This window comes from Mesorhizobium sp. WSM4850, from assembly GCF_055811735.1.
In genome coordinates, this window is sequence record NZ_JBVVPV010000035.1 from 1 (window position 1) to 55,418 (window position 55,418).

Genomic DNA, 55,418 nt, shown 5'->3' on the forward strand with positions numbered 1-55,418 from the left:
GGTGGTTGGCGAAATCAGTGATGAAGTCCGATCTCCCCCCAAGTGGGGGAGATGTCCGGCAGGACAGAGGGGGGCGCTGTCCCTCCGCTATCAAAGGTTCTGCACCGCAGCAGCGTTTTTGATCCTCCCTGATCCAGAGCGCATCCTTCATTCGAGCCTATGGATCAACCGTTTGGTTTTGCTAGCCGGGTTGAACCGCATTACAGCAGTCCCGTACAAAACCCCTCACCGAGCACGCGGCAGCCTTTCAAAAATGCGCAGCATCAAGCGGTTCATCCCCGCCTCCTTTGTCGTCCTGTGGGCGACCGGCTTCATCGGCGCGCGTTATGCCATGCCGTGGGCCGAGCCTTTCACCTTCCTGGCCGCTCGTTTCGTGCTGGCCGCCGTGCTGTTGGCCGCCTTGATGGCAGCACTCGGCTCCAGGCGAGCGACGCGCAAGGAGGCGTTTCACGCGACCGGCGCCGGCATCCTGATGCATGGCGTCTATCTCGGCGGCGTGTTCTGGGCCATCCACAGGGGCATGCCAGCCGGGTTATCGGCCTTGATCGTCGGGCTGCAGCCGCTGATCACCGCAGTGATGGCCGGCCGATTTCTCGGCGAGGCGATCCTGCCGCGCCATTGGGCCGGCCTCACTGTCGGACTTGCCGGCGTGGTCATCGTGCTTTGGCCGAAGCTCGGAACGCTCGGCGGCGGCGTGACGGCCGAGACGCTGGCCGCCTCGCTTGTCTCGGTGCTTGGCATGAGCGCCGGCACGATCTGGCAGAAGCGCTTCGCCTCCGGCGGCGATCTCGTGGCGGCCACCACTTGGCAATATGTCGGCGGTGCATCGGTGATGGCTTTGGCCTCGCTCGCTTTCGAGACGCGAACCGTCATCGTCAATGGCGAGTTGATCTTCGCCATGGCATGGCTGGTGCTGGTGCTGTCGATCGGCGCCATCTTCCTGTTGATGGTGATGATCCGCGACGGCGAGATGTCGAAAGTCGCTTCGCTGTTCTATCTGGTCCCGGCCGTCACCGCGGTCATCGCCTGGCTGTTGTTCGGCGAACAGTTGAACTTGGTCCAGATCGTCGGCATGGCGATCGCGACGCTCGGCGTCGGGTTGGCAACCGCTCAGCCGACCAAAGCATGATCCCGAAAAGTGGGACCGGGTTTCGAAAAGATCATGCTCAAAACAAGAATCAGCCAACTCGCGCGCGTGCCTCCAGATAGCGGCTGATCGCGGCATTGAGTTCACCGCCGAGAATGAAGATCGCCGAGACCATATAGAGGAAGACGACCGCGACCATGATCGAGGCAAGGCCGGCATAGGTCGTCACATAGGACGAGAAACGGTCGAGATAGGCGGCGAAGATGGTCGACCCGATAAGCCAGGCAATCAGCGTGAAGATGATGCCCGGTATGATCGAGACGAAGCGGCGCTTGCCCGCAGGCAGCCAGTAATGCACCGCGAACAGCCCGCCGACGATGACGACCGAGGCGATGATGTAACGCCACAGCGTGATCGTTCCCATATAGGGTTTTACCCATTCGAAATTGGCCTCGGCCAGCCGCGCCAGCAACGGCGCAAACACCAGAAGCACGCTGATCGCCAGAAAACCTGCCGTGGCGATCAGCACGAAGGCGATACTCTGTACCCGGCGGTAGATGATGCCGCGCGTTTCGGAAACGCGGTAGGCGCGGTTGAGCGAGGTGCGCAGCGCCTCGATGCCGTTCGAGGCGAAGAAGGCGGCAAGCAGCACGCCATAGGTCAACAGGTCGGTGCGCTGCACGGTGAGCACGTTGAGCACCTCGCGCGCGATCGGCTCGGCGATCTGCTCGGGCCAGGTGTCGAAGACGATATGCACGGCGGTGTCGGCAAAAGCCTGTGCGCCGAGGAAGCTGGCCAGCGTCGTGGCGAAAATCAGAAAAGGGAACAGCGCCATCAGCGCCGTGATCGCCAGATGACTGGCCATCGCCCAGCCATCGTCTGCATCGAAATGGCCGAACGCGTCATAGAGCACGCGCTTGAGGGCTACGATCTTCCGCAACAAGAACCGCGTTCCCTTCGATTGTCTCGACGCCGCGAATATGGGAAGGGATTGCGGCAAATGGCAAGCCTAGGTCAAAACACGCTTCCTCCTGGAGAAGAGTTGCGCACCATCATCATCACCGGAGCTTCTTCCGGGATAGGCGCCTATTGCACCCGGGCGCTGAAGGCGGAAGGCTGGCGGGTGTTCGCGACGGCACGCAAGCCGGAGGACATCGCCGCCCTCGAGGCCGACGGCATCGAGGCTTTCTATCTGGATTATTGCGAACCGGGATCCATCGAGACGCTGGTGGCGTCGGTGCTGGAGCGGACCGGCGGACGGCTCGATGCCCTGTTCAACAACGGCGCCTACGCCCAGCCCGGCGCCGTCGAGGACCTGCCGGTCGCGGCGCTCAGGGAGCAATTCGAGGCGAATGTCTTCGGCTGGCATGATCTCACCCGCCGTGTCGTGCCGGTGATGCGGCGCCAGGGCCATGGCCGTCTTGTCCACTGCTCCTCGATCCTCGGCCTGGCGCCGCTGCCCTTTCGCGGCGCCTATTCGGCGTCGAAGCACGCGATCGAAGGGCTGATGCTGTGCATGCATCAGGAACTCCAGGGCAGCGGCATCCATGTCTCGCTGATCGAGCCGGGGCCAGTGACATCGAAGATCGCCACCAACGGCCTTGTGTGGTTTCTCAGGAATATCGACCGTGAGAATTCCGTGCACCGCCTCGCTTACGAGGCGCAGCTGCAACGGCTGCAGGCCGGCGGCAGCACGTCACGGCTGAAGCCCGGGCCGGCGGTGGTTCATGCGGCCTTGCGCCATGCGCTTCTGTCGCGGCGCCCGCGTCCGCATTATGTGGTAACGGTGCCGGCCAGGATCGGCGTTGTCCTCAAACGCATCCTGCCGGCATCAATGCTCTACCGCCTGCTTGCCAAACGCGCCTGAACGCAATCGACTGGAAACACTCTATGGCAACCGTCTTCAACATCCTCGCTGTTCTCGTCATGGTCGCCGTGGTGATCGTGCTGATCCGCGGCCTCATCAATATGATGCGCGGCGGCTCCGGCATGACCTCCAACAAGCTGATGCAGACGCGCGTGCTGCTGCAGTTCGTGGCATTGGTGCTGATCATGCTGGCGGTGTATTTCACCCGCAAGTGACGAGGGTGGCGATTTCGGGAGGCAGAGCGTGGTCAAGCTCAACAAGATCTACACCCGTACCGGCGACGACGGCACCACCGGCCTTGGCACCGGTGAGCGGCGGCTGAAATCCGATCTGCGCATCGACGCCTATGGCACGGTCGACGAAGCCAATGCCTGCATCGGCATGGCCCGCATCCACACCGCGGCAACACACCCGGCGATCGACGCGATGCTCGGCCGCATCCAGAACGACCTTTTCGACCTCGGCGCCGATCTGGCGGTGCCGGATGACGGCAAGCCGCTCGGTTATGAGCCGCTGCGCATCACCGCTGTGCAGACCGACCGCGTCGAAAAGGACATCGACCTGCTCAACAAGGACCTGCAGCCGCTCAAATCCTTCGTGCTCAACGGCGGCACGCCGGCGGCGGCGGCCCTTCACCTCGCCCGCACGGTGGCGCGGCGGGCCGAGCGCATCATGGTGGCTTTGATGCAGGCCCCGGGCGAGCACGTCAGCCGCGAGGCGATAAGATACATCAACCGCGTATCGGACTTTCTGTTCGTCGCCGCACGCGTGGTCAATGACAATGGAAACGCCGACGTGCTATGGGTTCCCGGCAAGAACCGCTGAATCTGCCGAGGCGGAGGGGTCCGATGTTCATCCCGCTTTATGACACCAACCGGCTGCGCCACATCAAGCAGCAATATGTCACGATCGGCCTGATCGCGTTCAACACGCTCATCTACTTCGCCACCGCGCTTGGCGGCGAGCAATTCACCAACGCCGCTGTGCTGGGGCTCGGCTTCATCCCGTCGGTCGTCCACGACAGCGTCGAACTGGCTCCGCAGTTTGTCGTCATCCCGGAGAGCCTGAGCTACGTCACCTATTCCTTCCTGCATGCCGATATTTTCCATCTCGGCGGCAACATGCTGTTCCTGTGGGTGTTCGGCGACAATGTCGAGGACGCGCTCGGTCATATCCGCTTTCTCGCCTTCTATCTGCTCTGCGCCATCGCCGGCGCCTTCTTCCAGGGCCTGATCGCGTGGGACTCGCAGGTTCCGCTGATCGGCGCCTCAGGCGCCATTGCCGGCGTGGTCGCCGCCTATCTGATCCTCTATCCCAGGGTGAAGGTATGGGTGCTGGCCTTCGCCCGCATTCCGCTGCGTATCCCGGCCTTCATCCCGCTCATCCTGTGGATCCTGTTCCAGATCGTGATGTTCGCCGCCGGTGGCGAGGATCAGATTTCCTGGGCCTGCCATGTCGGCGGCATCATCGCCGGGGCCGTTCTGGTGCTCGTCTTGCGCAACCGCGCCGTAGCGCTGCTTGCCGGTGCGGACGAAGAGGCAGTGGTGGTCGCCGGCCAAATGCCTGTTGCCGCAGAGCCGGCGCCAGGCGAGCCGCTGCCGGCGCAGCCGGCGCCGCGCTGGGGACGGGCAAGCGCCTCCAGTCCGGACTGACCCGATTTTCCGGACTGAACCGATTTGAGTGCGGCGCGGATGATTTGGGCGCGCCCCGGATATTGACGTGCGGGGTCGCCGCAACTACGGAAGCGTTCCCACACCAATGCATGTCGCGCAAAACTGTGCAGCGGTTTTGCGATAACGGCATGCATGGAACACACATCCTGAAGCGCGTCGCGTGAGGTCGGCCAAATACGACGCGCTTTAGACGGTCGGAGACCAGAATTCCGTCCGGAATGTCGGCTTTCGACAACTCTGAAGAGGCGCACACTGCTATAGCGCGCCCGACTATCTTGAAAGAGGTGGCTATCGTGAAAGAGGTGACAGGCAAATGAAGATCCTTGTGCCCGTGAAGCGGGTTGTGGATGCGAATGTCAAGGTTCGTGTGAAGGCTGACGGTTCGGCGGTGGAACTCGCCAACGTCAAGATGGCGATGAACCCGTTCGACGAGATCGCGGTCGAAGAGGCGATCCGGCTGAAGGAGGCCGGCAAGGCGGAGGAGATCATCGTTGTCTCGATCGGGCCGCAGCAGGCGCAGGAGACCTTGCGCACCGCGCTCGCCATGGGCGCCGACCGCGCCATCCTGGTCAAGACCGACGAGCAGACCGAGCCGCTGGGTGTCGCCAAGGTGCTGAAGGGCGTGGTCGAGGCGGAAAAGCCCGGTCTCGTCATTCTCGGCAAGCAGGCGATCGACGACGATTCGAACCAGACCGGCCAGATGCTGGCCGCACTTCTGGGCTGGGCGCAAGGCACTTTTGCCTCCAAGGTCGTTATCGATGGCGACAAGGCCAAGGTGACGCGCGAGGTCGATGGCGGCCTGCAGACGGTGGAGCTGAAGATGCCGGCGATTGTCACCGCGGATCTTCGCCTCAACCAGCCGCGCTATGCCTCGCTGCCCAACATCATGAAGGCCAAGAAGAAGCCGCTCGACGAGAAATCTCCCGCCGATTACGGCGCCGACGTCAAGCCGCGGCTGAAGGTGATCAAGACCGAGGAGCCGGGCGGCCGCAAGGCGGGCGTCAAGGTCAAGAGCGTCGCCGAACTGGTCGACAAGCTCAAGAACGAAGCTGGCGTGCTGTAGGGCTGGGAAGGGACAAAAAGATGACAATTCTTCTGATTGCCGAACACGACAATGCGACGCTTTCCGACCAGACCGCCAAGGCGCTTTCGGCGGCACTGCAGATCGGCTCCGACGTGCATGTGCTGGTCGCCGGCAACGGCGCCAAACCGGCAGCGGACGCCGCCGCCAAGCTCAAGGGCGTGAGCAAGGTGCTGCTTGCCGAAGCCGACGAGCTCACCGAGCGTCTCGCCGAACCGCTGGCGGCGCTCGTCGTCGGCATGGCCGATGCCTATGACACGATCGTCGCGCCGGCGACCTCCTCGGGCAAGAATGTCGCGCCGCGCGTGGCAGCCCTGCTCGATGTCGCGCAGGTGTCGGAGATCATCGAGATTGTCTCGCCCGACACCTTCAAGCGGCCGATCTATGCCGGCAACGCCATCCAGACGGTGCAGTCGAGCGACGCCAGGAAGGTGATCACCGTGCGCACCGCCTCCTTCCAGGCTGCACCCGAGGGCGGTTCAGCCCCGGTCGAGACGGTTCAGGCAGCAGTCAATCCCGGCCTGTCGAGCTTCGTCGAGAACAGGCTTTCCGAGACCGACCGTCCGGAGCTGACTTCGGCCAGGATCATCATCTCGGGCGGCCGCGCGCTGGGCTCCTCGGAGAAGTTCCAGGAAGTCATCCTGCCGATCGCCGACAAGCTCGGCGCCGCCGTCGGCGCCTCTCGTGCCGCAGTCGATGCCGGCTATGCGCCGAACGACTGGCAGGTCGGCCAGACCGGCAAGGTGGTCGCACCCGATCTCTACATCGCCGTCGGCATCTCCGGCGCCATCCAGCATCTTGCCGGCATGAAGGATTCGAAGGTCATCGTCGCCATCAACAAGGACGAGGAGGCGCCGATCTTCCAGGTCGCCGACTACGGCCTCGTCGGCGACCTTTTCGTCATTCTGCCGGAACTGCAAAAGGCGCTTTGACGCCTTCTGCCAAAGCGTATTAAATTGTGAAGGGCGGGGTAGACGAAGTCGCCCCGCCCTTTTAGTTTGCACCGCACAAAAAGCAGGCCGCAAAGGCCATTTGACGGGATCGGTGTAATGAACAAGATCGAGACGATCGGCATCATCGGGGCGGGCCAGATGGGCGGCGGCATCGCCCATGTATCCGCGCTGGCGGGGTACAAGGTGCTGGTTTACGACATCTCGCCCGAGCGCATCGAAAAGGGCATCGCCACGATCAGCGGCAACATGGCCCGCCAGGTCGGCTCCGGCAAGCTCGAGGAAAAGCTGCGCAACGAGGCGATGGCGCGCATTTCGTCAGCACCGACCATGGCCGACCTTGCCGGTGCCGATCTGGTGATCGAGGCAGCGACCGAGGACGAGACGGTCAAGCGCAAGATCTACGCCCAGCTCTGCCCGCAGCTCAATCCGGAAGCCATCCTGGCGACGAACACCTCGTCGATCTCGATCACACGTCTCGCCGCGCAGACCGACAGGCCGGAGCGTTTCATCGGCATCCATTTCATGAATCCGGTTCCAGTGATGAAGCTGGTCGAACTGGTGCGCGGCATTGCCACCGAGGACCAAACCTTCGAAGCGGCAAAGGCCTATGTGAACCATCTCGAGAAGACGATCACCGTCTCGGAGGATTTTCCAGCCTTCATCGTCAACCGCATCCTGCTGCCGATGATCAACGAGGCGATCTACACGCTCTATGAAGGGGTCGGCTCGGTCGACGCGATCGACACCGCCATGCGGCTCGGCGCCAACCATCCGATGGGACCGCTGCAGCTTGCCGATTTCATCGGCCTCGACACCTGCCTGTCGATCATGCAGGTGTTGCATGACGGCCTGTCGGATTCGAAATACCGGCCCTGCCCGCTGCTGGTGAAATATGTCGAGGCCGGCTGGCTCGGCCGCAAGACCGGACGCGGCTTCTACGACTATCGCGGCGAGCACCCCGTTCCGACGCGCTGACCGGCGATACGAGCCAGCGCGCGCGGTCGCGCTGAGTGAAGACCATGCGGCTGTTCCGTCGACAGCTTCGTGGCCGCGGTTAGAAGACCGCATCGGGGCCGATCCTTGCCCGTTTGCTCGCCGACCGCCGAAGCTCGATTGATTTGGCTCAGACCAGCCCGGCAGAGCGTTTCACGTAGAGCATTCTGCAGCCAAGTGGAACCACTTGGCGTCGCACAAATGCGGCTAAAACTGCGCTGGCTGGGTCGCAACCAGCCGCGTGCCGGGCCGGCAACATCACGCGGAGGCGCAACGAAAGCGGCCTGTCCACGTGCTGCGGTCGACGAGGAGAGCGAAGGACTCCCCGCCATCGAACTTGCGGCTGATTATGCACGAAACAGTGCGTCAATAGTCGGCGATTCCGCTGCGTCTGGAAAAAGAATGGCTGTCCTAAGATCAGAAAAGCCAAGGTGTTTCGCCAGCACGGCTTTTATGATCGACCGCACGTCCGTTGTCGCAGCCAAGTCCGTCCCGCCATGAAGCCGATCAGACGCGAGCCCGGGCCAACGGTTGCCGATCCAACTGCCCGTGATGGCGCCGCCCATCAACAATGTCACACTGGCTGTGCCGTGGTCCGTGCCACCCTCCTGGTTGGGTAGCACCGAGCGTCCGAACTCGGTGACCGCCAGGATCACCGTTTCTCGCCAGGCTGAACCCGATGCTCGGGCAAATGAGACGAGGCCGCGCGCAAGAGCATCCAAACTGCGCGCCAGCCTTCCGGACTCCCCGCCTTGCGCAACATGCGTATCGAAGCCGGCCAATTCGAGCATCGCTACCCGCGGGCCGCCCGGTGCAGAAAGAGCCAGGGCCGCGTTGCTCGCCGCATCGATGAATTGGGCCGCATCGGAGGCCGCGCGGTACTCAAGCAACCCTTCGCTACCCTGTTCGCCAGGTGGGCATGTGCCCTCCGAGCAACGACGAGCGATGTCGAGCCGAGGATTGGCCAATGCGAGATCGCACAGAAGGTCGATTGACCGGTCAACAGATCGGGGCCGCCACACCGAACACTGCCGGCGCGACAACGCGGACGCAGCCCGGCCAAGCCATGCGGACCCGCCGTCATCGATCTCGCCATCGAACAGCGCCTTCTGGGCGGACGCGTGGGACCGGCCGACGCCCGGAACTGCCGTCGCGGGCACGATCGCGAATTCACCGGCTGCAAAGTAAGGCATGAGTGGTGCGAGCGCGGGATGAAGCGCAAAAAGGCCGTCGAGCTTGAGCGCCTCCGCAACGCCGGAGCCTCCCAAGGGCACAGGTGTGCCGCGCACAGTTGCGAAATGCGGGTCGCCATATGGCGGCACGGCGGCAAGCGCATCAAGCCCGCCGCGAAGATAGACGAGCAACAGGCGGGGATCGGCAGAGATGCCCGAGGCGCCCGCCGCTCCTACACCGCCGAACGCGGACGCTAAGACGAGACCTTGCAGGGCTGCTCTTCGAGTCAGTTGCATCGTGGACGCTCTGAACGAGGGTCAACCGGCGTTCCCCTGGCCTTGAACCCCAGACGGTCTGCGTCGGGAATGAGTTCGTTTTGCAGCTGATAACGGTATATCGTCTGACCAGGGGGAACAAGCAGGCCGGCCAGTGCGGGGGCTGCGAAGGAAGTACCCGAACAGACGTTCTGCCTTAGGTTTCCCCCTTTGCTCTTCCACAATGAAAGCACATTGACGCTCGGTTCCGAATAAGACGCGCCGAAAGCCCCTTCACGCCACAGCTTTTCGCACCAGCCGGTATTGCCGCCGCATTTCTCTTGATCAGCATTGACAATATATTCGCTATCAGAAGCCGACACGCTGTATATCGCTCCCGTCTTGCTTCCCACCGTGACTGGTGATGTGTATGGCGCAGTATTCGCAGGGAAGTATGACTGGACCCAAGGCCCTTCATCGTCGTCCTGAGCATTGCCCGCCGCTACCACGATGCGGACCTGGCGGTCGGCAATCTGGTAAATCAACGCATCGAGCTCTTTGAGATTCTCCATCTGGCTTCCACGTTTGGTACTCTCCAGAAACTTCGCGCCCCAACTCAGGTTCAAAATGTCTCCAGCGACCGCATGGTCAAGAACATATCTGAGCGCGAGATTTGGCCCTCCGAGAATTTTCGTCTTCCTGTTTCTGAAAGCCTTCACAATTTTAAGTGGAGCGTTGGGGCTAACGCCCATCAGGCCGCGTTGATTCGAGCGCTTTCCTCCGATGATCCCTGCGACCATCGTTCCGTGCCCGACCTTATCGGTGGCTCTTCTCACCGCAGCCTGGTCCGGAGTGTTCGGGTAAACGTACACCGGCTGACACGGACTACTCGTACAATCCGCAATTTCTCTGACATTAAGAAGTCCCGCGAGAAACACATTAGCATCAACGCCGCTATCGACTATCCATACGGTTGCTGCATCGCTTGGAGCGGCCTGAGGTGGTCCAACCACCCTGCAGACGTTCTCAGGAACGACATCATAGCTGACCTGATTCATGACATCCGGCCCATCGCACGTCGCACCGTCGAATAGATCGACCTCAAAGGGGTCAGCTTCGCGGTACCCCTTTGAAATGAGCTTTTTAATTTCAGCTTCCGAGAAGGTTCCCGTGACCATGCTGATGCCCATATCAGGCATGTCGACCGCCTGCAGCTTGGCCCCACCTGAAATCGTTCTGTCTAGCGCACTGACATCGCGGTGGAACTCGTCGTTTCGAGTGATGTCAACGATGAAGGTCTTCTCGACCGCATCAATCTCGCTGAAATCCTCCTGGCCCGACGCTTCCTGTCCGATGATGCCCAGAACGACCAAGAGACTACCGAGCACGAATGCGCGAAATGGGCAAAGTATCATACCGCCCTCAAGTTATGTTACTACGCTGGGAATAACAGAATGCTCCTAACGCGGCTGCCTGTCCATTAAAACATACGACTGCATGTTGGGCTCTACTTGTGAGCCACACGAAATGCGTCTAGGCTATTTATACAGGCGACGGGAGTGGGCTATGCCCAAGGTAGCACTGAAGGACGGCCGGCAAGCGCAAGAGATCGGCGCGGCGATCATTGGGGCTTGGCTCAAGCTTTTGCCTGCTTCAGCAACCATCCTGACCATGGACGATCGAAACCCGCTAACGATCACTATTGATCGGGCGGCTTTTGCCGTTGGTAGCAATGTCAGGCTTCGGCAAGGATCCAACGCCGTTGTCGAGGGAATCCGAGTGCGCTCCACAACGGTAACGGTGCAACACTCACAAAAGTTGGTCCTAGAAGATTACGGCGGGCAGGACGTAAATTATACAGGCGACAGCCTGGAAAACGGTGAAGCCATCCCCGATGCCGCAGCTTATGCAGACTTGAAACGTGACCTCAAGATCGTGTTGGAAGATATTGTGGAGGACGGCGTGACGGTCGAAGTCCATCTGGACGGGCCTAAGTTGATCAACGTTGCGGTCCCCCGCCTTCCGGAAGACGTTCTGACTCGGGGCGACCTTATCGAGTATCTCCGCGAATATCACCGCTACGGCCAAGGCAGGCATTATCACGACGAGCTTGCCACCGCCGTTCTATTCGGCTGCCGCTAAGCCTACCTACTCCGGCAACCCTGCTTTCCGCATGCCCTTGAGCAGCAGGTTACGGTCCTCCTCCAGCCGGTAAGGTTCCTTGCTGGCGAACCGGACCGCCGAGAAGGACGGCGCGTCTTTCAGCACGACGGACACAAATGAGCCCGCCTCCGCGCTTCGCCCGAGCAGGGCATTCGCGGCAGCCAGATAGACGTTCACCCAGATCGGCATGGTCGACGAGCGGCTCAGCGCCACGACAGCCGGTTCGAAACGGTGGGTGACAAAGAGGGCAAGGCCGCGGAACGGCCAGAACCACGAAGGCTCGTAGAGAGGGTCGAGCACCTTAGCCCGTTCGAACCACTGCAATGCAGAGTCGGGCTCGCCGGAAAATGTGTAGTATGTCCCAAGATATGAGACCTGCTCGGGGTCATTCGGATTGAGTTCGAGAGTACGCGCGTAGAGCTGAGCTGCCACGTCGAAATCGCGGAGGTGGATGAGGATCCAACCCAGGATGTTGAGGCAGACAGGATCGTTGGGAGAAAGCAGGACGGCCTTCTTCGCCATCGCGTGGGCTTCATTGAGAACGGCGTCCGAAGGTCCCACGTCGCGAAACCACTCCAGTTGCTTGCAGTGGGCAAGCTTGGCGTAGGCACGTCCGTAGGTCGGATCGAGCTCAATGGCCCGCTCATACCACTGCCGGGCCTCCGCTTCCGCCGCAATATCGCCCAAGGGCAAGGCGTTGCCTTGAAGCACGCACTCGTAAGCCGCAAGGTTCGCCGGCGGTTTGCGGCGCGCTCTCTCGGCGCCTGCTGCCTTGAGGCGGCCGATGACAGTTCCGACGATCTTTCTGACCAGTCCATCCTGCACGTCGAAGATGTCCTGCTCCTCGCCGTCGTAATGCTCGGCCCACAGACAGTCCCCGGAGGCCGGGTCTACAAGCTCGCAGGAAATGCGAATTCGCCGCCCCATTCGGCGGATCGCCCCTTCGATGACGAAATCCACGTCGAAATCCGCAACAAGGGTGGCGAGGGGCACATCCTTGAGCCGCTCCGACGCGTGGTGGGACGCCACCCTCAGCTGCGTAAACCGTGTCAGCTCAGTGGCGACGTCCTCGGTGAATCCATCGCTGAGATAGGGCTGCACGTCGCCTGCGCTCGTGAATGGGCGGATGAGTATCAAGGGCTTGTTCTGGCTTGCCGGCTGACCAGCCGATCTCTGCGGTAGCCCTTTCGGCTTCTGAAACAGCGAATAGACAGGTACCGGGCGCGGAATATTCTTGAGAGACTGTTCGCCTGCGTATTCATACGGCAGCCGAAGCGCGTCGCGAACTTCTTCATGGACCTTGCCGGAAAGACATATGCCGCCAGGGCCGGCGATCTGTTCCAGGCGCGAGGCTATGTTGACCCCGTCCCCAAATACGTCGCCCTCAGCATCGACTATGATATTGCCGAAATTGATGCCGATCCGGAGCAGGATTTCCCGGGCGGCCTCCCCGGATGCCTGGCTGGCAAGCTGCTCCTGGACCTCCACTGCGGACCGGACTGCCCCGACAGCGCTCGGAAATTCGGCGAGGATGCCATCGCCGGCCGTCCTCACAACCCGTCCGTCATGTCGCTTGATCGTGGGGCCGATTTCGTCGCGCAACAGGCGCCTGACTAGCGCAAAGGTGCCTTCTTCGTCGCGGGCCATGAGCGACGAATAGCCGACCACGTCCGCGGCAAGGATGGCCGCCGCACGTCGCTGCAGATTGTTGTCACCCGCTTCCATCGGTACCTTGACAGGTAAGCTTCGTTGACGTGGAGGTCCCATTAGCTGAAGCTTATCTTGCAGCAGTTTGCATCATTCTGTGATGCGTGTCAGCCTGTGCATGAGCGCCTGTACCGCAGTCAGAGGCATGAAATGGCGGGCCGAATGGAAAGTCGATAGTGCCGGACCACAATGCGCTGGAGGCAGGAGGCGGGACCTCCAGTCTGATCTACGGCCCAATTATGATCACCGATCCCACGCTCGGGTGTCCGGTCACTGTTGCGGCGGGCCGCGCCCGAGCGATACGCGAGGATGACCCAACTCCTCGGTTTGTGACGGGATGGGGCACGACCTTTGAAGAGGCGGCAGCCAGATGTCGGCACGAGGCCGACGAGACCTACTTCGCGCAGATGGCTCCAGAGGGACGCATCGTCCGGGGCCCCGCCAGCGAAATGCCCGGGCGCGTCGTCGAGCCGCCAAGGCTCATGCTTTTCAGCGAGGCGCAGTATCAGGGCCGGCTGCGCTGGAACCGGCATGCCGAGGATCACACTATGATCCCGGTCCGGTGGAAGAGATCGCGGCCGCTCGACTGGATTCAAAGCGATCCGCGCTTCAGCACCAGCGTGGCATGGCTGCCAGCCGGATTGTGCTTTCTCGGCTACCCGAACACTGGAGCGGCCGGACTTGCACTGGCCGACTCGAATGGTGTAGCCGCTGGATCGAGCCTCCAGGACGCGGCCGTGCGCGGCTTCTGCGAAGTCGTCGAGCGCGACGCAACTGCAATATGGTGGTATAATCGCTTAGTTTTGCCGCGGATCGACCTGCCGTCGCTCGGCGATGGACTGGTGTCGCAATACGCGCGTTGGCTGCAGTCACAGGATCGCAAATTGCATCTGCTGCACCTCACGCTCGACGTGCCGGTCCCCATTGTCGCTGCCATTTCTCATGACTTCAAAGGAGGTGAAGTCGCGCTCGGCTTCGCCGCCGGCCGATCTACGCTGGAGGCGGCTCGACGTGCAGTGGGCGAGCTAGCAGAGTGCGAGGCAAATCTCGCTCTGCTGAGGGCCGCCGTCTTCTCTGGGACAGCGAAATTCAGCTCGCGGGCGCTACGACTCTACCGTTGGCATCTGAAGGCCACTATTCACCAGCCGCACTTGTCTGGCGGTCCCCCAGTTCAGGCATCGTCAAACGCGTTGCAACTTGATTGGCAATCCTGTGTCGAAATGGCCTGCGTGCGGCAACTCGAGATCTTCGCGATCGACCTGACGGTTGACACCCCTCCGGTTATACGAGTGTTCGTGCCGGGACTTCGCCATACCAAGCCAAGATTCGACGGCGGAAGGCTCTATGATGTCCCTCTGCAACTGGATCTGAAGCCCGAGATAACCGTGGACCTGTCTGACGAGCCCTTTCCCTTCTGATCCACGTCGCCGGGCAGCTTCAACGGAAAGAGCTTGGAGGTTCGGCGGGGGCAGTACGGTCGGTCAGGGAACGTCAGCAACGGTCCGACTCGCTTTGACGATTGCTCTTGGCGCAGCGTGGACCTACAGGGTACGTCTGCCGTTGGGCAGTGGCGGCGGCTCGAAGGGCCGAGATTAGGCGCAATGCCGTCATGCACGGCTCCGTCTGCGAGTCGGCTTCGGGTCGAGGTTGCCGTAGAAGTTCTCCGAACGAAAGGCCGCGACGGGTCGAACTAGATCGTTCAGAATGAACGGGTTCTGACGTTAGAGCATCACGGTCTCCGATCGCAGGCTGTCGCTACCAGCGCACGAAAAGGCGCCCGCCGAGCGCGCCGAGAGCGGCGAGGATGGCAATCGCGATCGTGTACCAGGTGGCGACGAAAAGCGGCGAGTCGTCGAAGCAGTGTGCGGCATAGAAGGTTGCCGCCAGCCCGCCGGCGAGCAGGCCCGCAACGGCTCCGGCAAGCACCGGCCGCGTCGGCGCGCCATAGCGCAGCACCGCCAGGAAGACGGCAAGCGGACCGATGCCGATCAGCGGAATGAAGGTCAGGCAGATAAGCATGTTGCTGCCGACCAGCCGCCTGCCCCAGTCGGCCGCAGGCACCGAAAGGAGTTCCAGACCCACGGCTACGGCCACCAGCAGCGGTGCGGCAATCATCCAGGTCGCCGCCCTGCTCGTTGCTGCACCGGGTGTCGACAGGGCGCGGATCAAGGCGAAGGCGCTGACCGCCAGAGCCGTCGTGAACACAAACTTGGCAACGAAACGCGTCGTATACATGGCGGTGGCGATGTCGGTGCGTGGGCCGATCGCCAGCCAGAAAACCACCGCCGCGATCAGCGTAGCCGCACCTGCGCTTATCCACCAGGCCGAGCCAAGCGGCATCGCCGTGCTGCGGACATCGGCGTCGAGCGCCTTGATGAGATCGTCGGTCCTCATGTCATTCCCGCCTGAACTGTTTGGCCCGCCCGAATTGTTTGGCCCCGAACCGTTTGGCAATGGCGGCGAGACCGCGATGCAGCGACACGCGCACCGCCGTCTCGCTGATGCCGAACCTCGCTGCCGTCTCGCCGATGGAACGGCCTTCGACCGACACCGACGAAACCACCGAACGCTGCGCCGGCGGCAGGCCGTCCAGGGCCCGGGTGATGTCGCGCCCGCTGACCGTTTCGGCCTCCGGTTCGGCGAAGGTCTCTGCGATCTCGTCGATCTCGATCTCGATGCGCCGGCCGCGCCGTCGAAAGGCGTCGATCAGCTTGAAGCGCGCTATGGCGTAGACCCAGGGCAGCACAGGCAGATCCTGGCGCCAGGTATGCCGCTTCACGTGAATGGCCAGCAAGGTTTCCTGCACGACATCCTCGGGATCGACCCCGCCCTGAACGATCTTGCGCCTGATGAAGCCGCGAACCAGAGCAGCCGTCCGGCGCAGAAAGTCGGCGTAGGCCCTTTCATCTCCCGCGATCGCGGCCCGCATCAGCCGGGAAAGCTCGGCCTCGTCCTTGCCGGTCACAAGAGTTCACTCCCCGATAATTCGCGCCTCGGCGCTGATTTGTTACGTGGCCGGCGAAATAATGTCCAAGCCAAAGTAAGGAATATCACGAAGGTTTCACCTCCAGCGCCCGATTACTCAGCTCACCAATGTTGACTGCACCGATCAGGAATTGATAGTGCAGCCATGCTAAATCAAAGACCATCGAGATCGAGCGGGATGACGTCCATGAAACATGCTCTTTCCGTCCTTGCCGGAGCCACAGCACTTGCAATCAGCCTGGTCGCCAGCCCGGTTATGGCCCAGGACAGCGGCATCGTCGTCTACAATGCCCAGCATGAGAGCCTGACCAATGCCTGGGTGGAAGGTTTCACCAAGGAAACCGGCATCAAGGTAACCGTTCGCCACGGCGGCGACAGCGATTTTTCCAACCAGATCGTTGCCGAAGGCGCCGCCTCGCCGGCCGACGTGTTCCTGACGGAAAACTCACCCGCCATGGTGCTGGTCGAGTCATCAGGCCTGTTCGCGCCGGTCGACGCCGACACGCTGGCGCAGATTCCCAACGAGTACCAGCCGGCCAGCGGCAAGTGGGTGGGCATCGCCGCGCGCAGCACCGTCTTTGCTTACAACAAGACCAAGCTGACTGCCGAGCAGTTGCCCAAGTCGCTGCTTGAACTCGCCGATCCGAGCTGGAAGGGACGCTGGGCCGCTTCCCCGTCCGGCGCCGATTTCCAGGCGATCGTCAGCGCGCTTTTGCAGCTCAAGGGTGAGGCCGCAACGGCCGACTGGCTGAAGGCGATGAAGGCGAACTTCACCGCCTACAAAGGCAACAGCACGGTGATGAAGGCGGTCAATGCCGGCGAGGTCGATGGCGGCGTGATCTATCACTATTATTACTACGGCGACCAGGCCAAGACCGGCGAGAACAGCAAGAACGTCGGGCTGCACTATTTCAAGAACCAGGATCCGGGCGCCTTCGTCTCGGTTTCCGGCGGTGGCGTGCTGGCCTCCAGCAAGCACCCGAAGGAAGCCCAGGCCTTCCTGAAATGGGTGACCGGCAAGGGTGGTCAGGACGTGCTGAAGACCGGCAATTCCTTCGAATACGCGGTCGGCAAGGGCGCGCAGTCCAATCCGGCGCTGGTGCCGCTGGCCGATCTGCAGGCGCCGAAGGTCGACGCGACGACGCTGAACTCCAGGAAGGTGACCGACCTGATGACGGCAGCCGGCTTGCTTTAGTTCGCGTTCGTCCTAAAACGGCAGCCGACTGCGCTCCCGCGGGAATTCGCTTCCGCAGGAGCGCTCTGTTTTTCGAGGTGGCATTCGTCCATGACGACAAGCTGCATTTTTGGCCGTGTTTGCGGCTCTGCGAACGTTTCCGCCACCGGGCGGCAACGGCTCGGCGTCTGAGCTGATGCAGCCTGCGGCCGACCTTGCACGTTCAGGCTTGCCGACCGGCATGGAGGCTGTGCATTGGAGGCGCCGGCGGTCGATATCCTGGATTTCGCTCGCCGCCATCCTGGTCTCACTGTTCTCGCTGCTGCCGCTCGCCTTCATCATCTGGATTGCCGTGCAGACCGGCTGGGAAACCGTATCGGCATTGGTCTTCCGGCCACGTGTCGGCGAGCTCCTGGTCAACACCCTGCTTTTGGTGGTGCTGGCGGTGCCGATCTGCATTGTGCTCTCGGTGGCGCTGGCCTGGCTGACCGAACGCAGCAGCCTTCCCGGTGCCCGGCTGTGGGCCTGGCTGTCGGTGGCGCCGCTCGCCATCCCCGCCTTCGTCCACAGTTATGCCTGGATCACCCTGGTGCCGGGACTGCACGGGCTGTGGGCCGGCGTACTGGTTTCCGTCGTCGCCTATTTCCCGTTCCTCTATCTGCCGGTGGCGGCAGCCTTGCGCCGGCTCGATCCTGCTCTCGAAGATGCCGCGGCAGCCGTCGGCCTCGGGCCATGGCGCGTGTTCCGGCGGGTCGTGCTGCCGCAGCTCAGGCTCGCCGTTTGCGGCGGCTCGCTGCTGGTCGGCCTGCATCTCCTGGCCGAGTACGGCCTCTACGTGTTCATCCGCTTCGATACCTTCACCACGGCAATCGTCGACCAGTTCCAGTCGACCTTCAACGGCCCCGCCGCCAACATGCTGGCTGCGGTGCTGGTGACATGCTGTTTCGTGCTGCTCGGGATCGAAGTGCTGGTGCGCGGCGAGGAGCGCTATGCCCGCGTCGGCTCGGGCGCCGCGCGGCAGCAGCAACGCACAAGGCTCGGCCGCGCCACCATCCCCTGCCTGCTGCTGCCGGTCGTCACCACGCTGCTGGCACTCGGCGTGCCGTTCGTCACCATCGGCCGCTGGCTTGTGGCCGGCGGCGCCGATGTCTGGCGCCTCGATGAGATCGGCCTGGCGCTCGGCCAGACCCTGTTCCTGGCGCTCGCCGGCGCCCTGCTTGCCACTATCGCCGCCATGCCGATGGCGTGGATCTCGATCCGCGCGCCGGGGCCGCTGCAGCGCCTTCTGGAGGGCTGCAACTACATCGTCGGCTCGCTGCCAGGCGTCGTCGTGGCGCTGGCACTGGTCACCATCACGGTTCGCATCGCTCTGCCGCTCTATCAGACCCTGTTCACGATCCTCGTTGCCTATGCGCTGATGTTCCTGCCGCGCGCCCTGATCAGCCTGCGGGCGTCGATCGCGCAGGCGCCGGTCGAGCTCGAACGCGCCGCCGCCAGTCTCGGCCGGCCACCGCTCAGGGCGCTGTGGTCGACGACGATCCGCCTGTCGGCGCCGGGTGCCGCGGCGGGCATGGCGCTGGTGGCGCTCGGCATCATGAACGAATTGACCGCCACGCAGATGCTGGCGCCCAACGGCACCCGCACGCTGGCGATGGCGTTCTGGGCCCACAGCGGCGAGATCGACTATGCGTCCGCCGCACCTTACGCGCTCATCATGGTGGCGATGTCGCTGCCGCTGACCTGGCTGCTCTACGTCCAGTCGAAGCGGATGGCCGGGCGATGAGCTTCCTCGAACTCACCGATGTGCACAAGCACTACGGCCCGGTGGCCGCACTGGCCGGCGTCGACCTCAGTGTGGCCAGCGGCAGCCGCACGGCGATCGTCGGACCGTCCGGCTGCGGCAAGACGACCCTGCTGCGGTTGATCGCCGGCTTCGAAGCGCCGGACCAGGGTCGCATCGTGCTCGACGGCGAGGTGCTGGCCAATGGCGACGCCGCGGTGCCGGCATATCGGCGCGGCATCGGCGTGGTGGCGCAGGACGGCGCCCTGTTCCCGCATCTGAGCATCGCCGCCAATATCGGTTTCGGCATGCGGCATCACCAGGACAAGCGCAGCGAGCGTATCGCCGAGCTCGCCTATATCGTCGGGCTCGATAAGGCGATCCTGAAACGGCGGCCGCACGAGCTCTCAGGCGGCCAGCAGCAGCGTGTGGCGTTGGCCCGCGCCATGGCCATGAAGCCGCGGCTGATGCTGCTCGACGAGCCGTTCTCGGCGCTCGACACCGGCCTGCGCGCCTCGATGCGCAAGGCGGTGGCCGAGCTTCTGGAGACCGCCGGCATCACCACGATCCTGGTCACGCACGACCAGGCCGAGGCGCTGTCCTTTGCCAGCCAGGTCGCGGTGATGCGCGACGGCAAATTCTCGCAGGTCGGCACGCCGCGCGAGCTTTATCTCAAGCCGAAGGACCGGATGGTCGCCGAATTCCTCGGCGACGCCATCATCCTGCCGGCCAGGATCGCGGACGGCTTCGCCAACTCGCCGCTCGGCCGCATCGCCGTCGACAGCACCGAGCGGCGCGATCTCGTCCGCATCATGCTGCGGCCGGAACAGGTGCTGTTGAAACGGACATCGCGCGAAGGCATGTCGGGCACGCCGGACATGCTGTTCGGCGAAGTGACGGAATCCGAATTCGCCGGCTCGATGTGCACCATCGCGGTGCGGCTCTTGAACAGTCCCGATCCGCCGGACGCAGCCGCGATCGGCAACACGCCACTGGTCCTGCGCAAGCCAGGCATGGACACACCGGTGGTTGGCGAGATCGTCCGACTGACGGTGTCGGGCAAGGCGCATGTGTTTGCCTGAACGCTCGGGTAGCGCGCCGATCAGGCCGACAGGCCGGCTTCAATCGACCCGCTTGCCGGCCTGATCGAACCAGTGCAGCTTTTCGGCAATGGCCACGACACGCAACTGGTCGCCGGGCTTTGCGGTGGCGCGCCCTGAGACGCGCACGATGATACGGCTGCCGGCTGCGGCGCAGTGAAGAAAGCTTTCGGCCCCGACCGGCTCGACCGCTTCGACTGCCGCCGGCAGGACGAGCGCACCGGGCAGCGCCTCCGCATTGAAGGTGACGTCGGCATCTTCAGGGCGAAACCCCAGCGTCACAGCTTGTGTTCCGGGAGCCGCAAAGCCGATCGCGGTTCCGTCAGCCAGCATCGGGCCTGAGGAACTTCCGGTCAGCGCCAGGAGGTTCATCGGCGGCGCGCCGATGAAGGAAGCGACGAAGATCGACGCCGGCTTTTCGTAGATGTCGAGCGGCGCGCCCGTTTGCTCGACCAGCCCGGCGTTCATGACAACGAGGATGTCGGCCAGCGTCATCGCCTCGAGCTGGTCGTGGGTGACATAGACCGAGGTGACGCCGAGCGTGCGCTGCAAGTTCTTGATCTCGACCCGCATCTGCCCGCGCAATTTGGCATCGAGATTGCTGAGCGGCTCGTCGAACAGGAAGACTTTCGGATTGCGCACGATGGCACGGCCCATGGCGACACGCTGGCGCTGGCCGCCGGAAAGCTCGCGCGGCCGGCGGTCGAGCAGCGCCGAAAGCTCCAGCACCTTGGCGGTCGAACGCACCCTGCTGTCGATCTCGTCCTTCGGCGTGCCGCGATTGCGCAGGCCATAGGCCATGTTGTCATAGACTTTCATATGCGGGTAAAGCGCGTAGTTCTGGAACACCATGGCGATGTCGCGCTCGGTCGGGCCGATGGCGTTGACCACCTTGCCGTCGATGGCGACTGTGCCGGCGGAAATGGTCTCCAAACCGGCGATCATCCTCAGCAGCGTGGACTTGCCGCAACCGGAGGGGCCGACCAGCACGCAAAGCTCCTTGTCGGGAATGGCGATGGAGACCCCCTTCACGGCTTCGACGCCGCTGGGATAGACCTTCTTCACGTCCTTCAAATCGACGGTCGCCATCAGCTTCTCACTTTTCGGATTCGACCAGGCCGCGCACGAACCAGCGTTGCATCAGCACCACCACCAGGATCGGCGGCACGATGGCCAGCATCGCGGTGACCATGACCAGGTGCCATTCGGTATCGGCATCGGCGAAGGAAACCATCTTTCTCAACGCGATGACGATGGTGTTCATGTCGTTGCTGTTGGTGACCAGCAGCGGCCAAAGATACTGCGTCCAGCCGTAGATGAAGAGGATCACGAACAGCGCCGCGATGTTGGTGCGCGACAATGGCAACACGATATCGAAGAAGAAGCGCCATGGCCCGGCGCCGTCGACGCGCGCCGCCTCGACCAATTCGCCCGGTATGGTCATGAAGAACTGGCGGAACAGCAGCGTCGCGGTGGCCGAGGCGATCAGCGGGATGATCAGGCCGGCATAGGTGTCGATCATGCCGAGATCGACCATCACCTTGTAGGTCGGCAGGATGCGCACCTCGACCGGAAGCATCAAGGTGATGAAGATCAGCCAGAAGAAGGTCATGCGCAGGGGAAAGCGGAAGAAAACGATCGCATAGGCCGACAAAATCGAGATGCAGATCTTTCCCACCGCAACACCGAGCGCCATGATCGTGGTGTTGAGGAGCAGTTGGCCGACGCTGACACCGCCGATGCGGCCAATGCCGCCGAACAGCGCCTCGCTGTAGTTGTTCCACAGCTGGCCGCCGGGCAAGAGCGGCAGCGGCGGCCTGAGGATGGTTTGCAGCGTGTGCGTCGAGGCAACGAACGTGTAGTAGATCGGGAAAGCCACGATCAATATGCCGAGGATCAGCACGGCATGGGCGATGAAAGTGCGGAGCGGGGACTGGCCGATCATCGCTGCCCTCAACCGTAGTGGACTTTGCGTTCCACGTAGCGGAACTGGATGGCGGTGAGCGCAATGACGATCGCCATCAGGATGACCGACTGCGCCGCCGAGTCGCCCAGGATCAGATTGACGAAGCCGTCATTGTAGACCTTGTAGACCAGCGTCTCGGTCGCCTTGCCCGGCCCGCCGCCGGTGACGGCATGAACGATGCCGAACGTGTCGAACAGGGCATAGACGGTGTTGACGACCAGCAGGAAAAAGGTGGTCGGCGCGAGCAGCGGGAAGACGATGGTCCAGAAGCGCTTGGTCTCCCCGGCGCCGTCCATGGCCGCCGCCTCGATCAGCGTTTTCGGCACTGCCTGCAGACCGGCTACGAAGAACAGGAAATTGTAGCTGATCTGCTTCCAGGCAGCCGCCGACACAAGCAGGATCATGGCGTGGGTTCCGTTGAGCAGCGGATCCCATGCGATGCCGAGGCTTCTCAGCAAATACGCCAACGAGCCGATCGAAGGATTGAACAGAAACAGCCACAGCATGCCGGCAATCGCCGGCGCCACGGCATAAGGCCATATCAACAGCGTGCGGTAGAGGCCTTTGCCGCGCACCGCCTTCTCGGCCATGACCGCAAGCAAAAGGGCCACGCACATCGCGACGATCGCGGTCGCAAGCGAGAACACCACGGTGACCTTGATCGAATTGAGGTAGGCCGGATCGGCCAGCACCTTGCGGAAATTGGCAAACCAGACGAACCTGGTCCTCAGCCCGAACGGATCCTGTCTGAGCATCGACTGGTAAAGCGCCTGACCGGCCGGCCAGTAGAAGAAAACCAGTGTTATGGCGAGTTGCGGCGCCACCAGAAGGAAGGGCAGGATCTTGTTGGGAAAGACGACGCGTGGAGACAGGCTGATTTCCTTCGCTATCTCGGGAGACGCCCACGCGAGCTCGCGTGGGCGATATTCAAACCAACACCAACCGAGATAATCTCGTCAGTTCTCCAGCGCTTCCTTGATTGCGGCGTTGCCGCGCGCGACCGCGTTGTCGAGCGCCTGCTGAGCGGTTTGCTGGCCGGCCAGCATCTTCTCGAACTCCTCGTTCTGGATATCGCGCACTTGCGGCAGGTTCGGCAGGCGCACGCCCTTCGAGTTGTCGGTCGGCGCCTTGCCCGTCATCTGCAGGATGGGTGTCTCACGGCCGGGGTTCTTGTCATAGAAGCCCGATTTCTTGGTCGCCTCGTAGGCAGCGAGCGTCACCGGCAGGTATCCCGACTTCTGGTGCAGATATTCCTGCACATCGGTCTTGGACAGGTAGGCGAAGAATGCCGCAACGCCCTTGTATTGCTCGTCCGACTTGGCGCCGAACACCCACAGGCTGGCGCCGCCCGGCGTGGTGTTCTGCGGTGCGCCCTTGGCGTCGCTGTCGTAGGGAAGCTGGCCGATGCCATAGTTCATGCCGGACTTGACGATGTCGCCGAGGCCGCCCGACGATTCGGTGAAGATGCCGCATTCGCCGGCGAGGAAGATCTGCTTGGCTTCGGAGGTACGCCCACCATATTTGAATGTGCCGTCCTTGGCGAGGTCTGCGAGCGCCTGGAAGTGGTTGACGAAAATCGGCGCGTTGATCTTGAGTTCGACATCACCGCCGGCCAGACCGTTCTGCTGGGTCGCCCACGACACATCATTCCACGCCGCGAAATTCTCCAGATGGATCCAGGTCAGCCAGGTCGAGGTATAGCCACAAGGGGCGGCGCCGCTCGTCTTGATCTTCTTGGCGGCTTCCCACACCTCATTCCAGGTCTTGGGTGGATTGTTCACGTCGAGGCCGGCCTTCTGGAAGATATCCTTGTTGTAGTAGAGGATCGGCGAGGAGGAGTTGTAGGGGAAGGACAGCATGGTGCCGTCCGGCTTCGAATAATAGCCGACGATACCGGGCAGATACTGGCTCTTGTCGAAGGTCATACCGGCACCGGTCATCACCTCGGCAACCGGCTTGATCGCACCCTCGGCCGCCATCATCACGCCGGTGCCGACGTCGAACACCTGGAGGATATCGGGCGCCTGGCCAGCGCGGAAGGCGGCGATGCCGGCGTTCAGCGTCTCCGGATAGGTGCCCTTGAACACCGGAACCAGTTCATAGTCGCTCTGGCTGGCGTTGAAATCCTTGGAGATCTTGCCGACGACCTCGGCGTTGGCGCCGGTCATGGCGTGCCACCAGCTGATCTGCGTGACGGCGAAGGCGGAGGTGGTGGAAAGCAGGGTCAAGGTGGCGGCGACACCGGCCGCGAAGCCGAAGAACTTCATGTTTCATCTCCCGTTTGTCATTGGCGAAAGGGGCACTCTCGCAATGCCAATATGTGCCGCCCGTGACAATTGGACAACGGTTTTGTTGCGGGCCGATGAACTTGATTCCACTTAAAGTGGCGTGCGCTTCGAGATGAGAGCCGATGGAAAGCAATTGAAAAGCCGGCTTACCAATCGAACAACGACGACGACCGGCAATCGTCGGCGCCTCCTAAAGAGCGCACTTTGCGCGACATGAATTAGTCCGACTTGCCGAGCGCCGTCTCGACCAGCCGCTTGGCATCGGGGCTCGACCATTCTGCCGGGCCGTTCATGTGGGCAATCAGGCAGCCTTCACCGTCGATCAGCATGGTGACCGGCAGGCCGAGCGCCAGGCCGCGTGTCTTGAGATCGTTGAACAGCGCCATCGTCGAGTCGCGGTAGTAGCCGAGCGCCTCGACGCCGGTTTCCTCGAGGAACTTCTTCGGCTTGCTGTCGTCGCCGGCATCGACATTGACCGCGACGACCTCGAAAGCATCACTGCCCATTTCGTTCTGCAGCGCGTCGAGCGCCGGCATTTCTGCGCGGCAGGGCGCGCACCATGTCGCCCACAGATTGAGCAGCACCGTCTTGCCGGCATGGTCGGCGAGCGTCATCGGCTTGCCGTCGGGGCTGTTGAAGGCAAGGCCCTTCAGCGATTGCGGCGGATCGGCGGGCAAAAGTGCTGCAACCTGGCCGGTGGCAGCCGCCGCGACCGACTTGGCGCGGTCGGCCTTGGCGGCGCAGGCGACATCGTCCTTGCTGTCGCCAACCGCGACTTGAGCGGGGGCGTTGTTGCCAGAACCGCTTTCGCTGACATATACCGCGACCGCGCCGGCAAGCACGCCTGCCACCAAAGCGGCGAGGATGAGGCGCGGGGCCGGGAAAAATCGATTGCCGTCTGCCATTTTTTAAAACTGCTCCGGAGCACGGGTTATAGCGATGAGCGACAAGAAGGCCAGCAACCAGATGTGGGGCGGACGTTTTGCCTCGGGTCCGGCCGCGATCATGGAAGCGATCAACGCGTCGATCTCGTTCGACCGCAAACTCTACGCGCAGGACATCCGAGGCTCGATCGCCCATAGCGAGATGCTAGCGCAAACCGGCATTATTTCGGCGGCCGACCAAGAAAAAATCGCTCACGGGCTGAACACGATCCTGGCAGAGATCGAAGCCGGCACGTTCGAGTTCTCGACCAGGCTGGAAGACATCCACATGAATGTCGAGGCCCGCCTTGCCGAGCTGATCGGCCCGGCTGCCGGCCGCCTGCATACCGCCCGTTCGCGCAACGACCAGGTGGCGGTCGATCTCAGGCTATGGGTCAAGGACGAGTGCTTTCGCGTCGCCGAGGCGCTGAAGGGCCTGATCACGGCGTTCCTGGAGCGGGCCGAGGAGCATGCGGCAACGGTGATGCCGGGCTTCACCCACATGCAGGCGGCGCAGCCGGTAACCTTCGGCCATCACTGCATGGCCTATGTCGAGATGTTCTCGCGCGACCTGTCGCGTGTTCGCGACGCTATCGAACGGATGGACGAAAGCCCGCTCGGTGCGGCCGCGCTTGCCGGCACCAGCTTTCCGATCGACCGGCACCAGACGGCCAGGGCGCTCGGCTTCCGTGAGCCGATGCGCAATTCCCTCGACAGCGTTTCGGACCGCGATTTCGCGCTCGAGTTTTTGGGGCTGGCGGCGATCTGCGCGACGCATCTGTCGCGGCTGGCCGAAGAAATCATCATCTGGTCGACGCCGCAATTCGGCTTCGTCAGGCTGTCGGACTCATTCTCCACCGGCTCCTCGATCATGCCGCAGAAGAAGAACCCCGACGCCGCCGAGCTGGTGCGCGGGAAGACCGGCCGCGTCACCGGCCATCTGGTCGGCCTGCTGACTGTGATGAAGGGCATGCCGCTGACCTACGGCAAGGACATGCAGGAAGACAAGGAATCCGTGTTCGACGTCGCCGAGACGCTCGACCTGATGCTGGCTGCGATGACCGGCATGGTGCGCGACATGACGGTGAATGCCGCCGCCATGAAGAAGGCCGCCGGGTCAGGCTATGCGACCGCGACCGATCTTGCCGACTGGCTGGTGCGCAGCCTTGGCTTGCCGTTCCGCGAGGCGCACCACGTCACCGGCCGCGCCGTGGCGCTGGCCGAAGAGAGGAAGATCGGGCTCGACAAGCTCCCGCTGGAAGACTTGCAGTCGATTCACCCCGGCATCACGGCGGACGTGTTTTCGGTGCTTGCCGTGCAGAACTCGGTGAAGAGCCGCACCAGCTTCGGCGGCACCGCGCCGTCGGAAGTGAGGAAGCAGATCCGCTACTGGAAAAAGCACATCGGCAGGGCGTGATTGCCGGGGTGCAATGCCGGATAAACTCGGCTAAAAGCGGCGGGCAAAAGTTTCGGACGGATGGATCAATGACCGCAAGCAGGATTTTGGTGACGCTGACGCTGCTGGCGGCGCTGGCAACCGTAACGGCCTGCGGCAGGAAAGCCGGGCTCGATACGCCCTATGAGGCGGCCGTGCAGGCGCGCAAGGACGCACAAAAGGCAGAGCAGCCCGTGCCGCCGGAGCCGGAAAAACCGGTCGAGGACAAGAAGTTCATTCTCGATCCGTTGATCTAGAGCCGATGAGATCGGCCGATCTCATCGTGCTCCAACTTCCGGAACCACTCTCGTGAACCATTTCGACTACCGCGACGGCGTGCTGCATGCCGAGGACGTGGCGATATCAGAGATCGCCGCAAGCATCGGCACGCCGTTCTATTGCTATTCGACGGCGACGCTGACCAGGCATTTCCGCGTGTTTGCGCAGGCCTTTGCCGGGCTCGACGCGCTGGTCTGCTACGCCATGAAGGCGAATTCCAACCAGGCTGTGCTAAAAATCCTGGCAAAACTCGGTGCCGGCGCCGACGTGGTCTCGGAAGGCGAACTGCGCCGCGCGCTGGCCGCCGGCATTCCGGCCAACAAGATCCTGTTTTCCGGCGTCGGCAAGACCGCGCGCGAAATGGATCTTGCGCTCTCGGCCGGCATTCTGTGCTTCAACGTCGAATCCGAGCCGGAACTGGAATTGCTGTCGGCCCGCGCCACGGCGCTGGGCAAGGTGGCGCCGATCTCGCTGCGCATCAACCCGGATGTCGATGCCAAGACCCACAAGAAGATCTCCACCGGCAGGGCCGAGAACAAGTTCGGCATTCCCTGGCAGAAGGCGCGAAAGGTCTATGCCCGCGCAGCTGAGTTGACTGGCATCAAGGTCACCGGCATCGACACTCATATCGGCAGCCAGATCACCGAGTTGCAGCCCTTCGACGACGCCTTCGCGCTGCTGGTGGAACTGGTCGGCGTGCTGCGCGCCGACGGGCACGCCATCGAGCATATCGACCTCGGCGGCGGCCTTGGTATTCCCTACCGTGTCGACAACAGCCCGCCTCCCCTGCCGGACGCTTATGCCCAGATCGTCAAGAAGCACGTCGCCAAGCTCGGGCTGAAGGTGATGTTCGAGCCGGGCCGGCTGATATCAGGCAATGCCGGCATCCTGGTCTCGCAGGTGATCTTCGTGAAGGAGGGCGACGCCAAGAACTTCCTGGTCGTCGACGCCGCGATGAACGATCTGATCCGGCCGACGCTCTACGACGCCTTCCATGACATCAAGCCGGTGGTGCAGCAGCCGGCAGCGGCGCCACGCATGATAGTCGACGTCGTCGGCCCGGTCTGCGAGACCGGCGATTATCTCGGCCTCGACCGCGACCTGCCGCGGCTCAAGGCCGGAGACCTGATCGCCGTCGCCACCGCCGGCGCCTATGGCGCCGTGCAGGCCGGCACCTACAACACCCGCCTGTTGGTGCCTGAAGTGCTGGTCGACGGCGACCGTTTCCATGTCGTGCGCCGGCGCCAGACCTATGACGAGCTGATCGGCCTGGATTCGCTGCCTGATTGGCTGGAATAGACCCATGATCCCGAAAAAGGCGATTTCGGAAAGGATCATGGTCAAACAAGAATGGATCGTCTGCAGCGCTACAGCCGGTGCTGAATCAGCGCCCTGGTCTCGGCGATCCTGCCCTCGTCGCGGCGATAGAACGTCCACTGCTTGATACGTTTGCTGCGCAGAAGGCCGGCCTGGGTCAGCACCCGCATATGCTCGCTGAGCGTCGCCTGGGTAATCCCCAGCTTTTCGGCGATCAGCAGCGCGCAGACGCCGTCCTCGACCAGATCGCCATCGGTCTGCGGCGGAAAATGCGCGCGCGGATCCTTCAGCCAATCGAGGATTTGCAGCCTGCGCTCGTTGGCGATCGCCTTGAAGACATCAATCTCTTGCATTTAGCCATTTTGCTAAGTTACTAAGTGATGTCAACCCTTGGGAGCAGACCATGCTGAACGGCAATAGCATCACCCGCGAACGCATCGCCGCAATGGAGCCGCGCATCCGGCCCTTCGTGCGCCACACGCCGGTGCTGCGCGTCGACATGGCCGATTTCGGCCGTCCGCCTCTTGGCGTCGACCTGAAGCTCGAATGCCTGCAGCATTCCGGCTCGTTCAAGGCGCGCGGCGCCTTCACCAATCTTCTCGAGCGGCCGGTTCCCAAGGCTGGCGTCGTCGCCGCATCGGGCGGCAATCATGGTGCCGCGGTCGCCTACGCTGCCATGCGGCTCGGCCACAAGGCGACCATCTTCGTTCCCGAAGTCAGCCCGCCGGCCAAGCTCGAACGCATCCGCGGCTATGGCGCCGAGTTGGTCGTCGGTGGCGCGCGCTATGCCGAAGCGCTGGCCGCCAGCGAAGACTTTGCCGAAAGGTCCGGCGCGCTGCAGATCCATGCGTTCAACCAGGAGGAAACGCTGATCGGGCAAGGCACGCTCGGCCTTGAGATCGAGACCGACCTGCCTGAACTCGACACGCTGCTGGTCGCCGTAGGCGGCGGCGGCCTGATCGGCGGCATCGCCGCCTGGTTTGCCGGCCGCATCACGATCATCGCCGTCGAGCCGGAGGGCGCGCCGACGCTTCATCGCGCCTTCGAGGCCGGCCGGCCCGTCGATGCGCCGACTGAGGGCATCGCCGCCGATTCGCTGGCGCCGAAGCGCGTCGGCGAAATCATGTTTCCGATCGCCGAGGCCTTCGTCGAGCGTTCCATACTGGTCAGCGACGACGAGATCATCGCCGCGCAGGCGGCGCTTTGGGACCGGGTGCGAATCATCTCCGAGCCGGGCGGCGCCGCGGCCTTCGCGGCGCTCCTGTCCGGCCGCTATGTGCCGGCTGCGGGCGAGCGTGTCGCCGTGCTGGTCTGCGGCGCAAACGCCAATCCGGCTAAATTCTGACGATAGCGGGGGCAGTCCTGTTCACGTTTTAGGGAACTGCCTCGCCTTCGCCGTGTTTCTTGGTATGTTTGGAGCGACGTGCATCTAAGACTTTGAGTCCTTCGCATCCGATTTTCGGGCCGGTGCGATAGATTTGTGAGGTTCGGGTTATCCCGCCCGAACAGGAAGGGCCGATGACGCAACGACCCACCATCACCAGCGATCGCAGCCTGGCCGGGCGCCTTGCCGTGAGCCGGCTGGCGACGCGGGTCTCGATGACGGTCGAGCGTGGCTGGCCGTTGCTGCTTCCACTCGTCATCGTCGCCAGCCTGTTCCTCAGCGTCTCGTGGCTCGGCCTCTTCCTTTTGCTGCCCGACATGGCGCGCATCGGTCTTGTGGCTGTGTTCGCCATCGCAGCCCTTGTCGCGCTCTATCCCCTGCGTTTCTTCCGGGTGCCGTCCAGTGCCGAGATCGATCGGCGCATCGAGGCCGCCAACCTATTGCTGCACAGCCCGGTGCTGGTGCAGACCGACCGGCCGAGCGGCAGGGAAAGCATTTTTTCGCAAGCGCTGTGGCGCGAGCACCAGAAACGAATGGCCGAAAAACTCGGCAACCTCGGTGGCGACCTGCCACGCACCCGGGTGCCGGAGCGCGACCCGTGGGGGCTGCGCGCCGTGGCGGCGCTTGTGTTGGTCACCGCTTTCGCCTTCTCGTTCGGACCGTCGGGCGGCCGCATCGCGGACGGGTTCAGTGCCCACGCGGCGCGCGACGCCGTGCCGCCGCGCATCGACGCCTGGGTGACGCCGCCGGCCTACACCGGCAGGGCACCGGTCTTCCTCACTTCCCCAGCCTTCGCCAACCCGGCCCTCGCCAGCAATGACAATCAGGCTGCGTCCACCTTCACCGTTCCGGAAGGCAGCGATGTCTCGCTGCGCGTCACCGGCGGCTCGGGCGAGGAAACGCTGAGCTATGCCGACGCCGACGGCAACGCCCGCACTATCGAGCCAGCCGGGCAGCAGGCCGACGCGGCCAAGCCGGCGGCGGCAACGCCCTCCACGGCAACGCCCTCCACGGTGCGCCAGTTCACCGGCAAGCTGACGGCCAACGGCACGCTGACGCTGAACTCGGGCGGCGACGAACTCGGCAGCTGGGCCTTCGCGGTGATCCCGGACAAGCCGCCACAAATCCGCTTCGTCGGCGAGCCGAAACGCGCCGTCAACGGCTCCTTCGAACTCAACTACCAGATCGACGACGACTATGGCGCGGCCTCCGCCAAGGCGGATTTCGTATTGGCCGACCCACCGGCGCCGAATGCGCATCCGCTCTATGGCCCGCCCGAAATGCCGCTGACGCTGCCGCGCAGCGGCGTCAAGGGGAATGCCGCCAAGACCACGAAGGACCTGACCGAGCATGTCTGGGCCGGCGGCGACATCAAGCTCAGGCTTGTCGCCACCGACGATGCCGGACATACCGCAACCAGCGAAACCAGGACCCTGGTGATGCCGGAGCGGCCATTCTCCAATCCGCTGGCCAGGGCCGTGATCGAGCAGCGCCGCGCGCTGGCGCTCGACGCCAACGCCAAGAGCCGCTTGCTCGACCTGATGGATGCGATCACGCTCAGGCCCGAAGACACGTTCGACAATATGGCGCACTACCTCGCCATCATGAGCGCCCGCACCCGGCTGAAGATGGCCGACAACGACGACAAATTGCGCGACGAAGTCGCCTATCTCTGGGAGATCGCGCTCGGCATCGAGGAAGGCAATCTTTCGGACGCCGAGCGGCGGCTGCGCCAGGCGCAGCAGGCGTTGCAGGACGCGATCAAGAACGGCGCCAGCGACGAGGAAATCGACAAGGCGATGAAGGAACTGCGCGAGGCGATGAACCAGTTCCTGCAGGAATTCGCCCAGCGTGCGCAGCAGAATCCGAACGCGCCGCAGATGCAGCAGAACGGCCAGGAACTGCGCCAGAGTGATATCGAACGGATGATGGACCAGATCGAGAATCTGGCGAAGTCCGGCGATCGCGACAGCGCGCAGCAATTGCTTTCGCAACTGCAGGACATGATGAACAACCTGCAGGCCGGACGTCAGCAGCAGGGCGGCCAGCAGAACAGCGAGATGCGCCAGCAGATGGACAAGCTCGGCGAGATCATGCGGCGCCAGCAGGAGATGATGAACGAAACCTTCCGCATGGACCAGATGCAGCGCGGCCAGCAACAGCGTGGGCAGAACCGAGACGAGCAGCTCGGCGAGAACGGCGAGCAGGGCCAAATGGGCGAACAGGGCGAGCAGCCCGGCCCAGGCGAGGACCGCGATCCGCTCGGCCGGCCGAAGCCGATGACGCCGGAGGAATTCGCCGACGCGCTGAAGCAGTTGCAGGAAGGCCAGGGCAAACTGCAAAGCGAGCTCGACCAGTTGAGAAAGGGTCTCGAAGGTATGGGGCTCGAGCCCAATGAGGGATTTGGCGAGGCCGGCAAATCCATGGGCGATGCCGAACAGGCGCTTGGCGACAGCGATGGCGATCAGGCGGTCGGTCACCAGGGCCGCGCGCTGGAGGCGTTGCGCAAGGGCGCCAAGGACATGATGAAGCAATTGCAGGCCATGCAGGGCGACGAGGGCGACGGCCAGCGCGGCGGCCGCCAGCAGAATGCCGACCGCGATCCGCTCGGCCGGCCACGCGCCACCGAGGGTCCAGATTTCGGCGATTCGGTGAAGGTGCCGGACGAGATCGACGTGCAGCGCGCCCGCCAGATCCTCGACGCGATCCGCAAGCGGCTCGGCAACGCGCTCAGCCCCGATATCGAGCGCAGCTATCTGGAGCGGCTGCTGGAGTTGAAGTAAAGCCGGCCTGCTCTAACGGTTGGTGAACGCCTCGCGGATCGCCTCTTCCATGCTGACGATGGCCTCGCCGGAAGCGTTCGGATTGCGCCGCAGCACCACATTCGAGGAATCGATGTCGCCGAATCCATCGGCGGCGGTAAGCTCGCGGCAGCCGGCCGGGATGTTGCTGCGCGAGATCGGCGCAATCGCCAGCCCGGAGGTGACGGCAAGCCGTAGGCCGCCATTGGTATCGCTGGTATAGGCGACACGATAGGCGAGACCACGCTGTTCCAGCGACTTGATCGCAAAATCCTTGCACCAGCCGGCGCGATTGTAGAGCGCGATCGGCACCGGCCGCTCCTCATGCATATGGTGCAGCTCCGACGTCACCCACACGGTCGGATCATGCATCAGCACCTCACCGCCGGAGAGGTCCTGCCATTCGAACACCACCGCCAGATCGAGCTCGCCGGCGGCGAGCGCCGCGATCTGCGCACCGGAATGCGCGTAGCGGACGGTGATGTCGACCTGAGGATGGCGCTTGGCAAAGGCGCCGAGAGCGCGCGACAGGATCGCGTGGCCATATTCCTCCGGAATGCCGATGCGCACCGGTCCGCCAAGCGGCGCCGCGACCATCGATGCCGCCGTCTCGTCCAGCAGCGACACGATGCGGCGGGCGTTGACGATGAGTTCGCCGCCGCGGCGCGTCAGCGCCACACCCCGCGAGCCGCGCTCGAACAGGCTGTCGCCGACCATATCCTCGAGCTTCTTCATCTGCATCGAAACCGCCGACTGGGTACGGCCGGCCTGCACCGCAGCCTTGGTGAAATTGCCGGCGTCGGCGACCGCGACGAAGGTGCGCAGCAGATCGCTGTCGAGCGTGGGCTTCATTTGTCCGCCATAAGAAAATCTGATCGCTGGCATCATTCCAATTCGTTTGCAACATGTCAAACGGCGGATAATAGTCGCTTCACCCATTGGATATGCGGCTGCGAAATCGGCTGCGGACCAAAAAGTCCTCACTCGTACCCGCTGCCCGAAATGGTGGCGGGTTCTTTTTGATGCAGGTCGCCCAAAAGCATGTCCTCGGGCCTGACCCTGGGCCTGACCCGAGGGTGCGAAGCGGTTTTGGGCGATATGCATAAAACAAAGTTACGCGGGCCCGGCTCTCGGGCCGCGCACGCAAGGAGCCGTCGAACGACATGCAGAACCGGATCGTCCTCGGCATGGCAAGCCTTTGCCTCGGCGTTCTGGTGTTCTCGCTCCAGGATCCGCTGATCAAGGCCGTATCGGGCACCTATCCGGTGACCGAGGTGATGGCGATCCGCTCGATCGTCGCCCTGCCCATTCTTCTCGTGCTGGTTCATGCCGATGTCGGGCTCAGGGCGATCTTTTCGAAGCGGTTTCGCATGCTGACGATGCGCGCCTTGATCCTGTTCACCTCCTACACGCTCTACTACCTGGCGATCGCCGCCCTGCCGCTTGCCGACGCGGTGGCGCTCTATTTCATGGCACCGCTGTTCATCATGGCGCTTGCCGGCCCCTATCTCGGCGAACGGGTAGCGGGGCAGACGCTGGTCACCGTCATGGTCGGCATGCTCGGCGTGCTGGTGATGCTGCGACCCGGCGCCGGGTTGTTCGACTGGGCGGCGCTGCTGTCGCTGGCCTCGGCGGTGCTGTACGGTTTTTCGCAGTTGATGGCCCGCAAGATCGGCGACACCGAATCATCCACGGTCATGGCGTTCTATCAAAACGGCGTCTATCTCCTGGGCGCTGCAGCGGTCGCCGGGCTGTTCTGGCTGGCAGGAATAGCTCATGCCACGCATCCGAGCCTCGAATTCCTGGTCAGGCCATGGATCTGGCCGACGTCAATCGACTTCCTGACGATGGCCGCCTGCGGCGTCGTGGCTTCGGCCGGGATGATCTTGTTGTCGCAGGCCTACCGGCTGGCGCCGGCCAACGGCGTCGCCACCTTCGAATACACCGGCATCATCTGGTCGCCGCTGTGGGGCTTCCTGTTCTTTGCGGAAGTGCCGCGATCGACCACCGTCATCGGCGCCGCCCTCATCATCGGCGCCGGTCTGTTCGCGCTCAACGCCAGCCGGCGCCGGAGCAGCGCGCCGGCAATCGCAGCGACCTGCGATCCGGCCTGACCGCGCGGAATCTTAAGCAAAACAGGCGAGCGCCTGTTCGACGCGCGCGCGGATTTCGGCCAGCGTGAACGGCTTCTGCACGACGTCCACAATGACGCCGTTCAATTCCTCGGCGCGCTCGCGCTGGTCGGCATAGCCGGTCATCAGCAAGATCTTCATCGCCGGGAAAAGCGATGCAGCCGCCTTGGCCATTTGGATGCCGTCCATCTCCGGCATCCGGATATCCGAGACGACAAGGTCGTAGCCGCCACGTGCAGCGCGGATCAGGGCAAGCCCTTGCGCGCCGTCGGCGGCGATGTCGATCATATGCCCGGCGCGTTCGAGCGCGCGAGCGGCGAGGGTGCGGACGGATTCATCGTCCTCGACGATCAGGAGCTTTGCCATAGCGGAATTTTGGCGTGGAAAAGTTGACTTTTCCTGAACCGCAACCCGCAGTCAGGGAGAAAATCCGGAGCGCGCAGCGAGCACCAAGTGTGTCGAGATTCAGGTCAGGCCGAGTCGAAAACAGCGGCTTCCGAGAACCGGAGCGGAGCGTACTTTTGGTACGTGAGCACAGGACGCCGTTGTTTGCAGGCCGGCCTCACCTGAATGTCAGCACACCCTAGGCTTCGCCCTTGACGACGCCCACAAACGGCAGTTCGCGAAAGGCGTGGGCGACATCCATGCCGTAGCCGACGACGAAATAGTCGGGGCAGTCGAAGCCGACATAGTCGGCGTTGAGCGCGGTCTGGCGGCGCATGCGCTTGTCGAGCAGCACGGCGATGGCGCAGCTTTTGGCGCCGCGCGACAGCATCAGGTCGCGGGTGAAGGACAGCGTCTTGCCGGATTCGAGGATGTCGTCGATCAACAGCACGTCTCGGCCGGCGACCTCATTGTCGATGTCGCGCAGCACCCTCACCTCGCCGCTGGTGGTGCCGGCGCCGTAGCTGGAGATGAAGATGAACTCGACCTCCGGCGACAGGCCGACATCGTGCATGGCGCGGATGAGGTCGGCGGCGAAGATGAACGATCCCTTCAGCACCGAAATCACCAGAAGGTCGTGATAATCGTGCCCGGCGATCTCCTTGGCGAGTTCCAGATTGCGGCGGGCGATCGCCGACGCCGAAAACAGGACCTCGATATCCTTGCCGCGCACGATTGGCATTGGCTGCCCTTCCAGAAATGATCGCCGCTAATTGGCGAAGGTGACCGAGACGGTCTTGACCCCGTTTCTAGGCACGTCGAGCCGGCTGGAAAAGCCAAATCTTTCGCCGGGCCCCAGCGAACGGTTAAATGTCGCCAGCCTATAACGGGTTGTGCGCCTGTCATTACCGGTGACCCGGACTTCCAGCGGTGGCAATGGCGACGGGCTGGCGCCGTCATTCGCGGCCTCGCCACCGACGAACAGGACAGGTTGCGGCCCGGACGCATCGATACGCGACGTAACGCCTGAAATGGTCAGGGCAGCGCCCGCTTGTCGCGCCGCCAGAAGAAGCGGCGTCTGGCGCACCAGTGCGTGCCCGCCCGAGATCCAGAAGGCTGCAAACGCGGCACTGAGGCCGGCGATCCAGAAGATCGGCCCGCCGCGCGACGCCCGCAGCCGTTCCATCGCCGCTACCGGCTTGCGCAGCATGTCCATGCCTTTGATCGATGGCGTGGTGATCACGCGCAAAAGCGGCGGTGAAACGCCCGTGCTGGCGGTTAAACGCGGCAGCACCTCGTAGTCGGCGTCGACGATGTCACCAGGCGGATCACGCAAGATGCGTTCCGGCGCAGGATTTGCGGCCGTATCGGTCATGATTTCGCCGGAAACCGGGCGCGCGGTTCGATCGTCAGCCATCGCGGCCCCAGCACTTCGCACTTGTTCGCTCTTCGTTTCTTATGCGTAAACGGAAATGGTTAACGTTTCCCCCGGAAACCCCTTGTGACGCGCCCAAAAAACCCCAAAATTAACCGCCGGTTAACCATGCCGGCCGATGGTCTTTTCTCAGAGAAGGCTGCCTCGTCGCCGCCGCAAGTTTCAGGTCGTCGAACGTGATCCGCTTCGAAAATGTCGGCCTCCGCTATGGCATGGGTCCGGAAATCCTCCGCGACATTTCCTTGCACATACCGGAGCGCTCCTTCCAGTTCCTGAGCGGCCCTTCGGGCGCCGGCAAGACGACGCTGCTGCGGCTTTTGTTCATGTCGCTCAAGCCGACGCGTGGGCTGATCACCATCTTCGGCAAAGACCGCTCGCGCATCTCGCGCGCCGAGCTGCCGCATCTGCGGCGGCGCATCGGCGTGGTGTTCCAGGACTTTCGCCTGCTCGACCACATGACGACCTATGAGAATGTGGCCTTGCCGCTGCGCGTGCGCGGGCGCGAGGAGGCCAGCTACCGCACCGATGTGACCGAGCTCTTGAAATGGGTCGGCCTTGGCGAGCGCATGCATGTGCTGCCGCCGGTGCTGTCGGGTGGCGAGAAGCAGCGCGCCGCAATCGCCAGGGCGCTGATCGAGCAGCCCGAAATCCTGCTTGCCGATGAGCCAACCGGGAATGTCGACCCGCCGCTGGCGCGACGCCTGTTGCGGCTGTTCATCGAACTCAACCGGCTGGGCACCGCCGTGGTGATCGCAACGCACGACCTCGGCCTGATGGAACAGGTCGACGCACGCCGCATGATCCTGTCCGGCGGAAGGCTGGATATCTATGACTGACCTTTCCGCTCGCCATGTCGAAGACCAACACGCTGACAGGGCTGGGACGCAGCGCGTTCAGCGCAAGATGGCGCCGATCGTGCCCGCCCAGAACATCGCCGGCCGGGCGCTGGTCCTGGTGATCGCCATCATGACATTCCTCTCCTGCCTGACCTTCGGCGCGGTGACGCTGGTGCGCGACACCGCCTCGGTCTGGGAGAACCAGATCTCACGCGAGGCGACGATCCAGATCAAGCCGATGGACGGCCTCGACATCGAGGCAGCACTTGCCCAGGCCTCGCAGATCGCCGGCGAATTCCCTGGCGTGAAGAGCGCCAGGATCGTCGACCGCGATGCCACGGCGCGGCTTTTGGAACCCTGGCTGGGTTCGGGTCTCAACATCGACGAGCTGCCGGTGCCGCGTCTGATCATCGTCACCATAGACGAGACCAACCCTCCCGATTTCGCCGCAATGCGCGCCGCGATCACGCCGAAACTGCCCAGTGCCTCCCTTGACGACCATCGTACCTGGGTCGACCGGCTGGTCGCCATGGCCCGCACCACGGTGACCATCGGCATCGCCGTGTTGGCGCTGATGCTGGCGGCAACCGTGCTGACCGTGGTGTTCGCGACGCGCGGCGCCATGGCCGGCAACGGCCACATCATCGAGGTGCTGCATTTCGTCGGCGCCGAAGCGCGCTTTATCGCGCGCGAATTCCGCCACCACTTTCTCGTCACCGGCATGAAGGGCGCCGCCGCCGGGGGTGCGGCAGCGGTGTTCGTCTTCATCGTCTTCTCGTGGTGGTCGTCGCGAAACATGGCGACGCCGCAGGCCGATCAGGCGACCGCCCTGTTCGGCAATTTCGCCATCGGTTCGGCGGGCTATCTCGGCGTTGTTCTCATGGTGCTGGTCATCGGTGCGCTGACGGCGGCAACCTCCCATGTCACCGTCGTCACCTATCTCAGCGACATCGATGTCCGCCAGCCGGACGCAGGGTGATCACGAATAGAGAATTAGCGTAACGAAATTTGTGCTTTCCGACCTACTAAACGCCGTATTTCGGAGTTAACGATAATGACGATGGACGCGCGCGACTCGACCGGAATGGCTGGACAGTTGCCCTTGGTGATCACGCGTTCTAGCGAGCGCGTCAAGCCCCGCCGATTGGCGAGCGCGCTACGCATCTCAGCTTTCTTTCTGCTCGTGCTGGCAACGTTGTTTGCCGGCGGCTTTGGCTGGTTCGCCAGCACCGTCAGCCGTCTCGCGACGCCCGCCAATCCGGCAAGGGCCGATGCCATCATCGTGCTGACCGGCGGCCATTCGCGTCTCGACGCGGCCATGGGCCTGCTGGCGTCCGGCAAGGGCGAGCGGCTGCTGATCAGTGGCGTGCATCCTTCCGCCAGCCGCCGCCAGCTTCAGGTCGCGACCCGCGGCGACAAGGAATTGTTTTCCTGCTGCGTCGACATCGACCATGCCGCGCTCGACACGATCGGCAATGCCGAGGAAAGTGCCAAGTGGGTGGAAGACCACGCCTATGGCACCGTGATTCTCGTCACCAACAACTATCACATGCCGCGCAGCCTGCTGGAAATGGGCCGGCTGCTGCACAAGGCCAAGCTCGAGCCCTATCCGGTGGTCAACAGCAATCTTGGCAATGGCGGCTGGCTGACCAAGCCGAGAGCCTTGCGCGTGCTGTTCACCGAATACAACAAATATCTGCTGGCGCTGGCGCGCGGCATCGTGCCGGTCAAGCCAACGCCAACCGGCATCGCGCTGGCCGAGGCTGTTGCGCCGAACTGAGCCGATCTGGAACCGGCAGCGCTATCATTCCTTGAGCGTGGCTCTTGAGACGCTGCGCAGCCGCGCGATCTCGTGTTCGAGACGTTCGATACGCTTGTCCCGCTCAGCCAGCGCCGCCGCCACATCGGCCGCTTCGAAACGCTGTGGAATGTGCTGCGGGCAATTGGAATCCCAGGCCGAAACCGTGAACAGGATGATCTGCTCCGGGCGCGCCTTGTAGCCTTCCGGCATCAGCTTCGCCATCAGTTCGGCGTCCTGCTCGACGACCCGCGCGGTGCCCCAGATCTTGATGCGCTGCCGATGCGCATAGTCGATCAGGAACAGGAAAGCGCGCGGGTTGTCGTCCAGATTGCCCTGGGTGATGAATTGCCTGTTGCCAGAGAAATCGACGAAGCCGATCGTCCGCTCGTCAAGCACCTTGAGGAAGCCGGCCGGCCCGCCGCGATGCTGGATGTAGGGCTGGCCCTCACCATTGGCCGTCGACAGGAAGACGCTGGTCTGCGCCTCGATGAAGGCGGCGAGATCGGGCGTGATATCAGCTTGCCAACTGCCGCGCTGTTCGACGCGGGCATAGGCCTCGCGTGAGCCTTTGCGGGCCTGGATCGCCTTGACGGTTGGCGTAAAGACGACATCGCTGGTGAAGACTTGAGCATTCATCGAAAGCCTCCTTCAAAGGCCGAGTTCCGATAGAGAGGGATGACCGTCCGGCCGGCGGCCAAGCGGCCAATGATATTTGCGGTCGGCCTCGAGGATCGGCAGGTCGTTGATGCTGGCGATGCGCAGGCGCATCAATCCAAGCTCATCGAACTCCCAGTTCTCATTGCCGTAGCTGCGAAACCACGAGCCGCTGTGGTCGTGCCATTCATAAGCGAAACGCACGGCGATACGGTTGTCGCGGAAGGCCCAGACCTCCTTGATGAGCCGGTAGTCGCGTTCGCGACCCCATTTGCGTGTGAGGAATGTCTGGATAGCCTCGCGCCCTTGCAGGAACTCGGCCCGGTTGCGCCAGCGGCTGTCGATTGTGTAGGCAAGCGCGACCCGTGCCGGATCACGGGAGTTCCAGGCATCCTCAGCCATGCGTGCCTTCTGTGCGGCGGTCTCGGCGGTGAATGGCGGGAGCGGCGGGCGGCTTTCAGACATGGGAACTCCTTGCGACTGGCTCAGGCTGCCCTGCGGGCAGAAACGACCGGAAAGTCGATTTCCGTCCTGGCGACCTCATTGACATAGTTGGTCCAGACATTGAGAGCGACATGCTGGACGATCTCGATGATCTGCGCATCGTCGTAGCCTGCGAGCCTGACGGCGCTGAGATCCTCGTCACCGATATGGCCGCGGTCGCGCGCAATCTTGGTGGCGAAACGCACGGCTGCGGCGGCCTTGGGATCGTTGGAACTGCCCGCGCGATTGGCGACCATTTCGGCATCATCAAGCTTGGCGAGATTCTTGCCGAGATAGGTGTGAGCGGAAAGGCAGTAGTTGCAGCCATTGACCTCGGCAACCGCCAGAGCAATGCGCTCGCGCGTCGGCGCGGGCAGTCGGCCTTTGGCAAGCGCTCCAGACAGGCTGAGATAGCCTTCAAGCGCAGCCGGGCTATTGGAAACAAGCCTGAAGAGGTTAGGCACGACGCCGAGTTGCTTCTCGACGGCATGTAACATCGGCTGCGACGCAGCAGGCGCGGCCTCTATGGACGCTGGTGTAGGGATACGGGGCATCGGCATTCCTTCTCGTTGATCAGCTCGCCGCCAAAACATGGCCCCTTCCATCGCTCGGATGTAGATGCCATATTTGCAACCTATCCTTCCATTTTCCGGGAGAAATATGGATCGCCTCGAGGCCATGTCGCTTTTTGTCGCCGCGGCGGAGGCCGGCAGCCTTTCGGCCGCCGGACGCCGTTTCGGCATCCCGCTTGCAACGGTCAGCCGCAAGGTCTCCGACCTGGAGCGGCATCTGAAGACGCGTCTTCTGAATCGCTCGACGCGGCAGCTGACGCTGACCGACACAGGTCACGCCTACCTCGCTGCCTGCCGTCGCATTCTCGACGAGGTCGGCGAGGCCGAGCGGACTGCCGCCGGCGAATACAGCGCCCCGACAGGCGAACTGATCATCACCGCACCGATCGTCTTTGGCCGCCTGCATGTGCTGCCGGTCGTCACCGGCTTTCTCGCTGCCTACCCCGACGTGGCTATTCGGCTGATGCTTGCGGACCGGATAACCCAGTTGACCGAGGAGCACATCGATCTCGCCGTCCGCATCGGCCAGCTTCCCGACTCCAGCCTTGTGGCCACCCGCATCGGCTCGATCCGGCGCGTTGTTTGCGCGAGCCCGGCCTATCTGGCCGAGCACGGCACGCCGGAGGCGCCGAAAGACCTCGCAGCACACAACTGCGTCACCTTCGAGGGGCTCACCGCTCCCGCCGCATGGACTTTTGCCACGGGCAAGACCGACCTCACCGTTCCGATCCGCTCACGACTTCGGGTCAACACCGCGGAAGCGGCGATCGATGCCGCGATTGCCGGCATCGGGTTAACGAGGGTGCTTTCCTACCAGATCGCAGCTGCAGTGCGGTCGGGCACCCTCCGCACCATGCTGGAGGCATTCGAGCCGCAGCCATGGCCGGTCAGCCTGGTGCATGCCGGCAATGGCCTGCTGCCGGTGAAACTGCGTGCGTTTCTCGATTTCGCCGCCCCACGCCTGAAGAAACGGCTGGTGCAAGAGACGTGGCAGGCCTGACGAACGGGCCGCGGCTTCATCAAGGCGGATCGATCTCCGGCCATCGCACGGTTTCCTTTTTGCCCGCGCTTGGTGTAACCAACGCACACCTCCTCACCGGGCTCTTCCTGCATGCTTTATGTCCGCTCGCTGGCGTTCAACTTCGTCTTCTACGTCAATCTGATCGTCCAGATGATCCTCTGGACCCCGTACTATTTCCTGTCTCCGCGCCACCGTGCCTGGTTCGTGCCGAAATTCTGGTCACACACCAGCATGTGGCTCTATGACAAGATCGCCGGCACCAAAAGTGAGATCACCGGCCAGGAAAACCTGCCCGAGGGTTCCTTCATCCTGGCGCCGAAGCACCAGTCCTTCTGGGACGCGATCGCCTTTTTCCCGTTCCTGCAGGATCCGATCTACATCCTCAAGCGGGAACTGACCTGGATCCCGTTCTTCGGCTGGTACATCCTGAAAATGCGGATGATCCCGGTCGACCGCGGCAGCCGCTCGAAGGCGCTGAAAGCGGTGGTCGCCGCGACCAGGCAGGAGCTGGCGCGCAATCCCCGCCAGCTGATCATCTATCCCGAGGGCACGCGCCGGGCGCCGGGCGACGAGCCGGCCTATAAATACGGCATCGTCGAGCTCTATACCCAGCTTGGCATTCCGGTGGTGCCGGTCGCCCATGTCGCCGGCCTCTACTGGCCGCGGCGGAAATTCCTGCGCTATCCCGGCACGATCAAGGCCCGCTTCCTGCCGCCGATCCCGGCGGGTTTGGGCAAGCAAGAATTCATGGAACGGCTGATCGGCGAGACGGAAGCCGCCTGCGACCAGCTGCTCATCGAGGCGTCCCAGGCGCCAAACCCGCCGCCAATGCCGCCGACGGCGGTAAAGCGGCTGGGGGGACTTGGCTCCGATACCCCGACCTGACCATCTAAGCTTGCGGCACTGTCCCCTAGCGAATCACAGCCAGCGCCGTGGTCAACACCAGTGTTGCCGCGAACGTCAGATTAATGATCCGCGAGGCCAGCGGCTTGCGCAGGAACCGCGCAAACGCTGCCCCGGCGAGAAGCCACAGGACATGGATGGCGACGATCATCGAAGCGAGGACCGCCAACCTGAGCCCTGCATCGAGCTCACCGGCGGACGACGTGCCGGCAAATACGGCGGCAATCGCCACATAGGCTTTCGGGTTGGCGACGGCCAGAAGAAACCCGCCGAGGAATGTGGGACGCGCCGCCCCGCCGCTACGCACGGCCAGAGGCGGGGCCGTTGCTATCTTGAAGGCGAGGTAGAGGATGTAGGCTGCGGATGCCACTGCCAGGAGCGGTGTGAGCGTCGGCACAGAGGCGAGCATGGTCGTAATGCCCGTCGCCACGACCAAAAGCACGGCGACCGTACCAAGAATGATGCCCGAGGCATAGCGGAGCGAATCGCGCAGGCCGAAGGCGGCGCCGACGGCGGTGACGCTTATCGTCGCCGGCCCCGGACTGCCCATCACAACCGCCGATGCCAGCACAAGCGCGAGCAATTGCTGCCATAGTTCCGGATGGGAAAAGACCTGTTCGGCCATCTGTATACCAGTATCCAGGCGCGATGCCGGCAAGGGTATGGCAGGGCACACCAGGGCGTCTTGAACGATCGTGCAGGGAGCCTTCCGGCGCAGGCCACGCAGGGTTCTTGGCTGCTGTTTGATCAAGCCGCCGCTTCGCGCTGGCGTCTATGCGCTCGCGCTGTCGAGCTCGGCGATATCGTCCGGACTGAGCTCCAATGATGCGGCGCGGACGAGGCTGTCGACCTGGTCCAGCGTCGTGGCGCTGGCGATAGGCGCGGTGACTGCGGGCCGCGCAGTCACCCAGGCGAGCGCCACTTCCGCCGGCTTGGCCGAGTGACGCGCCGACACAGCGTCGAGTGCCGCCAGGACGCGCATGCCGCGCGCATTGAGATAGTTCTTCACGTCGTCGCCACGCGCGCTTTTGCCGAGATCGGCTTCGCTGCGGTACTTGCCACTCAAAAACCCCTTGGCGAGGCTGAAATAGGTGATGACGCCGATATCCTCGGCCATGCACAGATCGCGCAGCGGTCCATCGAAAGAGGCGCGATCGTAGAGATTGTATTCCGGCTGCAGCACCGAATAGCGCGGCAGGCCCCGCAAGCTTGCCACGTCGAGCGCGGCGCGCAACTGGCCGGCATCGAGATTGGAGGCGCCGACGTGGCGGATCTTGCCCTTGTCGAGCAGCTTCTGATAGGCGCCAAGCGTTTCCTCGTAAGGGGTGGCCGGGTCCGGCCAGTGCGACAGATAGAGATCGACGACATCGGTCTGCAGCCGCTTCAGCGACGCATCGATGGCCTTTTCGATATAGGCCGCGGAGAGGTCTTTCCTGCCCTGCCCCATGTCCGACCCGACCTTGGTGATCACCACAACCTTGTCGCGATTGCCGCGGCTTTTCATCCATTTGCCGATGATCGTTTCGGATTCGCCGCCTTTGTTGCCGGGAACCCAGCGCGAATAGGCATCGGCGGTGTCGATGGCGTTGAGGCCGGCGCCGACGAACCGGTCGAGCAGGTCGAAAGAGGTTTTCTCGTCGGCGGTCCAGCCGAAGACGTTGCCACCCAGAACCAGCGGCGCGAGGGACAGGTCGGTTTGACCGAGACGACGTTTCTGCAAGACTGATCTCCATGGGGAATGGAAAGAAGCGGGCGAAAAGCCCCGTGACCGGCTTAACCTATGGCGGGCCGCACCAACGTCAAAGGGCCGGCCGACTTTTCCACCGACCAGCGCTTCACAAAGGCGCGATCCGTTTCGCCACCTCTTCCAGCCAATGGTCGCGGATCCCCAGCGCCTCGAGGTGCTCCAGCGTGCTGGACACGTAGTCCTCATTCTTTCCCGACTGGCCGACGGCGCCGCGAACGACGCTCGCCGCATCGGCCGCATCGAGCGCACCGGCATATTGCTCGTGGGTACGGTCGACGACATAGGCGACAGCCTCGACCGTCTCGCCTCCGTCCGTCTCGCCGCCATTCTCGCCCCAACCCTTGTCGGCCTCACGCGTGCCCCCCTTGTCGAGGCGAATGCTAAGCATGCGCTCAAGATAGACATTGGTGACCAGTTCGCGCTCGCGCAGATAGGTGATGACCTCGTTGCGCAGATCGCCGGGGACGCGGAAAGCCAGCCCGATGCAGGAGCCGCCACGGTCGAGGCCGAGCACCAGGCCGGGCCGTTCGCGCGTGCCGCGATGCACGAAGGAGTAGACGCACAGCGAGCGGCGATAGCCATGGAGGCGGGCCCGCCGCGTCTCGACATGCGCAAATCCCGGCCGCCAGATCAGCGAGCCGTAGCCAAAAACCCAAAAATCGCCCATATCGCCAAGCCTGGTTGCAGCACCGCACTGGAATCGGTGTTTTTTCAATCCGTCTCCGTCTACCCGATCTTGCCGGAAACGACACCTCTGCAACACGCGCCAACGAGAGCCGCAGCATGACGTCAAATGACGAACGCCCGCCGAATTTTCTCCGCCGGCTGTTCTGGCTCGGCGTTTTCATCGTCGTGCTGTTTGGCCTCTACAGCGCCGGCTGGTTCTACCTGGCAGACAAGGTCAAGAGCGAAGCCGGCAAAGCGGTGGCCGAGTTCAACGGCAATGGCATCGAGGCTGACTGCGTCAATCTCACGGTCAGCGGCTACCCCTTAAGCTTCGCCGTTACCTGCGACAGCCTGGCTTATCAGGACGACAGCAGGAACGTCGCCGCCTCGCTCGGCAGCCTCAAGGTAGTCACGCACATCACCCAGATCCTGTCCCCTGGCGCCGACCTGCAGGGGCCGCTCAGGACCGCCGTGCCGGGGATGGCGCCGCTGTGGATCGACTGGGATAATCTGCGAGCGAACGTCAAACTGTCCTGGCCCCTGCCCCGGCGCGTTTCACTGGAGGCAGAGGCTCTGTCAGCCCAGACCGATCCCGCCGATGGCACAGACCCGGTCGAGCTGTTCAGCGCTGGGACAGCGGTCGGAGAATTGCGTCCGAACGGCCAGGACATCGACTATGCCGGGGGTTTTACCGATCTCGAAATCGATCCGGGCGCGATCGATGGCCGCGTGCTGCCGCCGCTCGACGGCAGCGGCGACGTGACGCTGAAGAACGGCGTGGCGCTGATCAAGACACAAACAGAGAGCCTGCGCGGCCAGGCGGTGGATATCGGCAAGCTCGATCTGTCGTCGGGAAGCGCGCGCGTCACCGTTTCCGGGCCGGTCTCGGTCGATGCCGACGGGCTGATCGACGCCGATTTGATGATCAGGCTCAGCGATCCGAAGGCGGTGGCGGAAATCCTCGGCAAAGCCATTCCCGAGCAGAAGAGCCAGATCAAAACCGGCTTTGCCGGGCTGGCGCTGCTTGGCAACGAACCGTCGATGCCGCTCAAGATCGTCAAGGGCAAGGCCTCGCTCGGTTTTATCCCTATGGGCAGCATCAAGCCGGTCGATTAGGCGATGATTGCGAACCTCCAGTTCGGAAAGACCATGGCCAAACAGGAAGATAGATGAACCGCCCGGTGAAGCTCCTGAGTGTTGGCGCGCTGACGCTCGATACGATCCTTCGCGTCGACACGCTTCCGGCGCGTCAGGGCAAGTTCATCGCGTCCGACGGCGTCCAGATCGCCTCGGGCATGGCTTCGAGTGCGGCCTGCGCCGCACGCCGCCTCGGCGCGGAGGTATCGCTGTGGGCGAGCGCGGGAGACGACCTCGTCGGCGATCAGCTGGTCGCAGGCATTGAGGCCGAAGGCGTCGATTGCAGCTTTGTCCGGCGCGTCGCCGGGGCGCGGTCGGCACTGTCGGCCATCCTGGTCGACACGCATGGCGAGCGCATTATTGTTCCGTTCTATGACAAGCTCGCGCAGGCCGACCCCGAAGCGCCCCCCACTGAGGATCTCACCGCATTCGACGCCGTCCTGGTCGACGTGCGCTGGCCGGGCGCGGCAGCTCTGGCCCTGACGGCGGCGCGCGCAAACGGCCGTCCAGCCATACTCGATGCCGACACCGCGCCACGGGCCGTGCTGGAACGGCTGTTTCCGCTCGCCTCGCACATCGTCGCGTCGGAGCCGGCGGCGTTCATCCTCTGCGGCGAGGAGCAAGGCCCGCAGGAGGCCTGTGAAGCGCTGGCCAGACGCACCGATGCATTCGTAGCGGTGACCGGCGGCGCAGCGGGAAGCTGGTGGTTCGACCACTCGGTGGCGTCGGTGCGCCATGTCGCGGCGCCAAGGATCAAGGCAGTGGATACACTTGCCGCCGGCGACGTGTTCCACGGCGCCTTTGCCGTCGGGCTGGCCGAGGCGATGCCGATCGAACGGACATTGCGGTTTGCCAGCACCGCCGCCGCGCTCAAATGCCTGCGCTTCGGCGGCAGGCTGGGCGCGCCGGACAGGGCCGAGACACTGGCGATGATGGCAGCTCACTGGCCGGATTGAGCGCGAGGCGGCCTTCAAATCGGATGGTACCGCCCTCTATCTTTTGCTTGAGCATCGGATTTCACCTAAAACCGGTACGGGTCCGATGCTCTATCCCTTGGCCGGATGCTCGACTGCCTGCCGGCCAAAGTCCGGCACGTCGATGTCCTGGCCGGCCTCGATGATCGAGCGGCGCACGGCGCGGGTGCGGGTGAACAGGTCGAACAGCTTTTCGCCGTCGCCCCAGCGGATCGCCCGCTGCAGCGAGGCCAGATCCTCCGAGAACCGCGCCAGCATTTCGAGGATGGCATCCTTGTTGTGCAGGCAGACGTCCCGCCACATCGTCGGGTCGGAAGCGGCAAGGCGCGTGAAGTCGCGAAAGCCGGAGGCCGAATATTTGATGACCTCGGACTTGGTCACCGACTCCAGGTCGTCGGCGGTGCCGACGATGTTATAGGCGATGATGTGCGGCAGGTGCGAGACGATGGCCAATGTCATGTCGTGATGCTGGGGATCCATCGTATCGATGTTGGAGCCGCAACGGCGCCAGAATTCCGAGAGCTTTTCCAAGGCGGCCGGATCGGTGCCGGGCAACGGCGTGAAGATGCACCAGCGGTTTTCGAACAGTTCGGCAAAGCCGGCGTCCGGACCCGATTTTTCAGTGCCGGCCAGCGGATGGCCGGGAATGAAATGCACGCCGGCAGGCACATGCGGCTGCATCTGCGCGATGACGGACGCCTTGGTCGAGCCGACATCGGTGAGGATGGCGCCCGGCTTCAGCGCCGGCGCGATTTCCTCGGCGACCTCGCCTGAAGAACCGACCGGCACCGAAACGATGACCAGGTCGGCATCGCCGACCGCCTCTTTCGCATCAGTCGTGTAGGAGGAGCCGAGGCCGAGTTGCTTCGCCCGCGCCAGCGTCGTTTCGCTGCGCGTCGAGATGGCGACGTGACCGGCAAGGCCTTCCCGATGGATGACGCGGGCCAGCGACGAGCCGATCAGGCCGATGCCGACCAGCGCGATCTTTTCGAACATCGGTGATGTCATGGTGTTCTAGCTTTTCAGAAATGTCGCGAGGGCGGCGACAACGCCGCGATTGGCCTCTTCGGTGCCGATGCTCATGCGCAGCGCATTTGGGAAGCCGTAACCGGAAACGCGCCGCAATATGTAGCCGCGCGCACAGAGGTAATCGTCCGCGGCTGCCGCAGAATGTTTTTTGTCCTCGGGAAAGTGGATGAGGACGAAATTGCCGACGCTCGGCGTCACCCGCAGTCCGAGCCTGGTCAATTCCTCGCTGACCCAGGTCAGCCAGGTCTCGTTATGCGCCACGCTTCGCTCGACATGGGCGCGGTCGCGGATCGCGGCAATGCCGGCCTCGATTGCCGTCGCGTTGACGTTGAAGGGACCCCGCACCCGGTTGATCGCATCGATGAAATGCATCGGCGCGTACATCCAGCCGATCCGCGCACCGCCAAGGCCGAGCTTGGAGAAGGTGCGGGTCATAACCACGTTTTCCGCACCAGCCACCAGTTCGACGCCGGCTTCATAATCGTTGCGGCGGACATATTCGGCATAGGCTGCATCCAGCACCAGAAGCACGTTTCGAGGCAGGCCAGCATGCAGGCGGCGCACCTCCTGGAACGGCAAATAGGTGCCGGTTGGGTTGTTGGGATTGGCGAGGAAAATGATCCGCGTACGCGGCGTCACCGCAGCGAGGATCGCATCGACGTCGGCGCGCTCCTTGGTTTCCTTGACCGAGACCGGGACAGCACCTGCCGACTGGATGTAGATCTTGTAGACCATGAATCCGTGTTCGGTGATCACAGCCTCGTCGCCCGGCGCGAGATAGGTCTGCGCAAGCAGGCCCAGAATCTCGTCGGAACCATTGGAACAAACTATGTTCGCCGGGTTGAGGCCATGCACCTCGGCGATCGCCTCCCGCAGGCGCCTGGCGGTGCCGTCGGGATATATGTCGAGCTTGGCCGCGACGTCGCGCGCGGCTTCTATTGCTTTCGGCGAGGGGCCGAGCGGGTTCTCGTTCGACGACAATTTGTGGACCTTGGCAACGCCGGCCGGCGCCGTGCTTTTGCCCGGCACATAGGCTTCGATGTCCATGATCCCCGCGCGGGGCGTTGGACGTGCCTGATCCGATACTTGGTTCATATTGCAAAAATCCGTCGAGAACGCTTCCGCTGCTCCAACGCGATGCGAATTTCGGATCCGCCACACTGGAAGCCGCCGCGGAAATACAAGCCGTGGCCTGGAATGTCGAGAGGCGGCAATGATCGGTGCGTGGCTGGCCGTTGACGGCGAGGCGCGCCGGTCCTAGAAGAAGGCGAAATCCCGTGGTGATTTGGCCGGTCGGCTTGCAGCCACGTTAAACAACTCGCTAAAGGGCCGTTTGCATCTTGTAACCGGCTTTGCGAAGGCAATGCCGGTTTTTTTGTTGTCCGCAGCCGGCCGGACAGTCGCATCGACCCGAAAATCTTAATCGACTTTCGGAAAACACGATGGGTTAATGTAAGAGGATGCGATGGTCGCGCTGCGCACGAAAAGAACCAACAACGAGGCCGACGAGCCGTCGAGCCCGGTGTTGCGGTTCGGCGCCGACAAGCCGCTCAAGCTCGATGCCGGCACGCTGCTGTCGCCGTTCCAGATCGCCTACAAGACCTACGGCACGCTCAACGACGCCCGCTCCAACGCCATCCTCGTCTGCCATGCACTGACCGGCGACCAGCATGTCGCCAGCACCAATCCAGTGACCGGCAAGCCGGGCTGGTGGGAAGTGCTGATCGGCCCCGGCAAGATCATCGACACCAGCCGCTTCTTCGTCATTTGCTCGAACGTCATCGGCGGCTGCCTCGGCTCGACCGGCCCCGCCTCGACCAATCCCGCCACCGGCAAGCCGTACGGGCTCGACCTGCCGATCATCACCATCCGCGACATGGTGCGGGCGCAGTTGATGCTGGTCGACCATTTCGGCATCGAAAAACTGTTCTCGGTGCTCGGCGGCTCGATGGGCGGCATGCAGGTGCTGCAATGGGCGTCGAGCTATCCGGAGCGCGTTTTCTCAGCGCTGCCGATCGCCACCGGCGCGCGCCATTCCTCGCAGAACATCGCCTTCCATGAGGTCGGCCGGCAAGCGGTGATGGCCGATCCCGACTGGCATGGCGGCAAGTATTTCGAGCAGGGCAAGCGCCCGGAAAAGGGACTGGCTGTGGCGCGGATGGCCGCTCACATCACCTATCTGTCGGAGGCGGCCCTGCACCGGAAGTTTGGCCGCAACCTGCAGGACCGTGAAGCGCTCACCTTCGGTTTCGACGCCGACTTCCAGATTGAGAGCTATCTGCGCCATCAGGGCATGACCTTCGTAGACCGCTTCGACGCCAACTCCTATCTCTACATGACCCGGGCGATGGACTATTTCGACCTCGCCGCCGATCATGGCGGCCGGCTGGCCGACGCCTTTGCCGGCACCAGGACCCGTTTCTGCCTGGTCTCCTTCACCAGCGACTGGCTGTTCCCGACCGAGGAGAGCCGCTCGGTCGTTCACGCGCTGAACGCGGCCGGCGCCTCGGTGTCCTTCGTCGAGATCGAGACCGATCGCGGCCACGACGCCTTCCTGCTCGACGAGCCGGAGCTGTTCGCCGCCATCAACGGCTTCATCGCGTCGGCGGCCCGCGCCAGGGGGCTCAGCGCATGACCCCCAAAGATTACAGCCTGTTCGAACCGGCATCTTGCGCCAGGCATCAGCGCATGGCCCCGAAAAGTTGCAGACTTTTCGGATCAAGGTCATGCGCCAGTCAAGAGGCACGATCATGAGTGTCAACCACGCCCAGCGCGTCGACCTCGAAGTCGTCGCCGATCTCATCCCGCCGCAGTCGCGGGTGCTGGACGTCGGCTCCGGTGATGGCCTGCTGCTCGAATTGCTGCAGGCAACGAAGCAGGTCGACGGCCGTGGGATGGAACTGTCGCAGCGCGGCGTCAACGAATGCGTGGCACGCGGCCTGTCCGTCATCCAGGGCGACGCCGACAAGGACCTCAAATTCTATCCCGACAAGGGTTTTGATTTCGTCGTCCTGTCGCAGACCTTGCAGGCGACCCGCAACCCGAAGCTGGTGCTCGACGAGTTGCTCAGGATCGGCAAGCACGCCATCGTCTCCTTCCCCAATTTCGGCCACTGGCGGGTTCGCCTTTCGCTGTTCGTCGAAGGGCGGATGCCGGTGACCAAGGACCTGCCCTATTCCTGGTACGACACGCCCAACATCCATTTCTGCACCATCCGCGACTTCGTCAATCTCTGCGAAGAGCTCGGCGCAACGGTGGAAAAGGCAACCGCGCTCGACGCCAATGGCCAGAAAATCGGCCTGTCGATGCCATGGTGGTTCTGGAATTTCTTTGGCCAGCAGGCGGTGTTCCTGCTGAAGCGATAACGGCGACCCGTCGCTTCGGCCAGCCGGCCCGAGTCCGGAGACATCTGGGACTGATCGCCGTTCGTCGAGGTCTAACGATCAAGTTCCGGAAAATACGGATCGGAGAAAAACCGCCGACCGCGCTCGCCTTGCAAACAGTCGACCGGTGCTGCCGCGTCGACCGGGACGGACCCGGGATCGGCCCCGGGACCGGCATTAGGATCGGTAACACCGCTGACCTCGAGGACCAGCTTGCGGCGTATGGCGGTCACGAATTCCGAAGCGGCATAGACCGGCAGCACGAAGGAGCCTGGCCCGCCAGTGACGCACTCGGCATAGTATTGGTCGAGATGGCTGAAGCTGGGCGACGGGCTGATCAGGATCGGCAGGCCATTGATGACGATGCCCTTTGCTATCGCGGCGTCGCGTGTCGTGGCGACGGGCATCCCGATATTGTTGGGGCCATCGCCTGAGATGTCGATGACGCTGCGCGTCGCGTCGAAGGCGGCTCCATCCAAAAGCTTGGCGCCGAAGGCGAGCGCACTGGAAATCGAGGTGCCGCGAAAGCTCCTGAACGGGCGCGCCTCGATCTTGCCGGCGAATACCTCGGCGCTCTCGGCATCGTCGATGACCTGCCAGGCAATGACGGCGTCGTCGCGGACGGTGCCTGCCCATTCGAAATAGGCCAGCGCAATGCGGCCGTTCACGCCCGAACGCACCGCATTGATGAAGTCGGGGTGGCGCAGCGCCTTGACATAGCCGGCGCGCTGCAGGGCGAATTCCTTTTCGTTCATCGAGTGCGAGATGTCGACCGCCAGCACCAGTTCGACGTCCACGGCAATGGTGTCGGCAGGCGCGGCCAAAGGTCCTGCCTGGGCACGGGCAAGGCAGGCAAGCAGGCAGACGCAGGTCGCCCAAAAGCGCGCAGCGGTTTTGGGGTAACGACAAGCATCGAAGCAAAGACTCAAAGCGTGTCGCATGAATCCAACGCCGCAGGCTTCCGAACGATGCCGGCAATCTTTCGCCGCGATCACGGCAAAATAAAGCTTACGGCCGGCTATGCCTCTTGGTGGGCTTTGGCGACGGCCGGGGGTGGTTCGATCGCGCCGGCCCTGACGCGGACTGGCTTGAGAGCCGGTCGCTCGAAATCTTTCACGATCGCCAATGAGCGCGGGAAGAATTCAATATTCTGCTGGCCACGGCCGATATTGAGGATCGCGGCGTCGGCAAGACGCGCCTCCAGCATCGACAGCACCCGCCGCAGCGTCGCGCCGTCGAACGTGTCCAAAGCCTCATCGATGATCACCCATTTCGGCTGCCGCAAGACCAGCCGGGCAAAGGCAAGCAGGCGCTGCTCGTCATCGCTCAATTCGCGCTCCCAGCGCGCCGGCCGGTCGAGCGAGGATGACAGCCGCCCGAGACCGACTTCGGCAAGCACCGCCGAGATCTCGGCGTCGCTGACCGCGGCATCGGCGTGGTCGAGCACCTCGCGCAGCGTGCCGAGCGGGAAATAGGGTTTTCGGGGAACGAAGGCCGGCACCTCTCCGGCCGGCATGCCGATCCGCCCGCTTCCCCACGGCCACAGACCGGCAATGGCGCGGAAGAACAGCGTCTTGCCGGCGCGCGGATCTCCGGTGATCATGACGCGCTCGCCGGCGCGGATCTCGACATGGGGCTCGGCGAGCTTGGTGCATCCATCCCGCGACGCAATTTCGAGCTTGTCGAATGTCAGCCTGCCGTCCGGATTTTCGCCGAACTCGATGCGCCTCTCGCTATGGTGGAGCACATCCGTTTCGGCAAGCGCGATGCGGAAATCGGCGACGCGCATCAGCGTGGCGCGCCAATCGGCGATGCCGCCGATATTGTTGATGAACCAGCGCAACGAGGAATGCACCTGGTTGAAGGCGCCGACAGCCATCATCAGCCCGCCGAAGCTGATGTCACCGGCGAAATAGACCGGCGCGGCGACGAGGATCGGCGCGACGACAGTGATCCAGCCATAGGTGTCGGTCACCCAGGAAAGATTGATCTGGGCGCTGTAGATGCGCCGTATCGCGCCCAGCACCGTGCCGAGGTCGAGCTCAAGCCGCCGTCGCGCGTCGGCCTCGCCGTGCGCAAGCGCGATGGCATCGACATTCTCGTTGACGCGGACCACCGAGGAGCGCAGCTCCGCCTCGCGCGTATAGCGGTCGCTGTTGAAGCGGATGAGCGGCCGTCCGACCAGCCAGCTCAGCCAGGAGGCGGTGCCGGCATAGAGGATTGCGGCCCACACCATGTAGCCCGGAATCGCCAGCGAATAGCCGCCGACATGGAAGACGAAGCCGGAAGACAGCGACCAAAGGACGCCGACGAACGAAACAAGCAGAATGAACGACTGCAATAGCCCTATGCCGAGACCTGTCGAAAGATCGGAGAGATGCCCGGCATCCTGCTGCAGGCGCTGGTCGGGGTTGACGCCGATGGCGCCGGCGTTGGCGAGCCGGAAAGCCCGCGCCGGCCGCATCCATTCACCGATCAGATCGACGGTCAACGCCTCACGCAGTTTCAGCCGGATCGTCTGGTCGAGCCAGGTCTGGCCGACATTGAGCACCACTAGCCCGCCGGCGATGGCGGAAAACACCAGAAGCTGGTGCAGGAAACCCTGCATGTCGCGCCGAGCCAGCGCGTCGTAAAAGGGCTCGTTCCAGCGATTGAGCAGAACCTGCCCGATCGAGGTTGCCACAATGACGGCGACTATGCCGAGGCAGGCCCAGAGCAGTTGTTTGCGGATCGGCGACTTCGCCAGCGCCAGCCTGACTGTCGCCAGCTGGTCGCGCAGGCTGCTAGCTTCGACCGACGCGGCAATCGGCTTGGCGCTGGCCTCGAAATCCGGATGATCAGCCATTGATGAAGACCCTTCGCAAGCGGTGCTGAAACCGGTGAGCAAGTCGACTCAATCGGGTAGCAAACCCGCCCACGACAGATAGGTGGGAAAAAGCGTGATTCCGATCACGAAAACGTCATCGACGGCCCGGCGACGGCGCGTTCCCGGTCGGCGATATCCGGCCGAGCCTTGTGGCGCCATGCGGCGAGAAAACCGGCACGAAGACGCGGCGAGAGGCGCGCTGGACGACCGGCACACCCTGATAGAGCCGCTTCTGCGCCTCGACGACGATGACGCCGGAAAAGATCGGCCAGAACCTGCGGCCGGCGCGCTCCAGCACATTGTGGAACCGCATCATGAAGCGTCGCCGCGATGGCGGGAAGAACAGGGCGTCGGACCAGGCCGCGGGCGTGAAATTCGCTTCGCGCAGCAATTCGGTGAGCTGGCCGCGCGAGAAAGGCCGGCCACTGCCGAACGGCGTATGCTCGAAACGGGCCCAGACACCGCGCCGGTTGGGCACGACGATGACGACGCGGCCTGCGGGCGACAGCACCCGCCAGATTTCGTTCAGCGTCTCGCGCGGGTTCTCGGCATGTTCGAGTGAGTGGACGAGCAGCATGCGGTCGATGGAGGCATCGACCAACGGCAATTCCTCATCGAAGACCAGCGCGGTCGCGGTCGGCCCGGTGGCCGGCCAGACCACCGCGCCTTGTGTCGCCGGCATGAAGGCAAAGACACGTTCGGCATCGGTGCCGAACCGCTCCAGCCACGGCAAGGTGTAGCCGAGGCCGACCAGCCGCTCATTGGGCACGACAGCCCATATCGAGGACAACGCCATGGTGATCGAGCGTTCGGCCAATCGCCCGAGCGTGGTCGAATAAAAGGAGCGAAGGTCGACGATATCGGAATGCATGCGCGGCACGCTATCTTCGATGCTGTCCAAGTTCAACAAAGGCGCCCAGTTCTACAAAGACGGATGACATCCGCGGGCAAGCGCCCTATGTCTGCGGCGACTGCTGCATCGGCCAGAAATCGGTTTCGATTTCGGAAGACA

55 protein-coding genes and 1 riboswitch are annotated in these 55,418 nt (G+C 63.3%); of the genes, 28 read left to right on the forward strand and 27 right to left on the reverse strand.

Features of this window, described 5'->3' with window-relative positions; translation table 11 throughout:
- Positions 1-253: 253 nt before the first annotated feature.
- Positions 254-1,129 carry a DMT family transporter gene (locus tag AC0L2Z_RS25675; RefSeq protein WP_128181671.1) on the forward strand — a complete coding sequence of 292 codons (876 nt, stop codon included), beginning with the start codon at positions 254-256 and terminating at the stop codon, positions 1,127-1,129.
- A gap of 49 nt (positions 1,130-1,178) precedes the next feature.
- Here the strand turns inward: AC0L2Z_RS25675 and AC0L2Z_RS25680 are convergent, their stop codons facing one another.
- Positions 1,179-2,030, reverse strand: coding sequence for a YihY/virulence factor BrkB family protein (locus AC0L2Z_RS25680; protein WP_031254136.1), 852 nt, complete (start codon positions 2,028-2,030; stop codon positions 1,179-1,181).
- Between the two features lie 57 nt (positions 2,031-2,087).
- Here AC0L2Z_RS25680 and AC0L2Z_RS25685 point away from each other — a divergent pair, with 57 nt between their 5' ends.
- The 7 genes from AC0L2Z_RS25685 (at position 2,088) to AC0L2Z_RS25715 (ending at position 7,636) form a co-directional block, all read left to right on the forward strand.
- Positions 2,088-2,954, forward strand: a complete 867-nt coding sequence (locus AC0L2Z_RS25685; protein ID WP_473629645.1) for an SDR family oxidoreductase — start codon at positions 2,088-2,090, stop codon at positions 2,952-2,954.
- A 23-nt stretch (positions 2,955-2,977) separates the two neighbouring features.
- Positions 2,978-3,169, forward strand: a complete 192-nt coding sequence (locus tag AC0L2Z_RS25690; protein ID WP_023797244.1) for a twin transmembrane helix small protein — start codon at positions 2,978-2,980, stop codon at positions 3,167-3,169.
- A 28-nt stretch (positions 3,170-3,197) separates the two neighbouring features.
- Positions 3,198-3,779, forward strand: coding sequence for a cob(I)yrinic acid a,c-diamide adenosyltransferase (locus AC0L2Z_RS25695; RefSeq protein WP_473629646.1), 582 nt, complete (start codon positions 3,198-3,200; stop codon positions 3,777-3,779).
- Between the two features lie 23 nt (positions 3,780-3,802).
- Positions 3,803-4,606 carry a rhomboid family intramembrane serine protease gene (locus tag AC0L2Z_RS25700; protein WP_473629647.1) on the forward strand — a complete coding sequence of 268 codons (804 nt, stop codon included), beginning with the start codon at positions 3,803-3,805 and terminating at the stop codon, positions 4,604-4,606.
- Between the two features lie 334 nt (positions 4,607-4,940).
- Complete coding sequence (locus AC0L2Z_RS25705) at positions 4,941-5,690, forward strand: electron transfer flavoprotein subunit beta/FixA family protein (protein WP_023797241.1); 750 nt, start codon at positions 4,941-4,943, stop codon at positions 5,688-5,690.
- Between the two features lie 20 nt (positions 5,691-5,710).
- On the forward strand, positions 5,711-6,640 hold the full coding sequence (locus AC0L2Z_RS25710; RefSeq protein ID WP_473629648.1) for an electron transfer flavoprotein subunit alpha/FixB family protein: 930 nt from the start codon (positions 5,711-5,713) through the stop codon (positions 6,638-6,640).
- Positions 6,641-6,757: 117 nt separating this feature from the next.
- Positions 6,758-7,636, forward strand: coding sequence for a 3-hydroxybutyryl-CoA dehydrogenase (locus tag AC0L2Z_RS25715; RefSeq protein WP_023797239.1), 879 nt, complete (start codon positions 6,758-6,760; stop codon positions 7,634-7,636).
- Positions 7,637-8,001: 365 nt separating this feature from the next.
- Here AC0L2Z_RS25715 and AC0L2Z_RS25720 read toward each other — a convergent pair whose 3' ends face one another.
- A complete protein-coding gene (locus AC0L2Z_RS25720) occupies positions 8,002-9,123 on the reverse strand; it encodes a DUF1501 domain-containing protein (protein ID WP_473629649.1) in 1,122 nt (373 codons plus the stop codon).
- Positions 9,114-10,454 carry a S8 family peptidase gene (locus tag AC0L2Z_RS25725; RefSeq protein WP_473629650.1) on the reverse strand — a complete coding sequence of 447 codons (1,341 nt, stop codon included), beginning with the start codon at positions 10,452-10,454 and terminating at the stop codon, positions 9,114-9,116. Before AC0L2Z_RS25725 ends, AC0L2Z_RS25720 begins: the two co-directional genes overlap by 10 nt.
- Positions 10,455-10,647: 193 nt before the next feature.
- On the opposite strand from AC0L2Z_RS25725, the gene AC0L2Z_RS25730 reads away from it, so the two are divergent.
- A complete protein-coding gene (locus AC0L2Z_RS25730; RefSeq protein ID WP_473629651.1) occupies positions 10,648-11,223 on the forward strand; it encodes a hypothetical protein in 576 nt (191 codons plus the stop codon).
- Between the two features lie 6 nt (positions 11,224-11,229).
- On the opposite strand, the gene AC0L2Z_RS25735 is transcribed toward AC0L2Z_RS25730, so the two are convergent.
- A complete protein-coding gene (locus AC0L2Z_RS25735; RefSeq protein ID WP_473629652.1) occupies positions 11,230-13,011 on the reverse strand; it encodes an adenylate/guanylate cyclase domain-containing protein in 1,782 nt (593 codons plus the stop codon).
- Positions 13,012-13,127: 116 nt separating this feature from the next.
- Here AC0L2Z_RS25735 and AC0L2Z_RS25740 point away from each other — a divergent pair, with 116 nt between their 5' ends.
- A complete protein-coding gene (locus AC0L2Z_RS25740) occupies positions 13,128-14,369 on the forward strand; it encodes a YcaO-like family protein (protein ID WP_473629653.1) in 1,242 nt (413 codons plus the stop codon).
- Positions 14,370-14,706: 337 nt separating this feature from the next.
- Here the strand turns inward: AC0L2Z_RS25740 and AC0L2Z_RS25745 are convergent, their stop codons facing one another.
- Both AC0L2Z_RS25745 and AC0L2Z_RS25750 read right to left on the reverse strand, forming a co-directional pair.
- Positions 14,707-15,345, reverse strand: coding sequence for an NrsF family protein (locus tag AC0L2Z_RS25745; protein ID WP_473629654.1), 639 nt, complete (start codon positions 15,343-15,345; stop codon positions 14,707-14,709).
- A gap of 1 nt (position 15,346) precedes the next feature.
- Complete coding sequence (locus tag AC0L2Z_RS25750; protein WP_128246109.1) at positions 15,347-15,916, reverse strand: sigma-70 family RNA polymerase sigma factor; 570 nt, start codon at positions 15,914-15,916, stop codon at positions 15,347-15,349.
- 207 nt (positions 15,917-16,123) lie between these two features.
- Between AC0L2Z_RS25750 and AC0L2Z_RS25755 the strand changes: the two genes are divergently transcribed.
- The 3 genes from AC0L2Z_RS25755 to AC0L2Z_RS25765 all read left to right on the forward strand — a co-directional run bounded on the left by AC0L2Z_RS25755 (position 16,124) and on the right by AC0L2Z_RS25765 (position 19,972).
- The gene (locus AC0L2Z_RS25755) at positions 16,124-17,131 is read left to right on the forward strand and encodes an iron ABC transporter substrate-binding protein (protein ID WP_473629655.1); all 1,008 of its coding nucleotides are present in this window, start codon (positions 16,124-16,126) and stop codon (positions 17,129-17,131) included.
- 175 nt (positions 17,132-17,306) lie between these two features.
- Positions 17,307-18,893, forward strand: coding sequence for an ABC transporter permease (locus tag AC0L2Z_RS25760; RefSeq protein WP_473629656.1), 1,587 nt, complete (start codon positions 17,307-17,309; stop codon positions 18,891-18,893).
- Positions 18,890-19,972, forward strand: a complete 1,083-nt coding sequence (locus AC0L2Z_RS25765; RefSeq protein WP_473629657.1) for an ABC transporter ATP-binding protein — start codon at positions 18,890-18,892, stop codon at positions 19,970-19,972. Before AC0L2Z_RS25760 ends, AC0L2Z_RS25765 begins: the two co-directional genes overlap by 4 nt.
- A gap of 39 nt (positions 19,973-20,011) precedes the next feature.
- Here the strand turns inward: AC0L2Z_RS25765 and AC0L2Z_RS25770 are convergent, their stop codons facing one another.
- The 5 genes from AC0L2Z_RS25770 to tlpA form a co-directional block, all read right to left on the reverse strand.
- A complete protein-coding gene (locus tag AC0L2Z_RS25770) occupies positions 20,012-21,079 on the reverse strand; it encodes a sn-glycerol-3-phosphate import ATP-binding protein UgpC (protein ID WP_128168714.1) in 1,068 nt (355 codons plus the stop codon).
- A gap of 7 nt (positions 21,080-21,086) precedes the next feature.
- Positions 21,087-21,935 carry a sn-glycerol-3-phosphate ABC transporter permease UgpE gene (ugpE, locus tag AC0L2Z_RS25775; RefSeq protein WP_128168715.1) on the reverse strand — a complete coding sequence of 283 codons (849 nt, stop codon included), beginning with the start codon at positions 21,933-21,935 and terminating at the stop codon, positions 21,087-21,089.
- 8 nt (positions 21,936-21,943) lie between these two features.
- Positions 21,944-22,828, reverse strand: coding sequence for a sn-glycerol-3-phosphate ABC transporter permease UgpA (ugpA, locus tag AC0L2Z_RS25780; RefSeq protein WP_023797225.1), 885 nt, complete (start codon positions 22,826-22,828; stop codon positions 21,944-21,946).
- A gap of 84 nt (positions 22,829-22,912) precedes the next feature.
- Positions 22,913-24,223 carry a sn-glycerol-3-phosphate ABC transporter substrate-binding protein UgpB gene (gene ugpB, locus AC0L2Z_RS25785; RefSeq protein ID WP_128168716.1) on the reverse strand — a complete coding sequence of 437 codons (1,311 nt, stop codon included), beginning with the start codon at positions 24,221-24,223 and terminating at the stop codon, positions 22,913-22,915.
- Between the two features lie 239 nt (positions 24,224-24,462).
- Positions 24,463-25,149: a thiol:disulfide interchange protein TlpA gene (tlpA, locus tag AC0L2Z_RS25790; RefSeq protein WP_128168717.1), complete on the reverse strand. Its 687-nt coding sequence runs from the start codon at positions 25,147-25,149 to the stop codon at positions 24,463-24,465.
- Positions 25,150-25,183: 34 nt separating this feature from the next.
- Between tlpA and argH the strand changes: the two genes are divergently transcribed.
- The 3 genes from argH (at position 25,184) to lysA (ending at position 28,180) form a co-directional block, all read left to right on the forward strand.
- Complete coding sequence (argH, locus tag AC0L2Z_RS25795; RefSeq protein WP_128168718.1) at positions 25,184-26,584, forward strand: argininosuccinate lyase; 1,401 nt, start codon at positions 25,184-25,186, stop codon at positions 26,582-26,584.
- Between the two features lie 68 nt (positions 26,585-26,652).
- Positions 26,653-26,859 carry a hypothetical protein gene (locus AC0L2Z_RS25800; RefSeq protein ID WP_023797221.1) on the forward strand — a complete coding sequence of 69 codons (207 nt, stop codon included), beginning with the start codon at positions 26,653-26,655 and terminating at the stop codon, positions 26,857-26,859.
- Positions 26,860-26,911: 52 nt separating this feature from the next.
- Positions 26,912-28,180 carry a diaminopimelate decarboxylase gene (lysA, locus tag AC0L2Z_RS25805; protein ID WP_287290931.1) on the forward strand — a complete coding sequence of 423 codons (1,269 nt, stop codon included), beginning with the start codon at positions 26,912-26,914 and terminating at the stop codon, positions 28,178-28,180.
- A gap of 68 nt (positions 28,181-28,248) precedes the next feature.
- Here the strand turns inward: lysA and AC0L2Z_RS25810 are convergent, their stop codons facing one another.
- Positions 28,249-28,551, reverse strand: a complete 303-nt coding sequence (locus AC0L2Z_RS25810) for an ArsR/SmtB family transcription factor (RefSeq protein WP_287054036.1) — start codon at positions 28,549-28,551, stop codon at positions 28,249-28,251.
- Between the two features lie 50 nt (positions 28,552-28,601).
- Between AC0L2Z_RS25810 and AC0L2Z_RS25815 the strand changes: the two genes are divergently transcribed.
- Together AC0L2Z_RS25815 and AC0L2Z_RS25820 are read left to right on the forward strand one after the other, a co-directional pair.
- Positions 28,602-29,543: a threonine/serine dehydratase gene (locus AC0L2Z_RS25815; protein ID WP_473629658.1), complete on the forward strand. Its 942-nt coding sequence runs from the start codon at positions 28,602-28,604 to the stop codon at positions 29,541-29,543.
- Between the two features lie 173 nt (positions 29,544-29,716).
- The gene (locus AC0L2Z_RS25820; RefSeq protein ID WP_473629659.1) at positions 29,717-32,365 is read left to right on the forward strand and encodes a TIGR02302 family protein; all 2,649 of its coding nucleotides are present in this window, start codon (positions 29,717-29,719) and stop codon (positions 32,363-32,365) included.
- 12 nt (positions 32,366-32,377) lie between these two features.
- Here the strand turns inward: AC0L2Z_RS25820 and AC0L2Z_RS25825 are convergent, their stop codons facing one another.
- Complete coding sequence (locus AC0L2Z_RS25825; RefSeq protein ID WP_027153384.1) at positions 32,378-33,235, reverse strand: LysR family transcriptional regulator; 858 nt, start codon at positions 33,233-33,235, stop codon at positions 32,378-32,380.
- Between the two features lie 311 nt (positions 33,236-33,546).
- On the opposite strand from AC0L2Z_RS25825, the gene AC0L2Z_RS25830 reads away from it, so the two are divergent.
- On the forward strand, positions 33,547-34,497 hold the full coding sequence (locus tag AC0L2Z_RS25830; protein WP_023797216.1) for a DMT family transporter: 951 nt from the start codon (positions 33,547-33,549) through the stop codon (positions 34,495-34,497).
- Positions 34,498-34,509: 12 nt separating this feature from the next.
- Here AC0L2Z_RS25830 and AC0L2Z_RS25835 read toward each other — a convergent pair whose 3' ends face one another.
- The 3 genes from AC0L2Z_RS25835 to AC0L2Z_RS25845 form a co-directional block, all read right to left on the reverse strand.
- A complete protein-coding gene (locus AC0L2Z_RS25835; protein ID WP_027153386.1) occupies positions 34,510-34,881 on the reverse strand; it encodes a response regulator in 372 nt (123 codons plus the stop codon).
- 217 nt (positions 34,882-35,098) lie between these two features.
- Positions 35,099-35,641 (reverse strand): hypoxanthine phosphoribosyltransferase, encoded by a 543-nt coding sequence (gene hpt, locus AC0L2Z_RS25840; RefSeq protein WP_473629660.1) that lies wholly within the window; start codon positions 35,639-35,641, stop codon positions 35,099-35,101.
- Between the two features lie 27 nt (positions 35,642-35,668).
- Positions 35,669-36,316 (reverse strand): hypothetical protein, encoded by a 648-nt coding sequence (locus tag AC0L2Z_RS25845; protein WP_473629661.1) that lies wholly within the window; start codon positions 36,314-36,316, stop codon positions 35,669-35,671.
- Positions 36,317-36,510: 194 nt separating this feature from the next.
- On the opposite strand from AC0L2Z_RS25845, the gene ftsE reads away from it, so the two are divergent.
- From ftsE to AC0L2Z_RS25860, 3 genes are all read left to right on the forward strand, one after another.
- Entirely contained in the window at positions 36,511-37,170 is a 660-nt protein-coding gene (gene ftsE, locus AC0L2Z_RS25850) for a cell division ATP-binding protein FtsE (RefSeq protein WP_023797212.1), read from the forward strand.
- Positions 37,163-38,149: a cell division protein FtsX gene (locus AC0L2Z_RS25855; protein ID WP_128168726.1), complete on the forward strand. Its 987-nt coding sequence runs from the start codon at positions 37,163-37,165 to the stop codon at positions 38,147-38,149. Before ftsE ends, AC0L2Z_RS25855 begins: the two co-directional genes overlap by 8 nt.
- A gap of 75 nt (positions 38,150-38,224) precedes the next feature.
- Positions 38,225-38,950 carry a YdcF family protein gene (locus AC0L2Z_RS25860; protein WP_473629662.1) on the forward strand — a complete coding sequence of 242 codons (726 nt, stop codon included), beginning with the start codon at positions 38,225-38,227 and terminating at the stop codon, positions 38,948-38,950.
- Between the two features lie 24 nt (positions 38,951-38,974).
- On the opposite strand, the gene AC0L2Z_RS25865 is transcribed toward AC0L2Z_RS25860, so the two are convergent.
- From AC0L2Z_RS25865 to AC0L2Z_RS25875, 3 genes are read right to left on the reverse strand one after another with little or no spacing between them, the layout of a single operon-like run.
- A complete protein-coding gene (locus AC0L2Z_RS25865) occupies positions 38,975-39,607 on the reverse strand; it encodes a pyridoxamine 5'-phosphate oxidase family protein (RefSeq protein WP_473629663.1) in 633 nt (210 codons plus the stop codon).
- Between the two features lie 12 nt (positions 39,608-39,619).
- Positions 39,620-40,090, reverse strand: coding sequence for a nuclear transport factor 2 family protein (locus AC0L2Z_RS25870; protein ID WP_023797208.1), 471 nt, complete (start codon positions 40,088-40,090; stop codon positions 39,620-39,622).
- Positions 40,091-40,110: 20 nt separating this feature from the next.
- On the reverse strand, positions 40,111-40,662 hold the full coding sequence (locus AC0L2Z_RS25875; RefSeq protein WP_023797207.1) for a carboxymuconolactone decarboxylase family protein: 552 nt from the start codon (positions 40,660-40,662) through the stop codon (positions 40,111-40,113).
- Between the two features lie 106 nt (positions 40,663-40,768).
- On the opposite strand from AC0L2Z_RS25875, the gene AC0L2Z_RS25880 reads away from it, so the two are divergent.
- Both AC0L2Z_RS25880 and AC0L2Z_RS25885 read left to right on the forward strand, forming a co-directional pair.
- Positions 40,769-41,680, forward strand: coding sequence for a LysR family transcriptional regulator (locus AC0L2Z_RS25880; protein WP_128246090.1), 912 nt, complete (start codon positions 40,769-40,771; stop codon positions 41,678-41,680).
- A 111-nt stretch (positions 41,681-41,791) separates the two neighbouring features.
- Positions 41,792-42,586: a lysophospholipid acyltransferase family protein gene (locus tag AC0L2Z_RS25885; RefSeq protein WP_473629664.1), complete on the forward strand. Its 795-nt coding sequence runs from the start codon at positions 41,792-41,794 to the stop codon at positions 42,584-42,586.
- Positions 42,587-42,611: 25 nt separating this feature from the next.
- On the opposite strand, the gene AC0L2Z_RS25890 is transcribed toward AC0L2Z_RS25885, so the two are convergent.
- The 3 genes from AC0L2Z_RS25890 to AC0L2Z_RS25900 form a co-directional block, all read right to left on the reverse strand.
- On the reverse strand, positions 42,612-43,229 hold the full coding sequence (locus AC0L2Z_RS25890; protein ID WP_023797204.1) for a LysE family translocator: 618 nt from the start codon (positions 43,227-43,229) through the stop codon (positions 42,612-42,614).
- A gap of 147 nt (positions 43,230-43,376) precedes the next feature.
- On the reverse strand, positions 43,377-44,324 hold the full coding sequence (locus AC0L2Z_RS25895) for an aldo/keto reductase (protein WP_287175416.1): 948 nt from the start codon (positions 44,322-44,324) through the stop codon (positions 43,377-43,379).
- A 115-nt stretch (positions 44,325-44,439) separates the two neighbouring features.
- Positions 44,440-45,018 carry a gamma-glutamylcyclotransferase gene (locus AC0L2Z_RS25900; protein ID WP_023797202.1) on the reverse strand — a complete coding sequence of 193 codons (579 nt, stop codon included), beginning with the start codon at positions 45,016-45,018 and terminating at the stop codon, positions 44,440-44,442.
- A gap of 116 nt (positions 45,019-45,134) precedes the next feature.
- On the opposite strand from AC0L2Z_RS25900, the gene AC0L2Z_RS25905 reads away from it, so the two are divergent.
- The gene (locus AC0L2Z_RS25905) at positions 45,135-46,133 is read left to right on the forward strand and encodes a DUF2125 domain-containing protein (protein ID WP_473629665.1); all 999 of its coding nucleotides are present in this window, start codon (positions 45,135-45,137) and stop codon (positions 46,131-46,133) included.
- Between the two features lie 53 nt (positions 46,134-46,186).
- Positions 46,187-47,110: a sugar kinase gene (locus AC0L2Z_RS25910; protein WP_287175420.1), complete on the forward strand. Its 924-nt coding sequence runs from the start codon at positions 46,187-46,189 to the stop codon at positions 47,108-47,110.
- Positions 47,111-47,200: 90 nt separating this feature from the next.
- Here the strand turns inward: AC0L2Z_RS25910 and AC0L2Z_RS25915 are convergent, their stop codons facing one another.
- Both AC0L2Z_RS25915 and hisC read right to left on the reverse strand, forming a co-directional pair.
- Positions 47,201-48,136, reverse strand: a complete 936-nt coding sequence (locus AC0L2Z_RS25915; RefSeq protein ID WP_287175421.1) for a prephenate/arogenate dehydrogenase family protein — start codon at positions 48,134-48,136, stop codon at positions 47,201-47,203.
- A 6-nt stretch (positions 48,137-48,142) separates the two neighbouring features.
- A complete protein-coding gene (hisC, locus tag AC0L2Z_RS25920) occupies positions 48,143-49,252 on the reverse strand; it encodes a histidinol-phosphate transaminase (RefSeq protein WP_473629666.1) in 1,110 nt (369 codons plus the stop codon).
- A gap of 172 nt (positions 49,253-49,424) precedes the next feature.
- A riboswitch (SAM riboswitch) is annotated at positions 49,425-49,502 on the forward strand.
- A gap of 120 nt (positions 49,503-49,622) precedes the next feature.
- On the opposite strand from hisC, the gene metX reads away from it, so the two are divergent.
- Together metX and metW are read left to right on the forward strand one after the other, a co-directional pair.
- Complete coding sequence (gene metX, locus AC0L2Z_RS25925; protein WP_095493438.1) at positions 49,623-50,792, forward strand: homoserine O-acetyltransferase MetX; 1,170 nt, start codon at positions 49,623-49,625, stop codon at positions 50,790-50,792.
- A gap of 115 nt (positions 50,793-50,907) precedes the next feature.
- Positions 50,908-51,522, forward strand: a complete 615-nt coding sequence (gene metW, locus AC0L2Z_RS25930) for a methionine biosynthesis protein MetW (protein WP_023797197.1) — start codon at positions 50,908-50,910, stop codon at positions 51,520-51,522.
- Between the two features lie 71 nt (positions 51,523-51,593).
- Here the strand turns inward: metW and AC0L2Z_RS25935 are convergent, their stop codons facing one another.
- The 3 genes from AC0L2Z_RS25935 to AC0L2Z_RS25945 all read right to left on the reverse strand — a co-directional run bounded on the left by AC0L2Z_RS25935 (position 51,594) and on the right by AC0L2Z_RS25945 (position 55,277).
- Positions 51,594-52,364, reverse strand: coding sequence for a DUF1194 domain-containing protein (locus AC0L2Z_RS25935; RefSeq protein ID WP_473629667.1), 771 nt, complete (start codon positions 52,362-52,364; stop codon positions 51,594-51,596).
- A 194-nt stretch (positions 52,365-52,558) separates the two neighbouring features.
- A complete protein-coding gene (locus AC0L2Z_RS25940) occupies positions 52,559-54,385 on the reverse strand; it encodes an ABC transporter ATP-binding protein/permease (RefSeq protein ID WP_473629668.1) in 1,827 nt (608 codons plus the stop codon).
- 115 nt (positions 54,386-54,500) lie between these two features.
- Positions 54,501-55,277, reverse strand: a complete 777-nt coding sequence (locus tag AC0L2Z_RS25945) for a class I SAM-dependent methyltransferase (protein WP_023797194.1) — start codon at positions 55,275-55,277, stop codon at positions 54,501-54,503.
- Between the last annotated feature and the right edge of the window lie 141 nt (positions 55,278-55,418).

Coding starts and splice junctions, on each gene's coding strand:
- AC0L2Z_RS25675 (WP_128181671.1), top strand. CDS start 254: ATGCGCAGCATCAAGCGGTTCATCCCCGCCTCCTTTGTCGTCCTGTGG.
- AC0L2Z_RS25685 (WP_473629645.1), top strand. CDS start 2,088: ATGGCAAGCCTAGGTCAAAACACGCTTCCTCCTGGAGAAGAGTTGCGC.
- AC0L2Z_RS25690 (WP_023797244.1), top strand. CDS start 2,978: ATGGCAACCGTCTTCAACATCCTCGCTGTTCTCGTCATGGTCGCCGTG.
- AC0L2Z_RS25700 (WP_473629647.1), top strand. CDS start 3,803: ATGTTCATCCCGCTTTATGACACCAACCGGCTGCGCCACATCAAGCAG.
- AC0L2Z_RS25705 (WP_023797241.1), top strand. CDS start 4,941: ATGAAGATCCTTGTGCCCGTGAAGCGGGTTGTGGATGCGAATGTCAAG.
- AC0L2Z_RS25710 (WP_473629648.1), top strand. CDS start 5,711: ATGACAATTCTTCTGATTGCCGAACACGACAATGCGACGCTTTCCGAC.
- AC0L2Z_RS25715 (WP_023797239.1), top strand. CDS start 6,758: ATGAACAAGATCGAGACGATCGGCATCATCGGGGCGGGCCAGATGGGC.
- AC0L2Z_RS25720 (WP_473629649.1), bottom strand. CDS start 9,123: ATGCAACTGACTCGAAGAGCAGCCCTGCAAGGTCTCGTCTTAGCGTCC.
- AC0L2Z_RS25730 (WP_473629651.1), top strand. CDS start 10,648: ATGCCCAAGGTAGCACTGAAGGACGGCCGGCAAGCGCAAGAGATCGGC.
- AC0L2Z_RS25735 (WP_473629652.1), bottom strand. CDS start 13,011: ATGGGACCTCCACGTCAACGAAGCTTACCTGTCAAGGTACCGATGGAA.
- AC0L2Z_RS25745 (WP_473629654.1), bottom strand. CDS start 15,345: ATGAGGACCGACGATCTCATCAAGGCGCTCGACGCCGATGTCCGCAGC.
- AC0L2Z_RS25755 (WP_473629655.1), top strand. CDS start 16,124: ATGAAACATGCTCTTTCCGTCCTTGCCGGAGCCACAGCACTTGCAATC.
- AC0L2Z_RS25760 (WP_473629656.1), top strand. CDS start 17,307: ATGCAGCCTGCGGCCGACCTTGCACGTTCAGGCTTGCCGACCGGCATG.
- AC0L2Z_RS25765 (WP_473629657.1), top strand. CDS start 18,890: ATGAGCTTCCTCGAACTCACCGATGTGCACAAGCACTACGGCCCGGTG.
- AC0L2Z_RS25770 (WP_128168714.1), bottom strand. CDS start 21,079: ATGGCGACCGTCGATTTGAAGGACGTGAAGAAGGTCTATCCCAGCGGC.
- ugpE (WP_128168715.1), bottom strand. CDS start 21,935: ATGATCGGCCAGTCCCCGCTCCGCACTTTCATCGCCCATGCCGTGCTG.
- ugpB (WP_128168716.1), bottom strand. CDS start 24,223: ATGAAGTTCTTCGGCTTCGCGGCCGGTGTCGCCGCCACCTTGACCCTG.
- tlpA (WP_128168717.1), bottom strand. CDS start 25,149: ATGGCAGACGGCAATCGATTTTTCCCGGCCCCGCGCCTCATCCTCGCC.
- argH (WP_128168718.1), top strand. CDS start 25,184: ATGAGCGACAAGAAGGCCAGCAACCAGATGTGGGGCGGACGTTTTGCC.
- AC0L2Z_RS25800 (WP_023797221.1), top strand. CDS start 26,653: ATGACCGCAAGCAGGATTTTGGTGACGCTGACGCTGCTGGCGGCGCTG.
- AC0L2Z_RS25810 (WP_287054036.1), bottom strand. CDS start 28,551: ATGCAAGAGATTGATGTCTTCAAGGCGATCGCCAACGAGCGCAGGCTG.
- AC0L2Z_RS25815 (WP_473629658.1), top strand. CDS start 28,602: ATGCTGAACGGCAATAGCATCACCCGCGAACGCATCGCCGCAATGGAG.
- AC0L2Z_RS25820 (WP_473629659.1), top strand. CDS start 29,717: ATGACGCAACGACCCACCATCACCAGCGATCGCAGCCTGGCCGGGCGC.
- AC0L2Z_RS25825 (WP_027153384.1), bottom strand. CDS start 33,235: ATGAAGCCCACGCTCGACAGCGATCTGCTGCGCACCTTCGTCGCGGTC.
- AC0L2Z_RS25830 (WP_023797216.1), top strand. CDS start 33,547: ATGCAGAACCGGATCGTCCTCGGCATGGCAAGCCTTTGCCTCGGCGTT.
- AC0L2Z_RS25835 (WP_027153386.1), bottom strand. CDS start 34,881: ATGGCAAAGCTCCTGATCGTCGAGGACGATGAATCCGTCCGCACCCTC.
- hpt (WP_473629660.1), bottom strand. CDS start 35,641: ATGCCAATCGTGCGCGGCAAGGATATCGAGGTCCTGTTTTCGGCGTCG.
- AC0L2Z_RS25845 (WP_473629661.1), bottom strand. CDS start 36,316: ATGGCTGACGATCGAACCGCGCGCCCGGTTTCCGGCGAAATCATGACC.
- AC0L2Z_RS25855 (WP_128168726.1), top strand. CDS start 37,163: ATGACTGACCTTTCCGCTCGCCATGTCGAAGACCAACACGCTGACAGG.
- AC0L2Z_RS25860 (WP_473629662.1), top strand. CDS start 38,225: ATGACGATGGACGCGCGCGACTCGACCGGAATGGCTGGACAGTTGCCC.
- AC0L2Z_RS25865 (WP_473629663.1), bottom strand. CDS start 39,607: ATGAATGCTCAAGTCTTCACCAGCGATGTCGTCTTTACGCCAACCGTC.
- AC0L2Z_RS25870 (WP_023797208.1), bottom strand. CDS start 40,090: ATGTCTGAAAGCCGCCCGCCGCTCCCGCCATTCACCGCCGAGACCGCC.
- AC0L2Z_RS25875 (WP_023797207.1), bottom strand. CDS start 40,662: ATGCCCCGTATCCCTACACCAGCGTCCATAGAGGCCGCGCCTGCTGCG.
- AC0L2Z_RS25880 (WP_128246090.1), top strand. CDS start 40,769: ATGGATCGCCTCGAGGCCATGTCGCTTTTTGTCGCCGCGGCGGAGGCC.
- AC0L2Z_RS25885 (WP_473629664.1), top strand. CDS start 41,792: ATGCTTTATGTCCGCTCGCTGGCGTTCAACTTCGTCTTCTACGTCAAT.
- AC0L2Z_RS25890 (WP_023797204.1), bottom strand. CDS start 43,229: ATGGCCGAACAGGTCTTTTCCCATCCGGAACTATGGCAGCAATTGCTC.
- AC0L2Z_RS25900 (WP_023797202.1), bottom strand. CDS start 45,018: ATGGGCGATTTTTGGGTTTTTGGCTACGGCTCGCTGATCTGGCGGCCG.
- AC0L2Z_RS25905 (WP_473629665.1), top strand. CDS start 45,135: ATGACGTCAAATGACGAACGCCCGCCGAATTTTCTCCGCCGGCTGTTC.
- AC0L2Z_RS25910 (WP_287175420.1), top strand. CDS start 46,187: ATGAACCGCCCGGTGAAGCTCCTGAGTGTTGGCGCGCTGACGCTCGAT.
- AC0L2Z_RS25915 (WP_287175421.1), bottom strand. CDS start 48,136: ATGACATCACCGATGTTCGAAAAGATCGCGCTGGTCGGCATCGGCCTG.
- hisC (WP_473629666.1), bottom strand. CDS start 49,252: ATGAACCAAGTATCGGATCAGGCACGTCCAACGCCCCGCGCGGGGATC.
- metX (WP_095493438.1), top strand. CDS start 49,623: ATGGTCGCGCTGCGCACGAAAAGAACCAACAACGAGGCCGACGAGCCG.
- metW (WP_023797197.1), top strand. CDS start 50,908: ATGAGTGTCAACCACGCCCAGCGCGTCGACCTCGAAGTCGTCGCCGAT.
- AC0L2Z_RS25940 (WP_473629668.1), bottom strand. CDS start 54,385: ATGGCTGATCATCCGGATTTCGAGGCCAGCGCCAAGCCGATTGCCGCG.
- AC0L2Z_RS25945 (WP_023797194.1), bottom strand. CDS start 55,277: ATGCATTCCGATATCGTCGACCTTCGCTCCTTTTATTCGACCACGCTC.